The following is a 50,278-nucleotide window of genomic DNA, read 5'->3' as shown; positions in this document are numbered from 1 at the left end:
GACAAAATTCTACAAGGATATGCGGGTGTAGTTTAGTGGTAAAACCTCAGCCTTCCAAGCTGATGATGAGGGTTCGATTCCCTTCACCCGCTCCAACTATACATACTCATAACGCAGGGTTTCGTTACCTGGAGAACGAAGCTTTGCGTTTTTTATTTTCAAACAACAAGCGGGTATGAAAAAATTTCATTTAACGGTTGCATATTTTTCTATTAAGCTATATAATTATTTTATTAGTTGATTCGACAAAATTCTACAAGGATATGCGGGTGTAGTTTAGTGGTAAAACCTCAGCCTTCCAAGCTGATGATGAGGGTTCGATTCCCTTCACCCGCTCCAATCATACATACTCATAACGCAGGGTTTCGTTACTTGGAGAACGAAGCTTTGCGTTTTTTATATTTTCGAACAGAAATCCTACTGATTACAGCAGGATTTCTTTTTATTGTACAAATTTGTAAGTATCTGTTCTTTTACCTATAATTTAGGTAAGTGAAAATGGAGGAATGAGGTTGTACATGGATAAGAAGCTGAATGTGAAATCATTTTTTTCCTTGTTAAGATCGGAAAAACTGCCAATGGGAATGGTGTTATTTGTCGTAGTGTTAAGTTTGGTGGAAACGGTGGCGAGTCTCGTCGTCCCGTTGGTTACGAAGAATCTGGTCGATATGATATCTGGAAGCGGGATCGAGCGAACAACGATATTCCTTTTGCTAGGGGCTTTTATTGTCCAGACCGTTGCGGGAGGTTTTTCCTTCTACTTTCTGAGCTATATCGGTGAAAATGTTGTAGCTGGAATCCGTCGGAAATTATGGGATCATATTTTACAATTGCCCGTATCGTTTTTTGATTCCCACCAGTCCGGTGAAACGCTTAGCCGGATCACTCAGGATACGAATACGATTAAGACGATCATCACGAATCATTTCGTGACATTCATTTCAGGGATCATATCGATTATCGGGTCGATCATCATCTTATTCCTGTTGGACTGGCGGATGACGGTCATCATGCTCAGCATCGTACCACTATCCATGCTGATCCTGATTCCGCTTGGGCGGAAGATGTATAAAGTCTCTAAGCAGACGCAGGATGAAATGGCCACCTTCAGCGGAAATCTAGGGAGGGTCCTAGGCGAGGTCCGTTTAGTGAAGTCGCATAATGGCGAAGAGTTGGAACGTGAAAAAGGCAATCGTGGCGTTGGTGAGCTCTTTCGTTTTGGATTGAAGGAGGCTAGGATCCAAGCCATCATTTCCCCCTTCATGACGACAATCATGATGGTGATTCTCGTGATCCTTATTGGATATGGGGGAGTTCGGGTGGCTTCTGGTGCACTGACAGCGGGGACACTTGTTGCCATCATTATTTATATGATCCAAATCATCGTGCCCTTTAGTCAGATGGCCTCATTTTTTACGGCATTTCAAAAGGCGATGGGAGCGACGGAACGAATCCAGGGCGTCCTTTCGATACCTGGTGAAACCTATGAAGGGAAGCATGACACATTGGTCACAGCTGATTTGACGTTTAAGGATGTATCATTTTCCTATCAAGCGTCTAAGCCCATTTTGAATGATTTATCGTTTACGGTTCCTGCCAATAAGACGGTCGCCCTGGTGGGACCAAGCGGTGGTGGGAAGACGACGATATTTTCGTTGATTGAACGTTTTTATGAACCCACGAATGGGATGGTCTCGTTGGGAACGGTGCCAATTAAGGATATTGAACTTTCCATATGGCGGTCGCAAATTGGGTATGTGTCACAGGAAAGTCCAATCATGACGGGGACGATAAAAGAAAATATAGCGTACGGGCTAGGCCGTCAAGTTGAAATGGATGAAATCATCGACGCAGCAAAGATGGCAAATGCCAACCAGTTTATCGAAAGGCTTCCGGATGGCTTTGATACGGAGGTAGGGGAAAGAGGCGTGAAGTTATCGGGTGGTCAACGGCAGCGGATTGCCATTGCCCGGGCTGTGTTGCGCAATCCGAAAATCCTGCTATTGGACGAAGCGACATCCAATCTCGATAGTGAATCGGAACTTCTTGTTCAGCATGCCATCAAGAACCTGATGGCGGGCAGGACGACCCTGATCATTGCCCATCGGCTGTCGACGGTCATTGATGCGGATCGATTACTGGTTGTGGAAGAAGGGCGGATTACTGGGGCGGGGACACATGAAGAATTGCTTGCAAGTCATGGCTTGTATCGAAAGCTAGCCACGCAGCAATTGCAACTGCAGAATTGAGCACTTCAGGGGAGTAGCCTCCGAATCTGTTAAAAAATACACAAAAAAAACATGAGCCATTATCTCGATATGACTCATGTTTTTGCATTATCCTTCTAGGACGGAAAAAGATCCGTCTCCGCCGTGAATCTCGAGGAACATATCCATCAATGACTTTGTGAGCTGTTCGGCTTCTTTGATGGGTGTCTTTGCTTGTAAATAGATGATCTGGATGGCATGTTTGGTGTCTTCGGTGACCTTCGTCCGTTCCGAATCGACGTAGGGACTCCCGAATGCGCCGTCATCATCAGCTGAAACGATCATGTTTTCCATCGAGTTCACCCGCCCATTCAATCCAGGATATTGGTCCGGACTTCCACCAATTTTAATGGAGAGATCACCTGATAATGCATCTGCATCATAGATGCCAATCGGGACCTCGTATAAAAGCGAGAAGAAGTTATTCAAGTCGATGGCTGAATGGATAGGGGATAAGTAATTCTGCTTTTTGACTCGGCGGTATAGGGCCTCGACGGAAGGGCGATAGCGTGAAGGGTTCGTCCCGGTCATTTTGAAAATCTCCCGCCATTCTTTGATACCCGGAAAATCCGTGAGTTCCTTTTCTTCAAGATCAAAAAATAAAGCTTCTTGAAATAATTGAAGTCTCCCTTTTACCATTTGCGGCGAGGGGCCGACTTCGATGTTTTCGTATGTAATGAAACCAATCTTGAAATCGGGAACTTTGCTTGCGAGATTAGAGGAAATCTTAATTTCCAAGTGATACACCTCCAAAAATGATTGAAATTAGTTTATCATAGATACCAATGGTTTGATATGTTACAAGCATCATTGGGTAGAATGAAGAGAACGAAGGTGATAGAAATGGATATGCATGCACTCAAGCAAGAAGTGATTTTATATAGTAAGGAAATAGGCATCGATAAAATCGGTTTTACGTCAGCCACGACGTTCACGGAGTTGAAAAGCAGGCTGATCCGACAGCAGGAGCTGGATTATCAGTCCGGCTTTGAAGAAAAGGATATCGAAAAAAGGGTCAGGCCCGAATTGATCTTCGATAAACCGCAATCAATCATATCAATTGCGCTTGCCTACCCTTCGAAATTGAAGGATGCCCCTCAAAGCAAGAAAGGAGAGCGCCGCGGGATTTTTTGCCGGGCCTCCTGGGGAACGGATTACCATACCGTGCTCCGTAATAAACTGCAGCTACTTGAAGATTTTATAAAAGGGAAAGTCCCTGGAGCCATGGCGAAATCAATGGTGGATACGGGCGAACTTTCGGACCGGGCCGTTGCAGAGCGGGCAGGAATCGGATGGAGCGCCAAAAACAGCATGATCATCACTCCGGAATTTGGTTCGTATGTGTATTTGGGTGACATGATTACCAACTTGCCGTTCGAGCCGGATCAGCCGATGGAGGATCAGTGCGGCACATGCAATAAGTGTGTGGATGTATGCCCAACAGGTGCCCTTGTGCAAGGTGGACAGTTGAATGCCAAACGCTGTATTGCATTTTTGACGCAGACGAAAGATTTCCTTCCAGATGAATTCAGGACGAAAATAGGCAACCGGTTATATGGATGTGATACGTGTCAGACTGTCTGTCCAAAAAATAAAGGGATGGATTTTCATTTTCATGAAGAGATGGAGCCGGATCCAGAGCTTGCCAAACCGCTGCTGAAGCCATTGCTCACCATCTCCAATCGCGATTTTAAAGAGACATACGGACATGTATCTGGATCATGGCGTGGCAAAAAGCCGATTCAGCGGAATGCCATCTTGGCATTGGCTCACTTTAAGGATGAAACCGCCATGCCGGAACTGATTCAAATCATGCAAGAAGACCCGCGCCCCGTTTTGCGTGGCACGGCTGCCTGGGCGATCGGGAAAATCGGTCGGGAACGGTCGACCTCCATTTTGGAAGAAGCCAGGTTGAAGGAAAAAGACGAAGAAGTGCTCGCGGAAATTGAAAAAGGATTACAGTTCACTTACCATAATGAATAAAAAGGAAGGCCCCGAAAGCAACCATTCGGGGCCTTTCCATTTTTAGCAGTTTGACCGATAAATAGTGTGATTTGACCGATAAAAGTGGCAAAACGACCGATAAAAAGCCGAATTGACTGATAAAACTACCCCATCGACCGATAATTGCTTCTCAGTTGAGCAATGGACCGAATGAAGTTGTGTTTTTAACCAAGCCCTCCTTCATACACATTAGAAGAGGCGCTATGAAGGAGGGCTTGATTTTGAGGGAACAGTTGAAACGGCTTTTACAGGAAAGGGTTGAACTTTACACTTCCAATGAGCATGTACGGGGAGAGGGTAAGATCTATCTGAAAAAGGAAGCACTGAAGAAGCATGATACGGAAATTGTCCGTGTGAATGCTGCTGGAAAGGTTGACTCGGAACGGCAGGAAGGGGATTTGAAAATCCTGACCTATCAAGTGCATCTGCAGTATTTAATGAAGCAGGAGGATGGCTTCTATATAGAAGAGGAGATGGAAGAGAGGGAGGCGCGGTTTCGGGATGAATACTTAATAGAAGAACGGGAGCTTGAACCTGATTTAGAACCTGACGAGGACCCGGAAAATTGGGAAGTGGGTTTGGATCGGCTTACTTATAAGTATGACCGGATGAAGGCGGTTCAGTATGCGGAGCGATGGTGGAATGAGTTCAATCCACAGTATTATAAATTCACCGATGACTGCACCAACTTTATTTCCCAGTGCTTGCATGCCGGGAACATCCCGATGTGGGGCGAGCCGAACAAGAATAAAGGGTGGTGGATCAGAGGAAAGAATTGGAGCTATACCTGGACGACAGCTCATTCTTTGTATCATCTGCTTAAGGGAGGGAAAGGGATCAGGACAAAAGAAGTGGAGACGGCACAGGAATTGAACCTGGGTGACATCCTGTGCATTGACTTTGAAGGTGACGGGCGGTTCGATCATAACTTGATTGTGACGGCAAAGGACCAAAAAGGCATGCCTCTTGTGAATGCCCATACGATGAATAGTCGCCATCGATATTGGACGTATGAGGATTCGACTCGATATACACCGAACATCGTCTATAAATTTTTCGTGATATTAGATGGAGTGTGATTGTTTTTAGTCTGTTTGTTTAATGCTATAATTAGTTGAAGTTTAAACTAGAGGTGAAAATGAAGTGGCAATACATGTAGTTTTATATCAACCACAGATTCCAGCAAATACAGGAAATATCGCAAGAACATGCGCAGGAACGGATTCACACCTGCACCTTATCCGTCCGCTTGGTTTTTCAACGGATGATAAACAGCTTAAACGGGCTGGGCTCGATTATTGGGAACATGTGAAGATTCATTATTATGATTCATTGGAAGAGTTTTTTGAGAAGAATGCCGGCGGTGCATTTTATTACTTAACCAAATTTGGTGAACAGCCGCATACAACCTTCGATTACAGTGATCAAGAAAGTGAAATTTATTTTATTTTCGGACGCGAAACGACAGGACTGCCAAAAGAGTTGATCAAAGAGAATATGGACAGATGTCTCCGTATTCCAATGACGGATAAAATCCGGTCACTGAACCTTTCCAATACGGCCGCCATCTTGATTTATGAGGCGTTAAGACAACAGGATTACCGTGACTTGGAATTAAAAAGAGAATATTAAGGAGTTATTCGTCAGCGGGGTGGGGATGCTTTGCTGACGAATGCTTATACATAATTAGGGGGTAAAGCAATGAATAACATCATCGAGAAAATTCTGGACCACCGTTCCGTCCGTTCTTTTGAGGACAAGCTATTGTCTGCGGAACAAATTTCCACGATTGTTGAGTGTGCACAGGCTGCATCAACTTCAAGCTATATCCAGGCCTATTCGATCATCGGGGTGACCGACCCGGAAAAGAAAGCCAAGCTTGCTGAATTGGCTGGACCTCAATCATATGTAGAGAATAATGGACATTTATTCGTGTTTTGTGCCGATTTACATCGTATGGACATAGTAGCCGAGATGGAAAACGAAGATCTTACTGCACCAATTGAAAGTACGGAAAAATTCATGGTGGCCTGCATCGATGCCGCACTCGCTGCTCAAAATGCGGCGCTTGCTGCTGAATCAATGGACCTCGGCATTTGCTATATTGGTGGTATTCGTAATGACCTTCAACAAGTTTCGGAAATCCTGGACATCCCACATCGTGTCGTTCCTCTATTCGGCCTTGTTGTCGGATATCCAAAAAAACGTTCAGACAAAAAGCCAAGACTTCCTCAAGCCAATGTATATCATGAAAATGGCTATCAAACGGATAAACAGACCTTCATCGGTCAGCTAGAAGCATACAATGAAACGATTTCCGACTATTATGAGCAACGGACCAAAGGAAAACGGAAAGAAACCTGGACGCAACAAATGGCGGACATGGCCGGCAAGAAAAGCCGGATGTATATGAAGGACTTTGTGGAAAAACAAGGATTGAAAAAACAATAATTATAGGTGGATGATTCTCTACTTCATGTTCGAACATCCATTTAAAAGGATTACATCTCATTAATTATATAGAGCTTAAAAATAAGAGCCTGACACTAAGTGTTGGGCTCTTATTTCTTGTATAAATTAAAATAATGCAGATATTCTTTTTCTGATAGGATGTAAAAAAATTTTCCGATGAATTATTTCGAAGGTTCAAGGAGGCATGTCATAAATCAAGTATAAGGAGATTATCCGCTTTTTAACAAAGTAAATATTAACAAAGGCAATAGTGAGAAAACTTCACAGCCTAATTAAGTATATAATAAACATTTGTACTGATAACTTCATAATAAGAAAGGAAGTAACAATTTGCAGGTATTAGGTGGTATTTTATTTTTTTGTAGCTTCATATCTATCTTTGTATTTATCATTTTAGGTATAGTAGCACTACTCAAAAAGAACGGAAAGGCAAAATCGCGTTTTATTGGAGTGGGTGGTTCATTTATTGTCGCCATCATTTCATTTATTATTATAGGAGCAAGCGGGGAATCTGAAGAAACCACAACAGATAAAGAGAAGCCAGCTCAAGAACAGAAAACAGAAAAGGCAGAAACACCTGAAGAGAAAGCAGAGAGAGAGGCCAAAGAGAAGGCCATTGTTGAGGAGAAAGCGAAACAGGCTGCTGAAGAAAAAGCTAAGGATGAAGCAGAGGCTAAGAAGAAGGCTGAAGCTGAGAAGAAAGCTAAAGAAGAAGCTGAAAAGAAAGCTAAAGAAGAAGCGGCTGCTAAAAAAGCAAATGCAAAACCTATTGAATATAATAGGTTGAAGAAAAATCCAGATAAAATGATTGGTGAGTATACGAAATATACTGGTGAGGTTATTCAGATCCAGGAAGAAGAGGACTTTACGGCCATCCGTTTAGCTGTTACAAAAACATCATATGGATATGATCCTAATGACATTATAATGGTCATGTATGCAGGTACGACCGATTATATAGAAGATGATGTTATTACTGTGTACGGAACTATTTCTGGCGAATACAGCTATACTTCCCAAGCCGGTTGGGAAATCTCTATTCCAAGCATGCTAGCTGAAGAGTTTGAAAAGTAAAAGGAAAGTCACTCTTAGTGGAGGCACTTATATGGTGTCTCTTTTTTTATGCTTTTCTTCCAAAAAAAGGGGCTACCCCCACAAGTCATTCCCATGACTTGTGGGATAGCGCCCTTTTTCGTATGCTCTTATTTATTTTTCACACCTGGTTTGTCGGCATATCCACCAGTGAAGATGGCAGCTAAAAACGCAATTGTTACGGCAATGACAATAACTGTTCCCATGATGTAACCTCCCTTTACCCATATTGTCCCACTTAAGTATAGGCTTAGTATACCCCAATTTTTAGTAGATGTGCACGTAAATTTTCTTGCCTCGTGATTTGTCACCAAATATTCAAGACTTTAAAGGAAAACCTTGGATTGGGCAGCCGGACAAGATGAACCTCTTTGGAAAGTCTGACATGTTTGTCAAACTCGGCGCATAGATTTAAGTATTCTCTGAAAGTGATAGGGGGAGGTTCCTAGATGGATATTTTAAAGAAAATCGAAAAATTTAGAGAAGATGAACAGAAGCTGAAGTGGGAAGGCACCTTCGCAGAATACTTAGAGATACTGAAAGAAAAGCCATTAGTTGCACAATCTGCTCATTCGCGTGTATACAACATGATCAGAGATGCTGGGATAGAGGAAGTAGATGGAACGAAGAAGTACAACTTTTTCAGTGGTCAGCTGTTTGGACTTGAGGATTCATTGGAGAGGCTCATCGAGGAGTATTTTCATCCCGCCGCTAAGCGGTTGGATGTCCGAAAGAGGATTTTGCTTTTGATGGGACCGGTATCAGGTGGGAAGTCTACATTGGTTTCACTCCTTAAGAGGGGGCTTGAAAGTTATTCGTTAAATGACTCAGGGGCGATCTATGCGATAAAAGGATGTCCGATGCATGAAGATCCACTGCATCTCATTCCTCAAAACTTGCGGCAGGATTTCTTTGAGGAATATGGCATCCGGATTGAGGGGAATCTGTCACCGCTGAATGTGATGAGATTGGAACAGGAATATGGCAGCCGGATTGAAGACGTGATGGTTGAGCGTATCTTCCTTTCAGAAGACAAACGTGTGGGGATTGGTACATTCAGTCCATCCGACCCTAAATCACAGGATATTGCCGACTTGACCGGAAGCATCGACTTTTCGACGATTGCCGAATTCGGATCTGAATCAGATCCGCGAGCCTATCGCTTTGATGGTGAGCTCAATAAGGCAAATCGCGGAATGATGGAGTTCCAGGAAATGCTGAAATGTGATGAGAAGTTTTTATGGCATTTGCTCTCACTGACTCAGGAGGGGAATTTCAAAGCAGGAAGGTTCGCATTAATCAGTGCAGATGAACTGATCGTTGCCCATACGAATGAAACGGAGTACAAGGCATTCATATCCAACAAAAAAAATGAAGCCCTACATTCCCGGATTATCGTCATGCCGATCCCGTATAACTTAAAGGTGAGCGAAGAAGAGAAGATTTATGAAAAAATGATCCATGAAAGCGATGTTTCCGATGTCCACATTGCTCCGCATACCTTGCGGGTGGCAGCCATTTTCAGTATCATGACCCGTTTAAAGGATCCGAAAAAAGGTGATATCGATTTATTGAAAAAGATGAGACTGTACGATGGGGAAAATGTTGAAGGATTCAACTCCGCGGACATCAATGAGCTGAAGAAGGAATACCAAGATGAAGGCATGAGCGGGATAGATCCACGGTATGTCATTAACCGGATATCCTCCACTATCATTCGGAAGGAAAACCCGTCCATCAACGCACTTGACGTATTGATGTCGTTGAAGGCAGGCCTTGACCAGCATCCGTCGATAACGAACGAGCTAAGGGAACGATATTTGAACTTCATTTCGCTTGCACGTAAGGAATATGATTCGATTGCCAAAAATGAAGTGCAAAAAGCGTTTGTGTATTCCTATGAAGAGTCGGCGAAGATCCTTATGGACAATTACCTAGATAACGTCGAAGCATACTGCAATAAATCAAGACTGCGCGATCCACTGACTGGGGAGGAAATCAATCCAGACGAGAAATTGATGCGCTCGATTGAAGAACAAATCGGCATTTCTGAAAATGCCAAAAAAGCCTTCCGTGAAGAAATCCTGATCCGTATCTCGGCCTATGCAAGGAAAGGAAAACGATTTGATTATAATTCCCATGACCGCCTACGTGAAGCCATTCAGAAAAAGCTGTTTGCTGATTTGAAGGATGTTGTCAAAATCACGACTTCAACCAAGACACCGGATGAAAGACAACTGAAGAAAGTGAATGAAGTCATCAAGAGACTTATTGACGAACATGGGTATAACTCGACTTCCGCCAATGACTTACTTCGCTACGTAGGAAGCTTGTTAAACCGCTAAAAACAAGAAGACCCCTGCCTTAAAAGGTGGGGGTATTTATCGAAAGAAAATATTGTAAATAATACCAATTCGTGATATCTTTTAGCTGAAGCAGTTATTCTCCGATGTTAATAAAACAACCTATTAAAATCCTCTGAAATACTTCGCGCTTCGGATATTTTCACATGATCGTCCAACATGTACATGAAGAAACGTTGTCGTTGTCATGGATCAGTAAGGTTTTTTCTGTTTTGTAAGCGCAATCATAAAAAGGTTGATGGAGGGATTTCAAATGAGTGTAATCGCTGAATTGAATGAATTGGCTGGTAAAATCAACAGTAATCCGGAGCATATCCAAAACGAGGAAAATCGTGTGTATCAATTCAACATTGAAGAGATTGGACCGGTTCAGCTGTTGATTAATAATGGACAAGTTGAAGTGATCGAAGGTACGACAAATGATCCAGAAGTGACATTGAAATTATCAGAGAAGAATTTCTCCAAGTTATTAAAGGACGATTTAAATACAACGGTCGCTTTTATGACAGGTGGCCTAAAGGTAGACGGAAACATCGCTTTGGCATTGAAACTGCAGGAAATTGTAAAACGTTATAAATGAAAATACCGAACTCTGCCGTTCTTGGGAGAGTTCGGTGTTTTTTGTGTTGTGGGTTCTTTTATTCAGTGACATTTAATCCGTATTGTTCGATGAGTGTGACGAGCTGGCTTGGTGATAACTTGTCTTCGCGGTATTCGATTTTGATTTCGCCGTCATCCACATCGATGATGGCACGCTCGACGCCTTCCGTACTCAATAGGATGGACTCTAAATTTAAAATTGGGCCCTCGGTTGTCGCTTCCCTCACATAGAGTGTAGTGGTTTCCATGCTCCATTCACCTCCTGGATTTTTTCCATATAGATTATCTATACCCTTTATCCATTGGACATATGTACGGTTTGAAAATTGGAAATATAGGGTATCAATAAGGTAGAGGTGATATAAAATGAGTAAAGAAGAATTGAAAAGAGAACATGTTCCAGAGAACAGTTCGATGGCGAAAGACTTAGACGAGATGAAAGAACTTGGGAAGCAAATGGAACGGCAGAGAACGAACGAAGAACTGAAGGAATGGGATAAACGACCAGGTACCGTCCAACATGAAGTCGAGGAAAAAAAAGAGTGAAAAGGCGTGCCATTGAAATCGTTCCATCCATGTAAAAAAGGGTATCCAAGGAAGTTACAGGATGCCCTTTTATTTGTGTCAATGCCTATCGAAAAACCGCATTGATCGGGATGGGAGATCGACATCCCCTGCAACTCCTCCTTTTATAGATCCTTCAAATCTTAATAACCCGTAACGTAACTACTTCATTCTCTTTGTTTTCTCTCTAAAACAACGATTCCGCCCGCTTATATCATTTCATTAGCACCGGTCACTCACTGAGGATATTGAGTTTCTTGTTGTTCAGGTTTATCCTTCCCTGTTGACCTGGGACAGCCGCAAAGCATGTCCAATTTCTTTTATCGCGTAGGAACCCGTCTTATTTTTGGGCAAAACAACCATTAATGAATTTTTGTGTAAATTATCCTTCGCCGCTGCATAGGATAGAGTAATACTTTTATTTTTATCCGATTTTTCTCGAATTGTATATTTGAATAGCTAAACCTGTGTTGCTGTGGGCTTTCTCACACTAATTTATTATATGAAGGAATGATGAAAAGCGTGCAAACATTTTTAAGGGGGGAAGAGAATGTCAGAAGAGAATAATAAACAATACGTGATCTCAGAGGAAAACTGGTCCCTCCATCGGAAAGGCTATGATGATCAACAACGCCATCAGGAAAAGGTGCAAGAGGCTATCAAGAATAATCTGCCTGATTTGATTTCTGAAGAAAGCATCGTGATGTCCAATGGTAAGGATGTTATCAAAATCCCGATTCGCTCCTTGGATGAATATAAAATCCGCTATAACTATGATAAAAACAAACATGTCGGTCAGGGGGACGGGGATAGTAAAGTCGGGGATGTCATTGCAAGAGATGGATCGCCATCGAATGCCGGTTCCGGAAAAGGGCAAGGTGCTGGGGACAAGGCGGGCGAGGATTATTATGAAGCCGAAGTGTCGATGATGGAGTTGGAGGAAGCATTGTTTAGCCAATTGGAGCTGCCGAACCTTCAGAAAAAGGAACATGCGGAGCATACGCTTGAGCATATTGAATTCAATGATATCCGGAAAACCGGCTTGATGGGGAATATCGACAAAAAGAAAACGATGATATCGGCCTTCAAACGGAATGCCTTAAGCGGCGATCCAGGCTTTCATCCCATTTATAAGGAAGACTTCAAATTCAAGACATGGAATGAGGTCGAAAAGCCGGATTCCAAAGCGGTCGTGCTGGCGATGATGGATACATCAGGAAGCATGGGTCTGTGGGAAAAATATATGGCCAGGAGCTTCTTCTTTTGGATGAACCGCTTTTTACGGACAAAATATGAAACCGTCGAGATAGAATTCATTGCCCATCACACCGAAGCGAAAGTTGTGCCTGAAGAGGATTTCTTTTCAAAAGGGGAAAGCGGTGGAACGATTTGTTCATCCGTCTACCGTAAAGCATTAGAACTTATCGATCATAAATATGACCCTGTGAAATTCAATATCTACCCGTTCCATTTTTCCGATGGTGACAACCTCACATCCGATAATGCCAGGTGCGTCAAGCTCGTGGAAGAACTCATGAAGGTCTCCAATATGTTCGGTTATGGCGAAGTCAACCAGTATAACCGCCATTCCACCCTCATGACTGCCTATAAGAACATTGACAATGAAAAATTCAGGCATTATATCCTTAAGCAAAAGGCCGATGTATTCCATGCGATGAAGAGCTTTTTCAAGGAAGAAGAAAGTAAGAAATACGCGTAAAACAAAGAAAAAGAAGCCTGTGATGGCTTCTTTTTCTTTGTTGGCTTTAGGCCTCTACGAGAGAGGGTTCCAGCTTAGCTTTTGAAGAATCTTTCTTATGGGTGGTAAGTGTTACAACTAAACAGATGCCTAGGAATACAACAAATAAGCTGGAGATGACCCATAATGCCGTACCAAGGCTGGCTTGCATATTACCACCATAGTAAAGCAACGACCTCATTCCATCGACCATGTACCTCGTTGGAAGGAAGATGCTTGCGATACGGTGGAAATCCGGTAGGTTTGCGATAGGAACCGCCCCACCACTGCCGAAAATACCCATGATGTTGAGCGGGAACATTATAAGCATTCCCCATTTGCCAAAGAATAGGCTGATTACTTTAAACATGAGGAACATCGTCATACTGCTTAACAAGGTAAACCAGAATATTGGCCATATGCCAATGGAATGCACACTCCCGAAAAATCCGAACACAGCGAGTTGAAGCATGGCTGAAACCAGTAGTGTTACGATTAAACCGAAGAGCAATTCTGTAATGAGAATTTTTGTGTTGCTGATCGTGTGTCCCTTTGAGTTAAGAGTTTCACTGATTTTATTAATATAGCCATTTATCATTTGTACACCCAGCAGTCCTGTTATTGATGTAATCAGCACAATCATGAAGGGGGTCATCCCTTTATTTAAATTGGCTGGCAATCCAAGGACATTGGTTGATGTATAGTGGATGGGTTGATCTAATACAGAAGTTGAAAGTGGAGATACTTGCATATTTTTTGAAACCAATGCGGATTTAATTTGGCCGCTTAGGCCATCGGATGCTGATGATGCCATCGTTTGTAGCACATTAGAAGCAACTGCAGTAGCCATCTGACCACCAGCTTCATTGATCAAGATTTCCACCTCGGCCGCTTTTCCATCCGTCTCCCCTGAAATGAAGCCACCCTTCAATTCGTTAATGGAAGCTGAGAAGTTTTCAGGTATAACGATGGCTCCATAAGCATTATCATCCTTAATTTGATCGATTGCTTTTTCTTTGCTTGTCACCACAGACCATTGTAAGGAATGCCCGTCTACTTCTTTGGAAAGGTTACTTAGCAGACTTTTACCGAATGCAGAAGAGGTGAACTGTTCGTCTTCATTCACGATGATTAACGGAAAGTTGGACAATTTTGGATCGGCTCCACTGAATACGGGCAAATAGATGCATATCATGCTTAGCATTAGCAAGGGTACCGCCCAGATGGGAAACCAGGTCATTTTAATTTTTAATAATTTCTTCAAATCAATCATTCTCCTCAAACTAGTGAAACGGGTCAGTCATCAAGTCGGTCATTTGATTCTGCCTTTGAAAATACCTTTTTATTCATGATTTTTACCATTAAGTACAGCACTTCCCTGTCTTCCAGATCCATTTCCTCAAATATCTTAGAAGCATGGGAGTTATCTACAGAGTAAGAAACGACGCTATATCCAGCATCCGTTAATTGGATGAGTTGACTCCTTTTATCCAAAGGGTTTTCCACCCGTATAACCAATTCTTTTTTCTCAAGAGAATCGACTAAATAAGTGATCGATGCTGCTTTTAAGTTTAAATGCTGTGCCAATTGAATCGATAAGCAAGCGTTCTTCCGTTCGATATAGCTTAATATGGAATATTGATTGAGCGTCAACTCTTGTTTTCTCAAATGGCTGGCGAATGCCTTTAACCGATTGTTTGCCATTTTCTTGGCCAAATCATTATAAACACTTATTAACATGTCGACTGTAATCCCTTTATTCTCCTCCAAAAAAACACAACTCCTTAAAAGCGATAAAGTCAATAATACTTTAAATATTCTAAGTTGTAAAGGAGTTAAATCCGCTGATAATAAGGAAAATATTATAAAGTGCTTTGAATCATCAAAGTTTATTGTGTAAGCGTTCACAAACTCTCCTAAGAAATGATGGGTAATGGTCTTTTCCTAGGAGCAGTTATAAATAAAATTATAATGTGAGTGTGCTGGTTGCATTAACTAATTTCTTGAAGTGCCGATATAAGAAAAGAATGAAGGACTTTATACCTAAAAGGGGAGAGTTTTAAGAATAATAATAGTATACGGAGGGAAATAAAGTGAAGATGTATAGGAACTTGAAGATAAAAGTAAAATTGATTGTGGCATTTTTGTTAATGAGCATAATTCTAGGAGCTGTCGGAATATACGGATTAACGAATCTAAGTCATTCTAACGATGATCTTGAATCCATGTATCATGACCAGCTTGTGCCCCAGCAATATCTTAATGAAATCGAGGTTGCGTATCAAGATATTCGAATCGGTGTCCGTAATTTGGCATTTGTCGCAAAAACGCCTGCAGAAAAAGAAGCGGGTGAGCAGGTAATCCTTGAAAAGATGGACGAAATTGATGCATTAACGAAGAAATTTGAAAGCAGTAATATGAATGCTTCTGAAAGAAGCCTTGTTGAAGAATACAAGATAGCCCTGGCGGATTTTTATGTCCTGACGGAAAAAAATATGGCATTAGGGAAGGCGAATGATATAGAAGGATTCCTCCGAACATTAAAAGAAAACAAAGGGAAGGGCGACCAATTGGAAATAAAGATTGAGGAGCTAAATATCATGACGGATGAATTGGCCCGTGATGCTTATAAAAGCGCCAATGATTCCTTCACCCATACTAAGAGTACTACATATATCCTTATCATTTTTTCAGTATTGCTTAGTATTGCTCTAGGCTATTTTATTTCTCAGGTGATATCGAAACCGTTGAATAAGGTCGTGCAATTGGTCGTGGATATCTCAAAAGGAGATTTAACCCAAACATCGGATATTGATACGAAAGATGAAGTGGGGGTTCTTGCCAAATCAATGAATGAAATGGTAAGCAATCTTAGAAATATGATGAAGGGGGCATTCCACACATCCGATCAGGTGGCTGCCTCGTCAGAAGAGCTGACAGCAAGTGCTGAACAAACAAGTAAGGCAACGGCGGATATCTCCAGTGCCATCCAAATGATAGCGGATGGAGCCGGCAGCTCTGCAGCAAGCCTTGAGGAAAGTTCGACGGAGTTAGGGGAAGTATCGCTTTCCATTCATCATATGGCAGAAAGTTCCCATGCCATTGCGAAGTCTGGATTACATGTCGCTGAGCAAGCGAAATTGGGTGGCGAATTCGTTGATAAAACGGCGCTACAGATTCAGACGATTTCCCAATCAGTTGATAAAAGTGGAGAAGCGATTCAATCACTGGATAAAAGGTCTCAGGAAATAGGCGAAATAACAAAAGCGATTACAGAGATAGCGAATCAGACGAACCTGTTAGCATTGAATGCGGCCATCGAAGCAGCTAGGGCAGGAGAACACGGGAAAGGGTTTGCCGTGGTCGCTGATGAGGTCCGTAAGCTGGCTGAACAGTCTCAGCACTCTTCGACTCAAATCGCTGAACTTATTAAAGAAATTCAAGAAGACATGATGAAATCCAATCAATCCATCAACCAAGTCAAATTGGACGTGAAAGAGGGACTTGGTATCGTCTCGAAAACAGAGGAAAGTTTCAAAGTCATCTTGGATTCGATTAGGGATTCGAGTGATCAAATCGAAGAAATGGTCGCAACTTCCGAGCAAATGTCAGATAGCGCTCAAGAGGTTTTAACCAATTTAACGAGCATCACGACCATTGCAAGAAATGCAACAGGTCATAGTCAAAACGTTGCAGCCGCCACGGAAGAACAATTGGCATCCATGGAAGAAATAGCTTCTGCCTCCAATAATCTTTCGAGGATGGCCAGTGACTTACAGGAACTATTAGGTACGTTCAAACTATAAAAACGTCCAGCTCCGCCATCCCTACACTTCATAGGGATGGCATTTCTATTAGCGGTTTGTTTTCAAGTACGAAGCTCGGCAGGGAATAGATAAATAAAAACAATAAACAGCCGATATTATGGAATAAATTGATAATGAATGGACGTTGGGATGAAGAATGTCATTGAGAAAATCACGGAAAGAATCATAGATATAGAGGTGAAATCCACTCTTTTAATATATGTAATGAAAATTCGGCCAGATGAAAGGATCAAAAATGAGTGAAGAAACTAGGTATATGGAAAATGAATTATTAAATCTTTTAGATGCTTTCAAGGAGTTGAATTCAGATTTAGATGTGAAGGTTGTCTTTCAGAATATCATTCTCCAGATGGCCAAGCTTTTGGATGCAGAAGCAGGTACGTTATGGGTGACAGATTCAGATCGTGATGTGATAAAAGCCACTGCCGTATATGGGCCGACTTCCTCTAACATTCTCAAAGTAGAATTGAAAATGGATGAGGGAATCGTCGGAAAAGTGATCTGTTCAGGAAAACTACAGTTGATTTCTGATGTATCAACAGATCCGGCTTGGGCACCGAGAGTGGACAAGGATAGCGGTTTTACCACCAAGTCCATGCTTACGGTTCCGTTAATTGCAAAAGGGAAAGCGATTGGTGCCATGCAGCTTCTTAATAAAAAGAACGGCCAAAATTTCACTAGGAAAGATGCCCAAATGGCCCTCGTTTTAGCCAACCAGTCAGCATTGGCACTGTACAATAGCCAAATGTTCGAGGAAATTCAAAATATTAATCTAAGCATGATCCGCACGCTTGCCAAAACCCTGGATAAGAGAGACCCATATACTGCCGGTCACTCGGAAAGGGTGGCCACTTATTCTAAATGGATGGCTCTAAAAATCGGCTTGGATACCAAAACATGTGAGGAATTGTATAAAGCGGCCTTGCTTCATGACATTGGGAAAATCGGTATCCCCGATGAAATTCTACGAAAGCCTACTAAACTTTCGAATGAAGAATACGAGATCATAAAAAAGCATCCTGAAATCGGCGCGGATATTTTGTCGACCATGGAGCCAAAAAGAACAATCATGAATGCGGTGGAAACGGCAAGATACCATCATGAAAGGCTGAATGGAAGTGGATACCCTGATCAATTGGCAGGAAAGGAAATCCCTCTCTTTGCGAAAATCGTCGGAATTGCCGATACATTCGATGCGATGACGACGGATCGACCATATAACAAGGGACTTAGTTACCATGAAGCGGCAAAAGAGCTGATGACATGCAAGGATACACATTTCGATGAAGCATTGGTTATTGCTTTTCTGACCGCCTTGGAAGAGCGGAAATACATAACGATAGAAGAGGGACATGCATTGGAGGGAAGGTAAATGAATCCATTTGATTTCATGCTGATTGGGCATTTCGTGGGGGGACTTTCTGTTTCAGACCCGGTGGATGGCTAGCAACAAAGCCACAAAGTGGATTCCTCTATTCACGCATGTGACTGTCTTACTTCATCGTTTTTTTATTCGGTCTATTGGCAGGAGGAATCTTACTTTGGGGGCTCACAGTCATCTATTTCGGACATATCGTATTGGATCGGCAAACCTTCGTCTCTTTCTGGGGGAGGAATATCCAAATGGCCGATGAAGATCCAGGGTTGGTTATCGATCATGGTCGATGAAATCTTCCATATCATTCTACTGGCCATAGCGATTTATCTTTCATAAAGGGGGAACAGGGAATGGAACGTTTTATAAGAAAATATAGCATCGAAAAAGATTTTCCTTTATCTAGGTCCTTCGTTTGGAAGGTGTTGGGGGACAATGATCGCTTAAACCGGTTCATTGGTTTATTCCCTGTCGAATTCGGTAAAGTGGAAAACAAGCAAGGTGGGATTTTTTATCGAGATGCAATAGCAAAGGTAGCTGGATTCGTCGATATCTTGTGGAAGGAATATCCCTTTCAGTGGGTGAAAAATGAACAATATACCTTTGAACGCATATACGAAAAAGGTCCTTTTACTAAGTTGGTAACCACTTTTGAATTTTTGGAATCAACGATATACGAAAATGGATGCAAGGTCTCAATCAAGAGTGAATTTACTCCTCGTAATCTATTGGGTTTGGCGGCGATCCCCCTCATAGGAATCAAATCAATGAAAAACACGATCCGGTATGTGGACGAGCAGATGCTAGTGGCCAACGGTACCATTGAAAAAATCCACTATCAGAAAAAATCAGTAGGACAAGTAAATCTTGAGGAATTGAATCGCTTAGAAACGCTGCTTGATGAAGCACCTGTTAACCCGGATTATAGGATAAAGTTGCATGGATTATTGAGGGATGGCGAAAGCAATGATGTAGTCAAGATGAATCCTTATAAAGTTGCAAGCGAATGGGGAGCGGAGCCACTAGAGGTCTTGCGTCTTTTTCTCTACGCAACAAAAGCGGGCCTCTTAAATTTAAGCTGGAACCTGATTTGCCCGAATTGCCGTGTCTCCAAGGTGGAATATACGACTTTATCAAAGCTGAAAGGTCAATTTCATTGTGATTTATGCGGAATTGACTATAACGCGGACTTCGGTAAATATGTGGAACTGAATTTTTCCGTGCATCCATCCATAAGGAAAGCATATGACCTGGTTTTTTGTGTAGGCGGGCCGATGATCACCCCGCATGTACACATGCAAAGGGTAATACAAAAGGGGGATTCCTTTGCCTTCCCTCTTCCCGATGGTTTTGTGAAAATGAGGATACGCGTGTTGCAGGCGAATCATATTGTTACATTCGATGAATGGCCGGAAGATGAAAATATTAAGGGGATGGCCTATACATATGAGGACAACGGTTGGCATAGAAGCGGAGAACAATATAATCTAAAGAACGATGAAATGATGATATCCAATGAAAGTTCGTCGGATATCGTCGTTGTCATGGAAAAAGCCGAATGGAACCAAGAAGTCGTAACAGCTGCTTGGGTCACCTCTTTGCAGGAATTCCGGGACCTGTTTTCGTCTGAAGTATTATCCCCCGGGCAGCAGGTTGGCATCGAGAGCGTGACCATTTTATTTAGCGACCTTCAAGGATCGACATCCTTATACGAAAGCATAGGGGATGCAGACGCCTACGGGCAGGTTCGCAGGCATTTCGAATTTCTGAGCCATTGGATTTCAAAGAATTCCGGGGGTGTCGTCAAGACAATCGGAGATGCCGTGATGGCGGTATTTCATCTGCCGGAGGATGCCCTGAAAGCCGCCATTCAAATACAAGAACATGTGTCAGAGTTCAATGCCACGGTAGGTGATCCCATTGTCTTGAAACTAGGTTTATATAGTGGCCCAGCGATTGCCGTGAATTCGAATGATCGATTGGATTACTTTGGAAGGACTGTGAATATGGCTGCACGCGTACAAGGTCAAAGCGCCGGTCATGATTTAGTGCTTAGTGAGGATGCCCTTCAAAATGAAAAAATGCAAGCAATCATCATGGGGCTCGAAAGGTTTGAGATAATTCCATTCAAGGCTTCTCTAAAAGGAATCAATGATGATGTGGCGTTAATTCAGCTAAAAAAAAGAGTACCAGGCTCCCTTATCGTACAGAATGAAGAAGTGAGTGATATATAACAAATACAAAAAAATCCCAGTAAAATGAAGACTACTGGGATTTTCAGGCTGAGTATTACCGATTATGATGGTTAAACCAAGTAATGAAATTTTCGACGACCATATCCAAAAACTGTACAGTCGGTTCATGGGTCAGGTTGCCTTCTTGATCGACTTTTTCATGCACGGCCCCTACATACACTTCATTTCCAGGAAGAAGCGGAGACGAGACGCCTGCGGCAAATAAGATATCCCGTAAATGCAATTGGGCCTTAACCGTCCCCAAATTCCCCATGGAAGCCCCGACGATCCACGATGGTTTACCAATCAAGACTTTATCCACACGAGACATCCAATCAATCGCATTGACTAACACGCCTGGCACTGTCCCGTTGTATTCAGGGGTCACCCACAAGACCGCATCCGCATGGGCCACTTTGTTTTTAAACTCTTTCACAACGACTGGCGGGTCGTTTTCGATATCCTGGTCGAAAAATGGTAGATCCCGAATGTTCAAGATTTCAAGTTCGAATTTATCTTGATACCGCTTTTGAATGTATTTAGCGAGTTTCAGGTTATAAGATTCCTTTCGAATGCTTCCAACGATGGCAACAACTTTCATCATAAAACCTCCTATTATTTATTTGCACGAGCTGATTCTTCATTAATAGTATAATTGTTATTTTATTGAAAGGGAAAAGAGACGCTCATATGCTTTGCTCGAATGTCTCCATTCAAGAGATAAAAAATCTATGCCTCGTTTACCCTTCGATGGTAATACTTATCAAGGAAATAGCCGAAAACGGATGCAAGCATTTGTTGAAAGAGCATCCCGAGAATCACGGGCACGGCAACGGCTGCAGGGAAATAGGTGGTGGCAAGGACTGCACCGGCACTGATATTGCGCATCCCCCCGGTAAAGGTCAAGGTAATGACGTCTTCTTTTTCCCAGTGTAGTAGTTTACCAATCCACCAGGAAAATGCATAGCCTGAAGCGGCGATGAAGAGTACCAAGAGTGCCATGACCAGTAGTTTCTCGTTGAAATGGGTCAGGTAGGGTGCGATTTTTGAACTGTTCAAGATTACGACAATCCCTACGCTTAGTTTGGAAAAAGGAGCCAGACGGGGGGCAAGCCCCTCTTTTATTTTCCCTTTTGTGGCCTGGTTCAAGAACATCGCAAGCATCGAAGGTATAACGATCATCCCGATCAGGCCTTTCACCATGGGCCATATCTCCATTTCAATCGTGCCTCCCCCAAAAAGTGAAACGCTATAAGGCACAATGAAGGGGGAAAGAAGGGTGTCGATAAGGATAATCGTCAAAGCAAGCGCGGCATTCCCTTTATAAATGGTGATCCAGATGATGCTGGTGACTCCGGTTGGAATGACGACACCAAGGACCAATCCGGTAATCGTGAAAGCGTCCCCTTGAAACACCAGGTGCCCGAGGGCCCAGGCCCAAATCGGCATGAGGATATGCAGGATCATTAATACTATGAAAATGGGTAAAGGATGATAGATTGCTCGTTTCAAGGATTTGAAATTGGAGCCTAGGCTACCTGTAAAGGTAATGAAAGCAAAAATCCATGGAACCAAAAATGTATAATCGGTTAGCCGTTCGGCCAACAAGACACCGATGACAACGCTTATCGGTGTGATGAATGGCATGGCTCTATTTAAATATGTATTGATTGACTGCAGCGACATCCATCCACTTCCTACCGTTTAATTTCTTCGTTTTTAAGTGTACCATATTCCAAACAATGAATATCGGAACAAAAATCCTTAGCTTATCACACTTGTGTATATACAAAAATAAACCAGTTTAGTAAAATATTTTTAATGACTAATATTTTGGAGCGAAAGGGGATTTCATGAAAAAAGAACTTTTTTCTTGGGTGAAATCGGTACTTATTGCATTAATCGTCGTTTTCATTTGTCGTCAGTTTTTATTTGTTCCAGTGACTGTAAAAGGTGAGTCCATGGAGCCCACTTACGAAAATAATGACCGGATTGTCGTTACGAAATTCGGAAACATCGAGCATTTTGATATGGTTGTATTTCACGCTCCGGATGCAGAAAAAGATTATATTAAAAGAGTCATCGGACTTGCGGGCGATAGTGTGGAAATGAAGGATGACGTGCTTTACATAAATGGGAAACAATATAAGGAACCATACGTGGAATCAAAAAAAGAGGAAATCCAATCTGATGAAAACTTGACTGAGAATTTCGACGTGAAAGTTCCAAAAGGGACTTTATTCGTAATGGGAGATAATCGCAGGCATAGTTGGGATAGCAGAAGGTTCGGTGTCATCCGCGAAGATTCACTTGTAGGGAAAGTGGAGTTTCGTTTCTTCCCTTTGAATGAACTGGGTGCCCCTCAATGACATGATATTTTGTTGGTTAAAAAGAATCCTATTGATAGTATAGACTAATTCGAACTTTTAGAAGATGATAGGTAAAGGGCTTTTCCATTGGGTAAGGTCTTTTATTTGATATGTGGAGGTTTTTTGAATGATGAAGAATGGGCTAGCCGCTCTATCCATCTCAAAGTTGGATGAAGAGATGGGAAGGCAAGTGAAAGGGTACGTGGATTCGCTGACTGTTCCGCAGGGAAGTTTGGGAAGGCTTGAGGAATTGGTTATCGAACTGGCGAAGATGACAGGCGAGGCCTTTCCGGAGGTGTCTAAACCAGGCGTGATCGTATTTGCGGCAGATCATGGGATTACGGATGAAGGGGTATCCGCTTATCCAAAAGAAGTGACCGAACAAATGGCGCTCAATTTCCTTAATAACGGAGCGGCAATCAATGTATTCAGCCGTGCGATATCCGCTTACTTTGACATTGTTGATATCGGGATTGATGCGGATATTGAAGCACCCGAATTGACGTCAAGGAAAGTTCGTCGCGGAACTCGAAACTTTTATAAAGAGGACGCGATGACGCTAGAAGAAGTAAACCAAGCGCTTGAAGTCGGGTATGAACGGGCAGAGGCCATGATCGAGCAAGGTGCGAAATGTTTGATCCTTGGCGAAATGGGAATTGGCAATACGACAGCGAGTTCTGCCATCATCTCGGTCGTTAGTGGAAAAAGCGTGGAATCACTAGTAGGTCAGGGGACCGGCCTGAAAAGTGAAGGAATCATACATAAACAAAGAATCATTGAAGAGGCCATTGCATTAAGAAATCCTAATCCGAAAGATCCAATCGATATTTTAATGAAAATCGGTGGACTCGAGATTGCCGGTATGGCAGGGGCGATGCTTGCAGCAGCCAACAAACGAATACCGATTTTGCTGGATGGGTTCATTACGACAACGGCTGGTGTGATTGCAAACTTGATTTCGAATCGTTGTGCTGATTATATGTTCGTTGGCCATCAATCGGCAGAACCTGGCCACAGAACGGCCATAGAATGGCTTGGTAAAGAGCCGATTCTCCAATTGGACATGAGGATTGGGGAAGGAACCGGTGCTGCGGTTGCATTTCCCATTCTTCAGGCAGCGACGTTGGTCGTAAAAGAAATGGCAACATTTGAATCAGCAGGGGTATCCAATAAATAATGAAAACAAAGAGGCCTTCTTGATGGAGGCCTCTAATTTTTTGAGAAAAACAAAATGGATAGAAAGAAACCCGGATCATGAACATGTGAATGTCCATGAGTCCGGGCTAGGTTGTCCGATCATTTATAGATTATAAGCGTCGACATTGAATCCTTTTGCTTTGTAATAATCAAGTGTACCTTGATAGATCGCTTTGGCAGCCTGTTATTTATAATAGGTTTGTTTCAGTTTGGCTGCATCGCTAGCATTATCGATGAAACCGGCCTCCACAAGCGTTGCTGGCATGGAATTTGTATTTGAGAACATAGAAGCTAGCTTCTTTTGTCCCTCTATTTTAAAAGTCCATATAATCTATTAATCTAGCCTGGATTTTTTGGGCTAGAAGTTTGCTATCGGCATTGTATGGATTGACCGCAGCTCTGCTATACGAACTATAATAGTACGTTTCGCCGCCATGCCGCCACCGGCATTAATATGGACGCTGACAAAGACATCATCGTCAGACTTCTTGTTTGCTGAAGCAAAGTCCATGAACCACGTACAATATCAAGACTTCCATACAGCAAAATTAGCGGTGTTCCAATTTATTGAGGGATGGTATAACAGAAAAAGGATTCAGAGTAGTTTGGGGTACCAAACCCCACAAGCGATTGAAGATCAAATTAGGAATCCAGCTTAAGATTTAACTTTTGCGTGTCCAAAATATTGACTCAAATCCATTTTTGTATTTTAGTAAACACATGAGTGTAATAATTTAACAATTTGGATATAAAGAACTTAAAACAATTTTTAAGACAAAAATAAAGAGAGTGCCCATTATAGTACTCTCTTTTAAAATTTATAAGAGTTTTAAAAAATCATCTTCATTCAGAATTTTTATATCGACTTCTTGTTCAATTAAAACATAGGCTTTTTTCTCTTTGGTACTAAGTCCACCTTCTCCAATCAACGAATTATCTTGTTGTCCTACGACAAGATAATTAACTTTTTTGCTAACACCTGATTTTAAAACACCGCCTAAATCGACTACTTTTTGCATTGCGGTTTTCCGTTCAATACTTTGAAGTTCTCCAGTAAATACAAAAGATTTTCCAAAGAAAATATGTGTTTCATTAAAAGTTTCTACACTCGCCTCAACTTCATTTACATTTATTTTATTGAATTTTTTTCTTTTCTGAAACGATTTATTTGGATTTAATTCTAAAAAACGTTTAATTAAAATACTTCGATATGTCCCACAATAAGCTTCAAGTGAATTTCTTTTTTTAAATTTGACACAATGAATTACTAATTCAGCAGTAGCAACCGCATCCGCTAACGCATCATGATGATTCTCTAACGATATTCCAAAATGATCTAATCTATCTTTTAATGAATTTCCTACACCTTTCCCTTTACAAGATCTTGTACTAATAGGAATACTGTCGATGTAAGTGAAATCTGGTAAGTCTAAATTATATTCCTTCAAACAAACATGTAATACACTCATATCAAACTGAGCATTATGCGCTACAAATACATTAGAATAATTAAAAAAATCCTTTATTTCCTCCCAGATTCCATCGAATTTCTTTGCATCTTTTACATGTTCAGCCGTAATTCCATGAACATCAACCATAGCCGGATGAAAATCTAGCGTTGGCGGTTGAATGTAAAAATGTTTTTTATCAACGATTTCATTGTTAGAAACGAAAACCAATCCCATTGAACAGGCACTGTTATAATCATAGTTAGCAATCTCAAAATCTATTGTTATAAAATCCAATATTCTCCCTCCCATCAATAAGAACGACTGTAATTAAATTTTTCTAGCAGATATTTATCCAATTCAGCCTTATTTTCAAACAGTAAAGATAACTTCTCTGTTAAAAAGTGATAATGAACACTGTATATACTTTTTCTAATTGTGAATGTAAGAGAAATAAGCTTTTCTTCAGCATCTTTAAATTGAACCATATCTTTAAATAACGATTTATATTGATGTCTACCAATTTCTTTTGTATCTTTTCTAACAATAATCAAAGCATCATTTTTTATATTATGAAATTCCAAGTCTTGATAATCATACATACCTTTAGAGCTAAAGCATTGACTGCCTAATTCTAAATACCGTTGCAACATTTCCTCACGAGTGAAACCAGTTATATAAACCTTTTCACCTTCAATATTTAAAATAGCGCTATTCAATTCATTCAATCTATTTTGTAACATAAACAATCACCCCTTTTTTATTTTATTATACTTTTGGTTAAATATGGTAACTCGAATATATATTTTTAATTCTTCATTACATCTTATCAAATAATGTTATGGATTACTTCTGTTAATATACTAGTGAAAATCCTAAATATACCAACGCTGTCGTCTACCATAGAATTATAAAAGGGTATTCACACGACTGTAAAGAATATGTGATATAACGATTCATATGAGTGTGAAAGGAATGTGAAGCATGAAGATAAAAGAGGTATTAGAAGAATTGTCTGTAACAGGAAACACCATTGCCAAGGTTGCAAAAGAGAAAGTTGGCATTGGTAAAAAAGGTTAAATCTGTATTACACAGTGCCGGATATGAGTATCGAAACTCCGGTCCAAAGGGGTGGTACTACATAGGTGATGCGGAAGAGCCTCTTTATAAATCAGTCTTTGAATTCGTTGAATCAAAGAACAATTCACCCAAGGTGAAAGAGACTTCACCCTCTATTTCGCAACCTTTTGTATTCGACGTGAATAGAGGAAGAAATGAAGGTGAAATAGATTTCACACCAGAAGAAACTGCGATATTAAAGGAACTCATAAGGGCATATGTACTTGATGCAAAACCAGATAACCATAGGAGCAGAGAGGATCTTTATCAGAGGATTGTCACTTTAGAAAAGGGTAAGAAAGTACGGAAGACGATTGTCATAAATGAGAAAGTGGGGGCTTTGCTGGACAGATCCGCAGACCAACAGAAATTTAATAAATCCGATATCATCGAAATTGCTATCCTCGACTTGGTTAACAAATACAAGTAAGGTGCTGCCATTACGTAGCACCTCAGCTTTTTTTATTTCTTTCTAAGTTCATTCGAATTTATTTTAGTAAGCCTTTCGAGGACTTCCTTAAAATCTTTTGCATCAATCCTAGATTCATATGATATCCCCAAACAAAAGTACTTTAACGGGTACACCAAACAAGAGCTAAGGACGGAGAATCCTGGCTCTTTTTCTATTATATCAAAGTTACAAGGTTCCACCCATAAACAAATTAAGAAAAAGACAAAAAGCTTTAGTGTTAAGCTAGGGCTTTTCATTTACCGGACAAATAAGAGTAATTATCTAATTCATCAAGTAATTTTTTTGATTTCTTTTTTTTATGGAATTCTTCAACATATTTAGCTGTTTTTCCTTCAATCTTTTCATTTGTTTTTTTGACTAAAAAAGCATGGAATTTAGTAGCCTCATGTATATTTTGATTTATATTTTCTTTTAATTTTTCTTCATCATTTTCAAACTTATTCTTATAAAAATCTAATACTCGATCAGTTGTTAACCATTCTTCTTCTGAGGTATTTTTAAAAATAACCTCATCTAGTTCATTCCATGAGATAGCAACATAATCATTGTTTCTAAAGCTCTTGTAATATGTTCCTCCTTGTGTTCTAACTAACCAATAATCCCTTTCCGGTGATACATCTTTTCCAGTTAATTAAAGATTAAATGGAAATAAGGTTTAACCTCTTTACCGGAATAACGAAATTAAAAGTAACCCTGAATTGGCCGAAATTGGTCAAAATTCAGGGTTACTTTTAGGACTATAATATTCACTCTTTATTGAGATTCATAACTTACTGATCAAGTTCCATCTCTTTTTTCAACCGGTCCACAAAATGCTCATTGATATAATCCCGTACAAATTTATCCTTTTTCTCCAAATCGATGTCTTTCCTGAAAAAGCCTATCCTCTTAAGACGCTGATCCTCTGGTAACTTGGACCAAGACTCATTGGCCTCCTCTTCCAGTGAGCTTTCTATCTTTCTTTGAATCACCATGGTGGAAATTTTACTTCCCGCCGTGACACTGCTTGTCTTTGAGGTTCTGGTCATGATCGTATGAATGGGTGTTTTATCAAATAATTTTTGGGCTCTCTCACTTATATCTAGAGTGAGTTCGGCTTCTTTCAGACCATTACCCACTGCCCGGGGTCCGTTCCGCCATGACCTGGATCGATAATGATGCTAAGTCCGCTTAATGGTGAGACGGTGGATAGAGAATTATCCCAAACCCAGCCTTGAAGATTACCAGCCTGGATGTATCTCCAACCATTTTTCTCCTGAAAATAGCTCACGGAAGACCCTTTTGGGATAAGACCAATCGTTCCTAATGACTTTGTGGCAGATAAATATACATTTACATTATATATAGATTGAGAAACACCCTCAGATTTTGAGGGAATCTTCATCGTTTCCTTCATGTACTTAGCTTCAATCCAACCCGTTGTATTGCTGCTTCTCACAGAGCGCCATCCGTTTTTCAGCTCTTTAATGGCAACTGTTTTATTTTTCGCAAGGGTTTTACCTGTGGTTCCGCCGCTCTTATTAGGAGATTTGTAGATTTTAGCCGAACTCGTACCAGTGATTTTTGCGGTAGCAGTCGTGTCTACAAGAGAGTCTGACCAAGCCCACCCTTCATTTGATGAGGTTTGGATATATGTCCAATTTCCCATCGTTGCTAACGAAACAAGGGCTGTGCCATTGGTAACTTTTGTTTTAGCACCAGAACTTTTGGCTGGTCCTTTATATAGGTTGGCATAACTTTTCGCAATGACATTTTGGTGTGAAAGGGTATCATAATCGGTGTTAGTCAAGTGAGCGTTCCAAATCCAGTGGTTTTTTCCGTTTACAAACACATGACGCCAATTATTTTTCACTTCTGCATATGCGACAACACTACCGTTGCTCAATTTCCCAGACGTACCGTATTTCTTGCCGGCTCCATTATACAAATTGACATAACTAGCTTTGACCTTTCCTACACCGTATGTAGGCTGAATGTATTTCTCAGCTACCCATGCTTCCTGACCATTTACATAAATATGTCGCCAAGAGCCGGTCTTTTCAAATAGGATGGTTGTAGTACCTGCTTTTGAAGATCCTTCTTTCCCAAATGATGTTCCAGGTCCAGAATAAAGAAGATGTGAAGCTTTTCCGTTTGTCAGTACAGCTTCACCAAGAGAAGACTGTACAAACCTTGACGCAATCCAGCCATAATCATCGCTACTTTGGAAATACGTCCAGTTGCCGGAGGTTTTGATGATTGTCACCAATTCCCCTTTTCGCACTTTTCCGCCCGTTGTCCCATAAGCCTTACCAGGCCCTTTATAGACATTGGCACTGTTTATATTATGAATGATTCCCGTGTCATTGGATTCTGCAGCATTGACCTTAAGCGAAGGGCTGAGTGAAGTGGTCGTTATGAAGAATACGGCCATTGTAAGTAGTAGGATTTTTTTAAACATAATGGGTGACCTCCTTAGTTATAAGGACGCACAAAGAAAATGACTAATAATAACAGTCAGTTATGAATTGATCGTTATTATAAAAATGGCAACAAAGATTATGATTGTTCGAAAGGCACCTCCATTTATTTCAGCCGATATTTTTTCCATTTAAAGCACGTCTCGACATAATATAACATATTTAAGAGGTTTTGTTCAAAAAAATGTTAAATTGTGAGTTCTAAAGTTTCATGGATTTTAAGTATTGCTAGTCTAAAAGACTGGTTGTCTTACAAACATTTCCTTGAGACGGTGAAGACCAGTGAATTGAACACATCACGAATCAAAAAGGGAGGTGAATGGGTGGATTGGGAGTAAGCGGTAAAGTGGGTGAGGGAAGATGAAGGGAATAGCCAATGTACTTTTAGCAGGTAGACACTGGCTTTGCTTGAGAATGTTTCTTTCAATAAAGAATGACTCTGGCCATTTAAGTGGTAAGAGAGGCAAAAAAAGCGTGGGGAAGCCAGCAGGCGAAAAGAAATGTGTGCCGTACCGTTTTTTGTGCTAATCGGGACATTTCAAGGTTTTCAAAGCTTAGCTTTCACCCGCAATTTCTCTGCATTCGCTTTTGACATGCTAGCGTGAAATAAAAGGACTGCCGGTCACCCAAAAGCGCCAAGGATAGTCTTTCGCTTCCCCCGAGTTCCCGATGCCGATACGGGGTCCGCTTGAAATGTGATCGGGTCGTTTGCCGGAAGCAAGATAAAGTGGGGGTTCTGTAAACATATGTCCATAATCAGACATCGTGATGCCAAGTGCCTTGGATAACTTCCCGGGTCCATTCGTCAGTTTGCGGACATCAGAAAGACCACGCCTTTCATGCATTAATTCCACTCCCACATAGGGCTCCACTGCCCGAATCAAGATGGCTTCCGGAATTTCGGGACCGCCACTCACGACATTCACAAGGGTATGGGTATGCATGGAATATGTATAAATCATGCCGGACTCACCGAACATGACTTCCGTCCGCTTCGTCCTTCTATTGCCAAAGCTATGAGCAGCCCTGTCTATGGCCCCCATATAGGCTTCGGTTTCGACGATAAAACCAGCAGCCGTTCCTTCCGGGGTCCCTTTCACAAGCAGGCAACCCAAAAGGGATTGGGCCAGCTCAATCGTGGGCTGGTTGTAAAATTCCGGTGGCAAAATGGATGGGATGGTAGGTTCTTTTTGCATCGTATCACTCCAATAAGTAGGTTACAGTTAAAATTCCCTTATCGAAGAAAAAGAAACCTCAGGATACAAAATGAAAAAATCGACTACGCATGCAGCCGATCCATTAGCTTATAGGCTCCTATCGCTTTGCATTTCCTGATCCCGCTTGATTTTACCCGGCCCCACGGAAAGAGCGACCAATATTCCGGCAAAAATAAAAAAGACACCGGTAATGAAGACACTGGAAAAGGCATCGATCCAAGCATGTTCAATCGTCTTGATCAGGACTTGGCAGGCTTCTTCCGGCAGTTTCAGGTTTTCAGGATAAAGCATGATATTGAATAGCTTATCTGTCTGATTGGCTAGCCCTTTCAAGGCTTCATGCAGTACAGGGTTCTTTTCGCTCAGCACGGCATCATCCATATTTTGTTGAAGATGATGGTTCATGACGGCATTCAAGATCGTAATCCCCATCGTTCCGCCAATGGAACGAAAGAAGGTAGAGGCTGCGGTGACCGAACCAAGCTGCGACTTTGGGAATTCATTCTGAACGGCAATCATCAACGTCGGCATGACTAGCCCCATTCCCACTCCAAGGACTGCCATGAAAATAAAGGCGGTCAGGATATTGGTTTCACCATCCATCGTACTCATGAGGATGAATCCAAGCGTTGCAAAAAACATTCCGGAGGTAAGCACCGTACGAAAGCGGAAGGTTAACAGCAGCCGGCCCCCGACGATACTGGCGAGAATCATGCCGATCATCATCGGGGTCATGGTCGAACCCGCTTTAGTCGGTGACACGCCAAGCACGCCCTGCATGAAAAGCGGAACGAACATGATGGCCCCGAACATGCCAAGGCCCAGTAGAAACCCTAAAATGTTCGTGGTGGCAAATACCCTATTTTTAAATAGGGATAAATCCAGGATCGGTTCAATGGCCCTTCTTTCAAACACCACAAAAAGGGCAAGGAAAACGAGGGTGCTTCCAAAGATGGATATAGAGTCGATCGACATCCACTCGAACTTATCACCTCCGAAGGTCAAGCCCAACAAAAGCAACACGATGCCAGGGATTAAGGTGAAAATCCCTAGATAATCGATGTGAACGTTCTCTTTTTTCATGATGGTTTCATGCTTTAATCCGACGTAAATCATTCCTGCTGATAATAAACCGGTTGGTACATTGATGAGGAAAATCCAATGCCAGCTAATATGGTCTACAATCAGTCCACCCAAAAATGGACCGATAACGGCGCTTAATCCAAAAATGGCCCCGAAAACACCTTGCCATTTAGCTCTCTGTTCAGCTGTGAAAATGTCTCCGATAATGGTCTGGGATAAGGGCATGATCATCCCGCCCCCGATTCCTTGAAGGCCACGGTAAATGATGAGCTGCTCCATTGAAGTGGCGGTGGCGCATAAAAAGGAGCCAATCGTAAAGATGATCGTTCCCAGCAGGTAAAGGGAACGCCTGCCATATAAATCCGATAATTTCCCGACGATAGGAACGACGGTGGTGGAGGCAATTAAATAGGCGGTCGTCACCCAAGCGAAGATGGTGAAGCCATTCAATTCCCCGATGATCGTCGGCATTGCTGTACCGACAATCGTTTGCTCCAATGAGCTGAAAAACATCCCGATGATCAATCCGGTCAAGACAAGCTTGGTATTGATTGACTTTTTCTCCATGTCCATTTCGCGTCTCCATTCTTGTAAAGTTCAATCTACATTGTAAGATATTGACTAAGTGGCCAAAATTATAAACTTTTTCTGACTATATAGTCAATCCATATTTTTCGCTAAAAAAATCACTTGATTGGGATGGAATCTTAAAGGAATGGATCCCGTGATATTTTTCTTTTACACACACTAGGAAGTCTTGGGCATGTTTCTCATTTCTGAATCCGTTATAATAAGATACTAAATGAAGTTATGATTGGAAGTGGGAAATATGAATAAAAAAATTGGATTCATTGGATGCGGTAAAATGGGAGAGGCGATGCTGGGAGGCATGCTTCGTTCTGGCGTCGTATCTTCAGAAATGATCATGGTCAGTACGGCAAGTGTAGGGACCTTGACTAAAGTCACTTCAAAATATGGAGTGCAAGGGTGTTTGGACAATAAGGAAGTGGCAGGATTTGCCGATATGCTTTTCCTTGCTATTCCACCGTCCATGCACGAGCGGGTGCTATCTGAAGTGAAGGATTATATAAAAGAAGATGTTGTGATCGTTACGATGGCCGCTGGAATCACCTCGTCACAAATCGAAGAGGGCATCGGAAAACGGGTGAAGGTCGCAAGGACGATGCCGAACACTCCATCACTAGTAGGGGAAGGCATGACAGTAATCAGTATGAATGATGAAATCGATACTGCCGACATAAGGGAAGTCACAACACTATTGAACAGCTTTGGAAAAACGGAGCTCATCCAAGAACATCTGATGGATGCGGTGCCGGCAATCAGTGGATCTTCACCCGCCTATGTATACATGTTCATCGAAGCCATCGCGGATGGCGGTGTACGTGATGGTATCCCGAGGAAGCAAGCTTATCGGATGGCTGCCCAAGCTGTTTTAGGCGCGGCTAAAATGGTACTTGAAACGGAGAAGCATCCTGGAGCGTTGAAGGATGATGTGTGTACCCCGGGTGGTTCAACGATTGCGGCCGTTGCCACTTTGGAAGAGAATCGGTTCAGGGCAAGCGTTTTGGAGGCGATGAAGGCCTGCACGGATAAAACAAAGGGAATCAATCACTGAGAGAAGGGAATTTGCCTGACAAATGGGTAACTTCCCGGGAACTTTAATCAGAATATTTCGTTAAAAAACAGGGGGAAAAGACATGAAGGAACATATTGAACAATTAAGAAGCATTTTACCGGCAGGACAAATATCCGTGAATGAAACGATACTGGAACAACATAGTCATGATGAATCGTATCATGCGCCAAGGTTACCGGATGTGGTCGTTTATCCGAGAAATGCCTTAGAAACGAGTGCTGTCGTACGGTACGCCAATGAGCAAGGAATCCCAATCATTCCTTTTGGTTTGGGGTCGAGTTTGGAAGGGCATGTAGTCCCTGTAAACGGAGGGATCTCACTTGATTTATCCTTGATGAATAAGGTGCTTGAAATCAGCGCAGGCGATTTTTTAGTGAAGGTCCAACCGGGAGTAACACGGACACAATTGAATAAAGAACTGAAAAAATACGGGCTCTTTTTCTCGGTTGACCCAGGTGCCGACGCAACATTAGGTGGGATGGCGGCAACGAATGCAAGTGGGACGACTTCTGTTAAATACGGGATCATGCGGGATCAGGTTAGGGATATGGAAGTGGTGCTTGTGAACGGGGAAATTATACATACCGGAAGTTCAGCGGCAAAATCTTCATCCGGGATTCACTTGAATGGTTTATTTGTCGGTTCGGAAGGCACGCTAGGGGTATTTACCGAATTAACGTTAAAGGTCTACGGGATCCCGGAAGTGACGATGGCGGGGAGGGCCTCATTTCCAACCGTCGAAGCTGCGGTGGCAGCCGTGAATGGCATCATGGTTGCCGGCATTCCCATCGCACGAATCGAGCTAGTGGACTCGGAATCTATGAAAAAGGTAAATCAGTTCTTGGATAAGTCCTATGATGTAAAACCTACATTATTCTTGGAGTTTCACGGGAATGCAGCCGGGCTTGAGCAGGATGTGACATTCGCAAAGGAAATTGTCCGGGATTTAGGGTGTGAAGATATCCAGTTTGAAACGGATTCGAAAGCGCGTAACGAATTGTGGGAAGCCCGCCATAATCTTGCTTATGCATTCATCCATAGTGCACCAGGCAAAAAATTGATGGTAACTGATGTAAGCGTGCCTTTGAACGAATTGTCTCATGCCATTTTGGATTCGAGGGAAAAGATCGAACAATCGAAAGTGGAAGGTGCGATCGTCGGTCACGTGGGTGATGGGAATTATCATGTCTTGTTCATGGTGGACCTTAGTAACCCAGAGGAAGTGGTGGAAGCAAAGCGGATAAATGAGGAGATTGTCGAATACGCACTAACCAAAGGCGGTACGTGTACGGGGGAACATGGAGTAGGACTTGGGAAAAGAAAATATCAGCGGAGAGAGCACGGCACTGCATACGAAGTGATGAAAACGATCAAGCAGGCTTTGGACCCGAAAGGCATCATGAATCCTGGCAAAGTATTTGAAGACTGATCACACATAACGGTGGGTCGAAAATGATCATGTTCTGGTGCGTGTAGAAAAATACAAATACAAAAAAGGCTCCAGGACGTCATGAACGTCACTGGAGCTTATCATTTTAGGCATTAATATTATTTTGATCCAAGGCACTTACTACATTGACGTAGTTATATCCAAGGTCCGTCGCGACAGCCTCAAACGTGATTTCACCGTTGGCCACGTTTACCCCTTTTGCAAGGGCTTCATTTTCAAGAATGGCTTTTACAGCGCCTTTATTGGCAATTTGCAATGCGTAAGGAACGGTTACGTTCGTCAACGCAGTGGTCGATGTTTGAGGGACCGCACCAGGCATGTTCGCCACTGCATAGTGGACAACTCCGTGTTTTACGTAAGTAGGGTTGTCATGTGTTGTGATATGGTCAACCGTTTCAAAGATACCGCCTTGGTCGATGGCTACATCGACAATGACTGATCCCGGCGACATGGATTTGACCATTTCTTCCGTGACAAGTTTTGGAGCTTTTGCTCCTGGAATCAGGACAGCCCCGATGACTAGGTCCGCATCTTTAACGGCTTCCGCTACATTGAATGGATTGGAAATGAGAGTGGTTAACTGATTTCCAAAAATATCATCCAGTTGGCGAAGACGGTCGGGACTTAAGTCAAGGATGGTTACATCCGCTCCCAGACCGATGGCGATTTTGGCTGCATTCGTTCCAACCATACCACCCCCGATGACCGCTACTTTACCGCGTTTGACACCAGGTACACCGCTTAGGAGGATACCCTTACCCCCGTTGTTTTTCTCTAGGAATTGAGCACCGATTTGTGAGGCCATGCGTCCAGCGACTTCGCTCATTGGCGTTAATAATGGAAGTGTGCGATTTACGGAAACGGTTTCATAGGCAATGGCCAATACACCATTTTCCTTTAATGCTTTTGCCAATTCCGGTTCGGCGGCAAGGTGAAGATATGTGAAAAGAATCAAGTCTTTACGGAAATATTTATATTCAGATGGGATAGGTTCTTTTACCTTCATGATCATGTCCGTGCTTTCCCAGACGCTTGCAGCATCTTCGACCATGATGGCGCCGGCTTCCTGGTAGGATTCATTGGTGAAACTGCTTCCTAAGCCTGCGTTTACTTCTATAAAAACTTCATGTCCGGCATTGGCTAATGCCATAACACCAGCGGGAGTGATAGCTACACGGTTTTCGTTGTTCTTGATTTCTTTCGGAATGCCTATTCTCATCTAAAATACCTCCAATGGTTTCTTTTAAGTATTACCTAAAGTATAAACGCGATTGGAAAAGGTTAGTATGTGGAAATCAGAAAAGTGGAAAAGAGGCCTTTGTGGAATTCCACAAAGGCAGAGTCAAAAGGTATGGGTAACTATTGGATACGAGCCTGGATAACCAAGGTGTACGTAAGAAAATCTGACATGGAACTAATCAGTGGAACCGATTTCCTTCATTCGTTCTATAATTCTTCTTTTCTTATAAAGCATCATGCCTGTATCGGCCATATCGGAGATCATGGAACGATTGGTGAATGCACCAAAGATGATGCCTGCGACGGGAACCATCTGCAAAAGTTTCTTCCAACCGAATTGATCGCGATATGTATAGACCACTTCCCGCCAGCCTTGAAGCTCGGAAGCAATTTCTCTTTTAGATTCGGACCCAGGAAGGACCATGTTCTCCATTTCCTTTAAAAGCGTCTTTTTCCCGACGACATCAGATGTAGTGAACTGTAGGCATTTGACGATGAAAACCCGTTCCTGCTTGTCCCGTGGATTGTAACCATAGGCTACGGCCATGTCTTGCAGGGTTTTAATGGACATGCCAAGGAGGAGGGGGATATCGATGGCTAAAGTGAAAACTCCGCCTATTCCTGTACTGGCCCCCTGGACCGTCGCTAAATGACTACCCGATTTTTTAATATCTTGACCAACTTTGTCCATCACTTGGAGTGGCACATCCCTGGAGATATCTTCAATGGTAGTGATGTTCAAATTTGGGCTATGAACCTCCACCTTCCTGATGATGGCCGATTCCTTCGTTAGGTATTTGCCGCCTGTTTGTATGTAGCTACCTATTTCATCGAGCAGGGCACCCAACCTTTTTTGAATGAAGGACGGGGTCACTTTGTCGAGTATCTTAAAGGGGAGGCGACCGATCCGGTCCCAAAACCATAGACCTTTCTGTTCCTTTTCCCACTTATTTATGATTTGCAATTCTTTCTCAAGTTCTTCTCTTGGTTCCAGATTCATGGTGGTCATTCTCCTTTCCGTCTTCCTATCTTTACCCGTAATGTAAGATTCATCGTGCTTTTTTTAGAAATTCTTTATATTGTTCAATCTTGATATCTAGAAAGAGGGACATCTTTTGAATCGGGTCCTTTAGGCGGATATTCCCGATTTCACTTATCCGTTTTAATCGGTAGTTCAACGTATTCACATGGATATGGAGACTCCTTGAAGCTTCATTGGGATTGCCGTCTTTTTCGAGATAGATGGTCAGTGTGTGCAATAATTCGGTCTGATTTTTCATATCGTATGCTTTGAGCTTTAAAACAGAAGGATGGACCGTTCGCTGTTTGTTGTTTGCAAAGACATCAAGCATTTGAAACATGCCGAGCTCTTCATAATGCAGGATGTGATTCATATCGTTTGGAAAAATCGACTTCATTTTCAGGGTATATAGCGCTTCCTCATAACTTGATTTCACGTCGGTCAGGTTTTTATACATGTTCCCGGATGTTCCAAGGATATGTTCCACACCAAACCGTCGTTGCATTTCCAATATGAAGTAAGGGATGAATTCATAAGTGGAGAAGGCAGATTCATTCTCCTGATTGAATCCAGTAAAAAGGATGAGCCTATTCTGGTCTATGGCAAAAAGGAAACTATGAATCTTTTGGGTGGTCGTTAGCATATAGGAAATGAAACGTTCGACTTCACGGTTGATTTCGTTTGGGAATTCAAATACCAATATGGAAAAGACGACTGGGACATGGATGGAAAACTTAGTGAAATGCTCGAGTATTTCCGATTCTTCCTGATAGTGTCCCGTCAACATGCGCCAAAGAAACTCCTGGTGTCCCGCTTCTTTCCTTTTCTTTTTCAATTGCAGTTGTTGTAGTTGATTTTTGGCTTCCTTGGCAGAGAAGTGGAGAAATTCCATATCCTCTTCGGAGAAAGGTTCGTTTACTTCCAATGCCCAGATGAAGCCCAGGACTTCATTGTTTTTCCGGATGGAAACCGCTGCCCGATTGCCAAGCCCGACGTCATGCCTGGCATCTATTTTTATCGGCATCCCATCTTTCAACAAGGAAGGGATGATGCCGTCTTTCCATAAGCTATTGATGACTTTTTCGGGTACCCGTCTGCCAATAATGGTCATGATCCGGGCTTGGTCTGTTGTATCATCATGGGTACTATAGGCAAGGAGACGATGGTTTCCGTCTTCTATTGTAATCGGACAACCTAAAACGGAACTGATTCTATCAGCAAACTCCATCATATCCCCATAAAGGTCTTTAAAAATATCTCTATTTTTCGTAAATTCCTTCATACTGCTAAGGCACCTCGCTTAAAAAATTCCTTCTTATACAAATTTTAAACGATTATCCTTATTTAACATAGTGATAGGATAGAAGAATTCCAGAAAATGAAAAAACCTGCTGAATCAGCAGGTTTTTGGAAACGTTAGAAAAAGAAATTAATAACCATGTAAATCAACCCTGCTAATGTAGCAGAAATAGGCAAGGTAATGAACCAAGTGATTAGCATTCTTTTTGCCGTTCCCCATTTAACACCCTTAACCCGGTGGGATGCACCGACTCCTAGGATGGAAGATGAAATAACATGAGTCGTACTTACTGGCATATGAATCAAAGTGGCACCGAAGATGATGAAGGCACCCGTTAAATCAGCGGCAACCCCATTGATAGGGCGAATCTTCATGATCTTTCCACCGACGGTCTTGATGATTTTCCATCCACCGATCGATGTTCCAAGACCCATTGCCAAGGCACAACTGAATTGAACCCATAAAGCGATATCCGTGCTTGATGCATATCCATTGGCGATCAGGGCCAGTGTAATGATCCCCATCGCCTTTTGAGCATCATTCGTTCCATGTGTATACGATTGAAGGGCTGCGGTAGCAATCTGGATCGTACGGAACCTTTGATTCGTTTTCGTCAGGTTGTTGTTTTTGAAAACAACTTTAAAGATGCTGTAAACGATATACCCTATCACGAAAGCGATGATAGGAGAGAAAATCAACGCTTCGAGAATTTTCAAGAACCCTTCCCACTTAATGGAGGAGAATCCGGCTGCTGCAATTGCGGCACCTGCAATCGAACCTATCAATGCATGGGAGGAACTACTTGGTATTCCGTAATACCAAGTAAGAAGATTCCATATGATGGCCGAAAGTAGAGCAGCCATGATTACATAAGAACCATTCGGGAGGGTGAACGGATCCACAATATCCTTCGTGATCGTCTTCGCCACGCCTGTGAAAGTCATGGCTCCAACAAAATTCATGATAGCTGCTAAGATGATAGCATGCCTTGGTTTTAACGCTTTTGTTGAAACAGATGTAGCAATGGCATTCGCTGTATCATGGAAACCATTGATGAAGTCGAATGCAAGTGCTAGGAAAACAATGATAATCGTTAAAATCAATAAAGTATCCATTTTTTGGGGTACTCCTTAGGCGTTTTTCATTATGATTGTTTCAAGTGTATTGGCAACGGCTTGACAGTTGTCGGCAATTTCTTCAAGGCTCTCGTAAATCTCTTTATATTGGATGATTCTGATTGGATCTTTCTCAACCGTAAACAGGTTTTTGATGGATTGGCGTTGGATGCCATCACAAACAGATTCAAGTTCTTTAATCTTAATCGCGTTTTCACGGATCATTGGTAATTTTTTAGTAGATAGCGTATCGACAGCTGTTTCGATTTCATAGGTGCATTCTTTAATGGCATCGACGAATTTAAGCATGTACTCATCGGCATTAACGATAGAATACATTTCGAATAGAGCGGAACAATGCTCCAAACCGTCTATGACATCATCCATTCTCATGGTTAATTCAAGAATATCTTCACGCTCTATAGGAGTAATGAAGGCGTTGTTTAATTCTTTAATGATGGTGTGAACCATTTCATCGCCCTTGTGCTCATAATCTTTCATCGTATCTGAAAAAACTTTTAAGTCGCTGATATTTTTAAGCTTATAATCTGCGAAATAGTCCGCACTTTCTTTGATGTTTTGAGCAATATTTAATAACATCACTGCAAATTTGTCTTTTTTAGATTTAAAAGCCATGGTTAATGCCTCCCAATTAGTCAAGCGTAATTTTACGTATAAATGTGTACGCTTTAGTATTAACAACTTGATTGTAACGAATTCATCTAGCAATAGGGAAGGTTTTTCGACGAAAATTTACAAACTCTTAATAAAACTTTACAAAAAGATAAAGGAAAAGTGAAATTTGGGAATATCTACAATGATGAAGAGAGAAAAGAGAAGAAAAAAACCTTTCCGGATTGGAAAGGTTCAAGTGTTGGATTATAAAAATAATGAAATAATATAGTATATGGTTGCAGCCAATCCTGCGGAAATTGGTAACGTGATGAACCATGTCACCAGCATGCTTTTGGCGGTTGTCCATTTTACCCCTTTGATTCGGTGAGCTGAGCCTACACCAAGTATTGAAGAGGAGATGACATGGGTTGTACTTACAGGCATATGAATGAAGGTAGCCCCTAAGATGATGGCGGCACCCGACATATCAGCGGCCACTCCGTTTATCGGGCGGATCTTCATGATTTTCCCACCGACCGTCTTGATGATTTTCCATCCGCCGATTGAAGTACCTAAGGCCATGGCAATCGCACAGGAAAGTTGTACCCAGAATGGGATGTCGGAGCTATGAGCAAATCCATTAGCCATTAAAGCCAATGTGATGATCCCCATCGACTTTTGCGCATCATTTGTTCCGTGTGTATAGGATTGAATCGCAGCCGTAAGAATTTGAATCCTCCGGAAACGTTTATTGGTCTTGCCTAAGTTATTATTTTTAAAGATGATCTTGAAGATGCTATACACGATAAAACCGACTGCAAATGCAATGATAGGAGATAAGATCAAGGCTTGGACGATCTTAGAAAACCCACTCCACTTGATGGAATCGAAACCACCTGATATTATGGCAGCTCCAGCAATGGATCCGATGATGGCATGGGAAGAACTGCTTGGAATGCCAACGTACCAGGTGACCAAATTCCAGATAATTGCAGATAGTAGGGCAGCAAGAATGACATAAGAACCATTATTTAAGGTAAATGGATCGACAATGTCCTTCGTTATGGTTTGGGCTACCCCTGTAAAGGTCAATGCTCCCAATAAGTTCATGATCGCAGCCATGATGATGGCGTGCCGAGGTTGTAGTGCCTTAGTTGAAACAGCAGTAGCGATTGCATTGGCCGTATCATGGAACCCATTGATAAAGTCAAAAACTAAAGCAAAGAAGATAATTGCAGCTGTTAAAATGAATAGACTACTCATGCATGTAAGACTCCCTTAATGTTCAAGTATGTAAATATAAAACCTAGTTTGCGGATACAAAGTGGACGAGAGATTAGTCTTGAAACTCCTACTATTTAGAATGGGAGTTATATCGATTGATTATTCTTTTGAAAAGGTGGCACCTACTTTTAACATTTTTTTGCCCAACTATTCAATTGTAACGAATTTCTTATCTATAAGGATAGATGTTTCGTCATTTTTTTACAAAATATTTTATTCATTCGATGAAAAATTACCTATTCATTCTTTTTTTAAATAATAATGGATAGTTTACCAAAGGATTTGGTGGATTGAAAGCTGAAAATTCCGAGGTGAATGGTTAGAAATGCAAGGTATCTGATGCTATAATTGGAAAATAAAACTAAGGGGGAATGTCACGTGATTTCAAGTGTTGGTGAGAAGATAACTTTACATAATGGAGTGCAAATGCCGCAGCTGGGCTTCGGTGTCTTTAAGGTGAAAAACGGTGAGGAAACGGTTGAATCAGTCAAGAAGGCGATTGAGGTAGGTTACCGTGCAATCGATACGGCCGCCATCTACGAAAATGAAGAAGGTGTGGGGCAGGCGATTCGGGAAAGTGGCATCCCACGTGAAGAACTGTTCATTACGTCGAAAGTATGGAATACGGAACAAGGATATGAAACGACCCTTCAAGCTTTCGAGGATAGCATGGAACGTCTAGGTTTGGAGTATTTGGACTTATATTTGATCCATTGGCCAGGTCAGGATAAATACCTGGAAACATGGAAGGCACTTGAGAAACTTTATCATGATGGAAAAGTGAAAGCGATCGGCGTAAGTAATTTCCATGTTCACCATCTGGAAAACTTATTGGCAAACAGTGAGGTTAAGCCTGTCGTCAATCAAATTGAATTACATCCATTGTTAACTCAAACCGAAATTCGTGATTACTGCAAAAAACATGATATCAAGGTAGAGGCGTGGAGTCCGCTTGGACGCGGGCATTTAATCGATGAACCTACAATCAACCATATTGCGAAAAAGCATGGGAAAAGCGCTGCACAGGTATTGATCAGATGGCACCTACAACATGATATCGTAGTTATTCCAAAGTCGATTACACCTTCGCGTATCGTAGAAAATGCTCAAGTGTTCGACTTTTCATTGAGCCTTAATGAGATGAACCAAATCGACGCCTTGAATAAAAATGAACGATTCGGTAGCAACCCGGATGAACTGATTTTTTAACCAGTTTCACGAACCCTAAAAAGAGTGCCCAGAGAAATTCTGGACACTCTTTTTTTTAACATATTATAGATGGAAACTGTCTATACTAACAGTGGAAGACGAAATGAAAAATAGTATATACCCCTTTCTCTACATCGATAATCTCTTTTTCGGTTCCAAAAAAATTAAAATAAAATAAGGTTTTAGATTTAGAATAAGGGGAAAATACTTAGTACAACAGCAAACAAGAAGAAAACACACACAGACATTAAGCGGTGTCCAATCAACTTCATTTTAAAATGACAATTACCTTTTTAAATAACCAAAAACATTCGCATTATTAAGATATGCGTACCAGGCATTATACCTTTTGAGTGTAAAGGTTATGGTGTTGATCGGACACGAATAATGAAAGTGATGAGTATTTCTTCAAGTCTGTTGAATAAAATTCATTTACTCAAGGAGGAAATATATTATGGGATTCTTATGGTCATTAATTATCGGTGGTATTATCGGTTGGTTAGCAGGTATGATTATCGGACGTGACGTACCATTCGGTATCGTTGGTAACATCATTGCAGGTTTTGTTGGTGCATGGTTAGGTTCATTAATTCTTGGAACTTGGGGACCTTCAGTAGCAGATTTCGCTATCATTCCAGCATTAATCGGTGCTATCGTATTTGTCTTCATCTTAAGCTTAATCTTAAGAGGAACAAGAAAAGCTTCATAAATAAAGAAAATGTAGCTGGCCTAAACGGCCAGCTTATTTTTTTTTGGGGAATTTCAAGGTAATCGCTTTTAGCGGTTGCCTTCTTTCCGTTAATTAATATAGAAGAAAGCATTATTTGCTATTTAAATATATAAAAATTATTGTCATTTACTTAATAAAAAGGATAAACAATCAATATATAGGATGAATGTAAAATTATGATGTTTTTAAAATAATAATAATTGTATACTGAAAAATAGGGGGGAGAATGATGATATCAAAAAAAATGATGGGGATGCTGCTTGCAGTCACGGGCTTATTATTAGTGGCAGGCTGCGGGAGTGAAGAGAAAGTTCAAGAACAGACGATTAAAGTGGGCGTTTCCGCGGGACCTTTTGAAGAAGTGGCCAAAAAGGTGAAAGAGGTGGCCAAGGAAGAGGGAATCAAAATGGAGATTGTCCCATTCAATGATTTCGTCACGCCTAACCGCGCCCTTGAAAATGGGGACTTGGATGTTAATGTATTCCAAACCAAACCATATTTAGAACAATATAACGAGAATCACAAAGCCAATATCGCAACGGTGGGGAAGGTTTTCACCACGAATATGGCTTTTTATTCGAAAAAATACAAAACGGTCGAGGAAATTCCTGAAGGGGCCACTCTAGGAATCATGAATGATCCTCTTAATCTGTGGCGTGGTCTTTTGTTATATGAAGAAGCGGGTTTAATTAAATTGAAGCCGGGTCTTGAAAACTACGCAACCATCCAGGACATCGCAGAAAATCCAAAAAAATTGAAATTCAAGGAGTTAGAAGGCGGTATGCTTGCTCCAGCGATGAATAGCCTGGACGTTGCGATTATCCCTAGTAATTTTGCAATCCAGAATGGATACGACCCGAAGGAAGATCCATTATATATCGAACAAGGGGACAAGTTCCCGATTTACTTGGCAACCGCAGAAGAAAATAAAGATAATGAAGACTATAAAAAATTAACTGAATTATATAGTTCCAAAGAAGTGAAAGCATTCATTAAAGAAAAGTACGATGGTGTGTTCAAAACGGTCGATCATCCTTTTGAATGAAAGGAGAGAAAGGCACAGTAAAGAAGGCTCTTTGCTGGTCCAAACCTGGAAATGAAGGATAAGTAGGGGGGCTAGAATGATCCAGCTGACTGATATACACAAAACATATGTAGAGGGAAAAAAAAGCATTCATGCCTTAAAGGGTGTATCCCTTTCCGTGAACAGGGGAGAGATTTTCGGTGTGATTGGTTTTAGCGGAGCCGGAAAGAGCACGTTGCTTCGGACGGTCAATCTGCTGGAAAAGCCGACTAGCGGAAAAGTCATTGTGAATGGAGTCGATTTACTGCAATTGAGTGAACGGGAATTGCGGTCATCCCGAAAGAAAATCGGGATGATCTTTCAGCATTTTAATTTGCTGGATTCCTATAATGTGTTTGATAATGTCGCAGAAATCTTAAGAATGAATAAGATGTCCAAACGAGAAATCAAGCAAAAGGTGGACGGTTTGCTTTTGTTAGTGGGCTTGCAGGATAAAGCGGGGGAATATCCTGCCCAGCTGTCAGGAGGACAAAAACAAAGGGTGGGGATCGCTCGCGCCTTGGCGATGGACCCCGAACTTCTTTTATGTGATGAGGCCACCTCCGCGTTAGATCCACAAACGACGGAATCCATTCTTGAACTTTTGCTTGATATTAATGAAAAAATGGGATTGACGATCATGCTGATCACCCATGAGATGGATGTCATTAAAAAAATCTGTGATCGGGTGGCTGTCATGGAGCAGGGGGAAATCATCGAACAGGGGTCAGTTCATGATATTTTCAGTACACCTCAAGCCCCGACGACGAAAAACTTCATCCGAACCGTTTTCGATGATACGGTTCCAAAAGACTTGTTGAATAAAATGCAGCATGGAAGTTCGTCCTATAAAGTGGTCAGGATCTCATTCAGGGGAGACGATGCACTTAATCCTGTGCTACATTCTCTTGCCGTACGGTTTTCCGTGGTCACCAATGTGCTAAGCGGTTCGATGATTTCAGTGAAAGGAATGCCACTTGGGATGATGGTGCTACATATTTCAGGTAAGGAAGAATCGATTTTACAGGCCATCGATTTTCTCGAACAGGCGGTTCATCATGTGGAAATAAAACGGGATTCAGAGGTGATGATGTCATGATGGAGAGATTGGTAGGGATGTCGCCGTTATTTACACAGTCGCTGTACGAAACAGTAATGATGGTTGGAATCACTCTTTTCGTGGCCACCATCATAGGCATTCCACTTGGGGTGTTATTGGTGATAACAAGAAAAGATCATCTAGCACCGAATAAACTGGTCTTTCTTATATTGAATATACTTGTTAACATCATCCGGTCCGTGCCGTTTATCATATTGATTGTGGCCATCATCCCTTTCACTGAATGGGTGGCAGGCACGGCGATAGGCGTTAAGGGCGCGATTGTCCCACTGATCGTATTTACCGCCCCGTATATCGCACGATTGATAGAAACGGCCTTGCTCGAAGTGGACCGCGGCATCATTGAAGCCTACTTGGCCATGGGAGCGACACGGACACAAATCATCTTTCGAATCATGTTACGTGAAGCTAGACCAGGGATCGTCCTTTGTTTGACGATTGCAACGATAGGGTTGATCGGAGCAACGGCAATGGCCGGGGCTGTGGGAGCGGGAGGACTTGGTGATCTGGCACTACGGTATGGGTACCAACAATGGGATCTTCCGGTCATGTTCCTGACGGTCCTCCTATTGATCTGCCTCGTTCAGCTAATCCAATCTTTTGGCAATTGGACCGCTGCTAAATTAAAAAAAGGATCATAATCAAAAAAAGCTGGCTCAAAGACGATGAGCCAGCTTTTTGGTATGGTTTATAACGCTTCAAAGATACTGGGCTTATCCAGGAAAGGTGCTTCGATGGCGATTTTTTCTTCGGAGATAGGATGGATGAATTCCATTTTCCTGGCATGAAGGGCCTGACGTGGAAAGGACCTCTTTCCGCCATACAGAGTATCCCCGGCCAATGGATGATTCAAGTGGCTGAAGTGCACCCGGATTTGGTGGGTCCTGCCACTTTCTAATGTGCAGCTGACAAGTGTCCGATTTTCTTTAGGGTACCGTTCAAGGACTTGATAATGAGTGATGGCTGTCTGTCCGGATGGAGATACTCTTCGTCTCGTCGCATGATGCCGGTCCCGCCCAATCTTTTCTTCGATTTTTCCTGCGTTTTTTTGAAGGATCCCTTCCACTAAAGCATAATAGGTTCTCTTGATGTTCCGTTCTTCAAGCATTCTATCGAGCATGGAGCCGGTCAGTCGCTCTTTAGCAAAAAGGACGGCGCCGGTGGTATCTTTATCGAGTCTATGAATATGTTTTATCATGCAGGTTTGGCCGGTTACCTGAAGGTGGTGGGCCACCCCGTTGATCAGCGAATTCCTATCACCGGAATGAGAGGGGTGGGTATCCATTCCTGCCGGTTTGTTTGCAATCAATAACAAATCATCTTCATATAAGATGGTGATTCCCAAATCTGTAGCGGGTACTCGATCATCATCAACGTGAAGCAACGGAATCTGGATCGTATCCCCTTCAGAAATTTTACTTGTCCAAGGAGTGATGACATCATTCACTTTTACTTCCTTACTCATTCTCCATTCATGAACAAGTTTCTTTGGAGCCTTCCAATGGTCTCTAAAAAGACCTTCTAATGTAAAACCATCCAATTGTTTATGTACAGTGATGAATAATTCATCGTTTTTTACTGTGAAATGTTTCAAATTTATTCCTACTTTCGTTGGATTAGATTGTATTTTTAAGAAAAAAATATATAATAATTACAATGAACTGTGAAAAAAGAATCATTAGACCTATTGAAAATGAGTCGGTGGGTTAAATTACCACATTATTTTTACAGTTTTTATGTTATTCTATTAAAAAAAGGATGAACCTCTAAGATTAAACAAACAAAGATAGGACCAAAGTATTTGAAAAAGGTGGTTTTGTTGTGAAGGTTGTCTCTCCATCAACGGAAGAACAAGAGCAAGAAATTGCTGATCTTGTTGAACGTTTCTACGAATCTGTATTTCCGAGTTACTTCACAAAAGATGAAATCCTTCATTTTAAAGAAATAGGCGTTTTACAGCCTAATAAGGGCCGTTTCACCTACAATGGTACACTGAGGGAAGCGTATCAGGTGATGACATGCCTTCAAGTCCTCCTAACCATTTTGGACAAGGAGGAGAAGGTGAATACAAAGGCAATTGAACGTAAATCAGATGAATTGTTCAAGCGTAACATTACACTTTTGAATGAATGCGGGATATTCTTCCCCTTTGATTCTAATCATTTTAACCGAATGAGCGAACATGTGGGAATGGAAGGTTTGCCCATGTACAATGTTCAAGTGGCGAATTCATACTTAGTATAAGGCAAATAAAAAGAACCGGCTATAACGGACTGTTCCCGTTATAGCCGGTTCTTTTTATTAATTGATGTCGTTTTCCTCGAACCATTCTTTAAAGTCTGACTTTTCATGGTAGCCAACTAACCGGGCTTTTTCTTTTCCGTCAACATAATGGATAATGGTCGGCGTGCTCTTTATCCCATAATCGCTCCATCCTTGCTCGAATTCCAATAAATTGTATTGAACAAGGTCAATGCCCATCTCTTCGGCCAGGGGTGCGACGACTGGGGTGGTTTTTTGGCAATGCACGCATGTAGGGCTATAATAGTAAACCGTCACTGCTTCTTTTTCCTGCAGGTCATTCTCTAACTCAGCGGGGAGAATCAGATTTTGATAATTGGGATCATCCAATTGATCGACGGTGGCGGATTTAAGACTATCTTTTCCGTAAGGATTGCCCTTTGCCTTTTCTTCTTTTTTCATATTTGTCACAACGCCCAATACGATAAATAGGGCGACGATTATTACTAAGAATATCGCAATCTTTTTCATTAAGCTGAAGCCTCCTTGGATCTTGTCCATACGATGTAGCTGCATAGGAATATAATGATGAATGCAACGAGAGCTAAGGCAGGGATCGTAATAAATCCAAACCAGTTAATATATTGACCTGTACATGGGACCCTTCCGCACGCAAGGGAATGGTCGGAAAAGAATGAAACCTTTTGAATCAAATAGTGATAGGTTGAAATGAGTGCACCGATACCGGACAATATCATGGTATAAAAGCTGATCCAATGGTCCTTACGAATGATGGCTATACCTAAAATGACTGTAAAAGGATACATGACGATCCGTTGATACCAGCAAAGTGTACAAGGTTCGTATTGCTTAATTTCAGAAAAATATAAGCTTCCAAACATGGCAATGATGGAAGCAGCCCATGCAATAAATAGCCAGTTTTCTTTACTGTCTTTTGTCTTGTTCATCGCTTCCCTACTCCACCTTCTTTTTCTTTAATAAAAGTATAGTCTGTATCGATGGCGTCTGTAAAATATATGTTCTTAAAATATGCTTCAGACGGGGTTTTTTCCAGGTACATAACAAGGGAATTAGGAGTTTCAAGTGTTATATTTTTAAAATTAGGGGTATAATCTTCGATGAAGAGAATAAAGGAGCCTGAGAAAAATGCCTAATTTAGACCTGCATAAATTTGAGAAAATCATGGAAATACGAAATATGAAGCTAGGGGACATAGACGAAATCATTGCTATGCAAGCGTCTTGTTTTCCAGGGATGGATCCATGGAAACGAGATCAGCTCGAGAGCCATTTGGAAATCTTTCCGGAGGGCCAATTCGTAGCTGAGTACGATGGCAGAGTGATTGGTTCTTGTTCAAGCCTCATTATCAATTTTGACGAATATGATGATCGCCATACTTGGGATGATGTAACGGATAATGGCTACATCACGAATCACAATCCAGACGGTTATAATCTATATGGAATTGAAGTCATGGTTCATCCAAAATTCCGCAGGATGAAAATAGGACAACGACTATATGATTCAAGAAAAGAACTAGCTGCACAAATGAACCTGAAAAGTATCATTATCGGCGGCAGAATTCCAAACTACCATAAGTATGCGGATGAATTGCTACCGAGAGAATATGTCAAGGAAGTGCAACTGCATAAAATATATGATCCAGTCTTATCGTTCCAGCTTTTAAATGGGTTCACCCTTATGAGGATCAATCCCAACTATTTGCCTGATGATCTGGCTTCCAATAAATACGCGACACTCATGGAATGGAATAATTGGGATTACCAACCGAAATCGAAGCGTTATTACAAGACGTCCGAACCTGTTCGGATATGCGTCGTGCAATACATGCTCCGTCGTATCGAATCATTTGAAGATTTCGCGAACCAAGTGGAGTATTTCACGGATGTAGCGTCCGACGCCAATGCTGATTTCGCTGTATTCCCAGAGCTGTTCACAACCCAGTTGATGTCGTTCTTAAATGAACGGTCTCCAAGTCTGGCAGTCAGGAAGCTTTCGGAATTCACGGAGCAGTACATTGAATTGTTCACGAAGCTTGCAGTAAGATATAACGTCAATATCATCGGTGGTTCTCATTTCGTTAAAGAGGAAGATGACAATATTTATAATATTGCCTACTTGTTCCGTCGCGACGGAACCATTGAGAAACAATATAAAATCCATATTACACCAAATGAAAGAAAGTGGTGGGGGATTAATGCGGGAGACCGCGTACGTGTCTTTGATACGGATTGCGGAAAGATCGCGATTCAAATTTGTTATGACATCGAATTCCCGGAACTTGCTCGTATA

The 50,278-nt window shown here is 41.7% G+C and carries 46 protein-coding genes, 2 tRNA genes and 1 pseudogene (1 of these 49 only partly in view); 28 read left to right on the top strand and 21 right to left on the bottom strand.

The genetic code is table 11. The features are described from left to right. Nucleotides 1-21 precede the first annotated feature (21 nt). From ACQKL0_RS13625 to ACQKL0_RS13615, 3 genes are all read left to right on the top strand, one after another. Nucleotides 22-95: transfer RNA gene (locus ACQKL0_RS13625), tRNA-Gly, on the top strand. A 170-nt stretch (nucleotides 96-265) separates the two neighbouring features. Further along, nucleotides 266-339: transfer RNA gene (locus ACQKL0_RS13620), tRNA-Gly, on the top strand. A 179-nt stretch (nucleotides 340-518) separates the two neighbouring features. Next, nucleotides 519-2,249 carry an ABC transporter ATP-binding protein gene (locus ACQKL0_RS13615; protein ID WP_402955230.1) on the top strand — a complete coding sequence of 577 codons (1,731 nt, stop codon included), beginning with the start codon at nucleotides 519-521 and terminating at the stop codon, nucleotides 2,247-2,249. A gap of 87 nt (nucleotides 2,250-2,336) precedes the next feature. Here the strand turns inward: ACQKL0_RS13615 and ACQKL0_RS13610 are convergent, their stop codons facing one another. Further along, nucleotides 2,337-3,005: a B3/B4 domain-containing protein gene (locus ACQKL0_RS13610; RefSeq protein WP_402955233.1), complete on the bottom strand. Its 669-nt coding sequence runs from the start codon at nucleotides 3,003-3,005 to the stop codon at nucleotides 2,337-2,339. Nucleotides 3,006-3,110: 105 nt separating this feature from the next. Here ACQKL0_RS13610 and queG point away from each other — a divergent pair, with 105 nt between their 5' ends. The 7 genes from queG to ACQKL0_RS13575 all read left to right on the top strand — a co-directional run bounded on the left by queG (nucleotide 3,111) and on the right by ACQKL0_RS13575 (nucleotide 10,778). Further along, nucleotides 3,111-4,250 (top strand): tRNA epoxyqueuosine(34) reductase QueG, encoded by a 1,140-nt coding sequence (queG, locus tag ACQKL0_RS13605; protein WP_402955236.1) that lies wholly within the window; start codon nucleotides 3,111-3,113, stop codon nucleotides 4,248-4,250. A 242-nt stretch (nucleotides 4,251-4,492) separates the two neighbouring features. Continuing rightward, on the top strand, nucleotides 4,493-5,350 hold the full coding sequence (locus ACQKL0_RS13600) for an amidase domain-containing protein (RefSeq protein ID WP_402955239.1): 858 nt from the start codon (nucleotides 4,493-4,495) through the stop codon (nucleotides 5,348-5,350). A gap of 64 nt (nucleotides 5,351-5,414) precedes the next feature. After that, a complete protein-coding gene (gene trmL, locus ACQKL0_RS13595; protein ID WP_402867501.1) occupies nucleotides 5,415-5,903 on the top strand; it encodes a tRNA (uridine(34)/cytosine(34)/5-carboxymethylaminomethyluridine(34)-2'-O)-methyltransferase TrmL in 489 nt (162 codons plus the stop codon). Between the two features lie 69 nt (nucleotides 5,904-5,972). Further along, nucleotides 5,973-6,722 carry an oxygen-insensitive NADPH nitroreductase gene (gene nfsA, locus ACQKL0_RS13590; RefSeq protein ID WP_402955242.1) on the top strand — a complete coding sequence of 250 codons (750 nt, stop codon included), beginning with the start codon at nucleotides 5,973-5,975 and terminating at the stop codon, nucleotides 6,720-6,722. Nucleotides 6,723-7,073: 351 nt separating this feature from the next. Continuing rightward, nucleotides 7,074-7,817 (top strand): hypothetical protein, encoded by a 744-nt coding sequence (locus ACQKL0_RS13585; RefSeq protein ID WP_402867503.1) that lies wholly within the window; start codon nucleotides 7,074-7,076, stop codon nucleotides 7,815-7,817. A 467-nt stretch (nucleotides 7,818-8,284) separates the two neighbouring features. Further along, nucleotides 8,285-10,180, top strand: coding sequence for a PrkA family serine protein kinase (locus tag ACQKL0_RS13580; RefSeq protein ID WP_402867504.1), 1,896 nt, complete (start codon nucleotides 8,285-8,287; stop codon nucleotides 10,178-10,180). A gap of 271 nt (nucleotides 10,181-10,451) precedes the next feature. After that, nucleotides 10,452-10,778: an SCP2 sterol-binding domain-containing protein gene (locus ACQKL0_RS13575; protein ID WP_402867505.1), complete on the top strand. Its 327-nt coding sequence runs from the start codon at nucleotides 10,452-10,454 to the stop codon at nucleotides 10,776-10,778. 58 nt (nucleotides 10,779-10,836) lie between these two features. Here the strand turns inward: ACQKL0_RS13575 and ACQKL0_RS13570 are convergent, their stop codons facing one another. Then, nucleotides 10,837-11,046: a heavy-metal-associated domain-containing protein gene (locus ACQKL0_RS13570; protein ID WP_402955245.1), complete on the bottom strand. Its 210-nt coding sequence runs from the start codon at nucleotides 11,044-11,046 to the stop codon at nucleotides 10,837-10,839. A gap of 118 nt (nucleotides 11,047-11,164) precedes the next feature. Here ACQKL0_RS13570 and ACQKL0_RS13565 point away from each other — a divergent pair, with 118 nt between their 5' ends. Both ACQKL0_RS13565 and yhbH read left to right on the top strand, forming a co-directional pair. After that, nucleotides 11,165-11,344, top strand: a complete 180-nt coding sequence (locus tag ACQKL0_RS13565) for a hypothetical protein (protein ID WP_402955248.1) — start codon at nucleotides 11,165-11,167, stop codon at nucleotides 11,342-11,344. Between the two features lie 568 nt (nucleotides 11,345-11,912). Beyond that, nucleotides 11,913-13,082 carry a sporulation protein YhbH gene (yhbH, locus tag ACQKL0_RS13560; RefSeq protein ID WP_402867508.1) on the top strand — a complete coding sequence of 390 codons (1,170 nt, stop codon included), beginning with the start codon at nucleotides 11,913-11,915 and terminating at the stop codon, nucleotides 13,080-13,082. Between the two features lie 46 nt (nucleotides 13,083-13,128). On the opposite strand, the gene ACQKL0_RS13555 is transcribed toward yhbH, so the two are convergent. Together ACQKL0_RS13555 and ACQKL0_RS13550 are read right to left on the bottom strand one after the other, a co-directional pair. After that, the gene (locus ACQKL0_RS13555; RefSeq protein ID WP_402955252.1) at nucleotides 13,129-14,364 is read right to left on the bottom strand and encodes an ABC transporter permease; all 1,236 of its coding nucleotides are present in this window, start codon (nucleotides 14,362-14,364) and stop codon (nucleotides 13,129-13,131) included. Between the two features lie 32 nt (nucleotides 14,365-14,396). After that, complete coding sequence (locus ACQKL0_RS13550; protein ID WP_402955257.1) at nucleotides 14,397-14,870, bottom strand: MarR family winged helix-turn-helix transcriptional regulator; 474 nt, start codon at nucleotides 14,868-14,870, stop codon at nucleotides 14,397-14,399. A 329-nt stretch (nucleotides 14,871-15,199) separates the two neighbouring features. Here ACQKL0_RS13550 and ACQKL0_RS13545 point away from each other — a divergent pair, with 329 nt between their 5' ends. From ACQKL0_RS13545 to ACQKL0_RS13535, 3 genes are all read left to right on the top strand, one after another. Continuing rightward, nucleotides 15,200-16,906 (top strand): methyl-accepting chemotaxis protein, encoded by a 1,707-nt coding sequence (locus ACQKL0_RS13545; RefSeq protein WP_402956018.1) that lies wholly within the window; start codon nucleotides 15,200-15,202, stop codon nucleotides 16,904-16,906. 256 nt (nucleotides 16,907-17,162) lie between these two features. Continuing rightward, the gene (locus ACQKL0_RS13540) at nucleotides 17,163-18,299 is read left to right on the top strand and encodes an HD domain-containing phosphohydrolase (RefSeq protein WP_427688077.1); all 1,137 of its coding nucleotides are present in this window, start codon (nucleotides 17,163-17,165) and stop codon (nucleotides 18,297-18,299) included. Between the two features lie 356 nt (nucleotides 18,300-18,655). Then, on the top strand, nucleotides 18,656-20,536 hold the full coding sequence (locus ACQKL0_RS13535; RefSeq protein WP_402867513.1) for an adenylate/guanylate cyclase domain-containing protein: 1,881 nt from the start codon (nucleotides 18,656-18,658) through the stop codon (nucleotides 20,534-20,536). 55 nt (nucleotides 20,537-20,591) lie between these two features. On the opposite strand, the gene ACQKL0_RS13530 is transcribed toward ACQKL0_RS13535, so the two are convergent. Beyond that, nucleotides 20,592-21,137 carry an NADPH-dependent FMN reductase gene (locus ACQKL0_RS13530; protein WP_402867514.1) on the bottom strand — a complete coding sequence of 182 codons (546 nt, stop codon included), beginning with the start codon at nucleotides 21,135-21,137 and terminating at the stop codon, nucleotides 20,592-20,594. A gap of 128 nt (nucleotides 21,138-21,265) precedes the next feature. Then, nucleotides 21,266-22,222, bottom strand: a complete 957-nt coding sequence (locus ACQKL0_RS13525) for a bile acid:sodium symporter family protein (RefSeq protein WP_402867515.1) — start codon at nucleotides 22,220-22,222, stop codon at nucleotides 21,266-21,268. A 167-nt stretch (nucleotides 22,223-22,389) separates the two neighbouring features. Here ACQKL0_RS13525 and lepB point away from each other — a divergent pair, with 167 nt between their 5' ends. The 3 genes and pseudogenes from lepB to ACQKL0_RS13510 all read left to right on the top strand — a co-directional run. Then, nucleotides 22,390-22,905 (top strand): signal peptidase I, encoded by a 516-nt coding sequence (gene lepB / locus ACQKL0_RS13520; RefSeq protein WP_427688074.1) that lies wholly within the window; start codon nucleotides 22,390-22,392, stop codon nucleotides 22,903-22,905. A gap of 130 nt (nucleotides 22,906-23,035) precedes the next feature. After that, the gene (cobT, locus tag ACQKL0_RS13515; RefSeq protein ID WP_427688120.1) at nucleotides 23,036-24,082 is read left to right on the top strand and encodes a nicotinate-nucleotide--dimethylbenzimidazole phosphoribosyltransferase; all 1,047 of its coding nucleotides are present in this window, start codon (nucleotides 23,036-23,038) and stop codon (nucleotides 24,080-24,082) included. A gap of 541 nt (nucleotides 24,083-24,623) precedes the next feature. Beyond that, nucleotides 24,624-24,761, top strand: a pseudogene (locus ACQKL0_RS13510) (IS3 family transposase); the annotation flags it as partial. Nucleotides 24,762-24,920: 159 nt separating this feature from the next. On the opposite strand, the gene ACQKL0_RS13505 reads toward ACQKL0_RS13510, so the two are convergent. Then, entirely contained in the window at nucleotides 24,921-25,847 is a 927-nt protein-coding gene (locus ACQKL0_RS13505) for an exonuclease domain-containing protein (protein WP_427688072.1), read from the bottom strand. A 14-nt stretch (nucleotides 25,848-25,861) separates the two neighbouring features. Continuing rightward, the gene (locus ACQKL0_RS13500; protein WP_427688070.1) at nucleotides 25,862-26,293 is read right to left on the bottom strand and encodes a hypothetical protein; all 432 of its coding nucleotides are present in this window, start codon (nucleotides 26,291-26,293) and stop codon (nucleotides 25,862-25,864) included. Nucleotides 26,294-26,613: 320 nt separating this feature from the next. On the opposite strand from ACQKL0_RS13500, the gene ACQKL0_RS13495 reads away from it, so the two are divergent. Continuing rightward, entirely contained in the window at nucleotides 26,614-27,099 is a 486-nt protein-coding gene (locus ACQKL0_RS13495) for a hypothetical protein (protein ID WP_427688068.1), read from the top strand. An 812-nt stretch (nucleotides 27,100-27,911) separates the two neighbouring features. On the opposite strand, the gene ACQKL0_RS13490 is transcribed toward ACQKL0_RS13495, so the two are convergent. The 4 genes from ACQKL0_RS13490 to ACQKL0_RS13475 form a co-directional block, all read right to left on the bottom strand. After that, nucleotides 27,912-28,259 (bottom strand): hypothetical protein, encoded by a 348-nt coding sequence (locus ACQKL0_RS13490; protein ID WP_427688067.1) that lies wholly within the window; start codon nucleotides 28,257-28,259, stop codon nucleotides 27,912-27,914. Then, nucleotides 28,244-29,581, bottom strand: a complete 1,338-nt coding sequence (locus ACQKL0_RS13485; RefSeq protein ID WP_427688065.1) for an SH3 domain-containing protein — start codon at nucleotides 29,579-29,581, stop codon at nucleotides 28,244-28,246. The genes ACQKL0_RS13490 and ACQKL0_RS13485 overlap by 16 nt, the downstream gene beginning before the upstream one ends. Nucleotides 29,582-30,196: 615 nt before the next feature. Further along, the gene (locus ACQKL0_RS13480) at nucleotides 30,197-30,796 is read right to left on the bottom strand and encodes a DNA-3-methyladenine glycosylase (RefSeq protein WP_402955279.1); all 600 of its coding nucleotides are present in this window, start codon (nucleotides 30,794-30,796) and stop codon (nucleotides 30,197-30,199) included. 108 nt (nucleotides 30,797-30,904) lie between these two features. Next, nucleotides 30,905-32,473 (bottom strand): MDR family MFS transporter, encoded by a 1,569-nt coding sequence (locus tag ACQKL0_RS13475; protein ID WP_427688063.1) that lies wholly within the window; start codon nucleotides 32,471-32,473, stop codon nucleotides 30,905-30,907. A gap of 256 nt (nucleotides 32,474-32,729) precedes the next feature. On the opposite strand from ACQKL0_RS13475, the gene proC reads away from it, so the two are divergent. Together proC and ACQKL0_RS13465 are read left to right on the top strand one after the other, a co-directional pair. After that, nucleotides 32,730-33,536, top strand: a complete 807-nt coding sequence (gene proC / locus ACQKL0_RS13470; protein ID WP_402955285.1) for a pyrroline-5-carboxylate reductase — start codon at nucleotides 32,730-32,732, stop codon at nucleotides 33,534-33,536. A gap of 82 nt (nucleotides 33,537-33,618) precedes the next feature. Further along, nucleotides 33,619-34,986 carry an FAD-binding oxidoreductase gene (locus tag ACQKL0_RS13465; protein ID WP_402955288.1) on the top strand — a complete coding sequence of 456 codons (1,368 nt, stop codon included), beginning with the start codon at nucleotides 33,619-33,621 and terminating at the stop codon, nucleotides 34,984-34,986. A 106-nt stretch (nucleotides 34,987-35,092) separates the two neighbouring features. On the opposite strand, the gene ald is transcribed toward ACQKL0_RS13465, so the two are convergent. The 6 genes from ald to ACQKL0_RS13435 all read right to left on the bottom strand — a co-directional run bounded on the left by ald (nucleotide 35,093) and on the right by ACQKL0_RS13435 (nucleotide 41,560). Then, complete coding sequence (ald, locus tag ACQKL0_RS13460; RefSeq protein ID WP_402867523.1) at nucleotides 35,093-36,226, bottom strand: alanine dehydrogenase; 1,134 nt, start codon at nucleotides 36,224-36,226, stop codon at nucleotides 35,093-35,095. Nucleotides 36,227-36,421: 195 nt separating this feature from the next. After that, nucleotides 36,422-37,246, bottom strand: coding sequence for an EcsC family protein (locus ACQKL0_RS13455; protein ID WP_402867524.1), 825 nt, complete (start codon nucleotides 37,244-37,246; stop codon nucleotides 36,422-36,424). Between the two features lie 49 nt (nucleotides 37,247-37,295). Then, nucleotides 37,296-38,549, bottom strand: a complete 1,254-nt coding sequence (locus ACQKL0_RS13450; protein ID WP_402955291.1) for a PucR family transcriptional regulator — start codon at nucleotides 38,547-38,549, stop codon at nucleotides 37,296-37,298. Nucleotides 38,550-38,683: 134 nt separating this feature from the next. Further along, nucleotides 38,684-39,682 (bottom strand): inorganic phosphate transporter, encoded by a 999-nt coding sequence (locus ACQKL0_RS13445; RefSeq protein WP_402867526.1) that lies wholly within the window; start codon nucleotides 39,680-39,682, stop codon nucleotides 38,684-38,686. Nucleotides 39,683-39,697: 15 nt separating this feature from the next. Next, on the bottom strand, nucleotides 39,698-40,318 hold the full coding sequence (locus ACQKL0_RS13440) for a DUF47 domain-containing protein (protein ID WP_402868506.1): 621 nt from the start codon (nucleotides 40,316-40,318) through the stop codon (nucleotides 39,698-39,700). 243 nt (nucleotides 40,319-40,561) lie between these two features. Then, on the bottom strand, nucleotides 40,562-41,560 hold the full coding sequence (locus tag ACQKL0_RS13435) for an inorganic phosphate transporter (RefSeq protein WP_402867527.1): 999 nt from the start codon (nucleotides 41,558-41,560) through the stop codon (nucleotides 40,562-40,564). 447 nt (nucleotides 41,561-42,007) lie between these two features. On the opposite strand from ACQKL0_RS13435, the gene ACQKL0_RS13430 reads away from it, so the two are divergent. From ACQKL0_RS13430 to ACQKL0_RS13410, 5 genes are all read left to right on the top strand, one after another. Beyond that, on the top strand, nucleotides 42,008-42,790 hold the full coding sequence (locus tag ACQKL0_RS13430) for an aldo/keto reductase (RefSeq protein WP_402956022.1): 783 nt from the start codon (nucleotides 42,008-42,010) through the stop codon (nucleotides 42,788-42,790). Between the two features lie 454 nt (nucleotides 42,791-43,244). Next, complete coding sequence (locus ACQKL0_RS13425; protein ID WP_402867528.1) at nucleotides 43,245-43,499, top strand: GlsB/YeaQ/YmgE family stress response membrane protein; 255 nt, start codon at nucleotides 43,245-43,247, stop codon at nucleotides 43,497-43,499. Nucleotides 43,500-43,749: 250 nt separating this feature from the next. Next, the gene (locus ACQKL0_RS13420) at nucleotides 43,750-44,565 is read left to right on the top strand and encodes a MetQ/NlpA family ABC transporter substrate-binding protein (RefSeq protein WP_427688060.1); all 816 of its coding nucleotides are present in this window, start codon (nucleotides 43,750-43,752) and stop codon (nucleotides 44,563-44,565) included. A 76-nt stretch (nucleotides 44,566-44,641) separates the two neighbouring features. After that, nucleotides 44,642-45,682 carry a methionine ABC transporter ATP-binding protein gene (locus ACQKL0_RS13415; protein ID WP_402955297.1) on the top strand — a complete coding sequence of 347 codons (1,041 nt, stop codon included), beginning with the start codon at nucleotides 44,642-44,644 and terminating at the stop codon, nucleotides 45,680-45,682. After that, a complete protein-coding gene (locus ACQKL0_RS13410) occupies nucleotides 45,682-46,344 on the top strand; it encodes a methionine ABC transporter permease (RefSeq protein WP_427688118.1) in 663 nt (220 codons plus the stop codon). Before ACQKL0_RS13415 ends, ACQKL0_RS13410 begins: the two co-directional genes overlap by 1 nt. Before the next feature lie 47 nt (nucleotides 46,345-46,391). Here ACQKL0_RS13410 and ACQKL0_RS13405 read toward each other — a convergent pair whose 3' ends face one another. Continuing rightward, complete coding sequence (locus ACQKL0_RS13405; RefSeq protein WP_427688058.1) at nucleotides 46,392-47,297, bottom strand: RluA family pseudouridine synthase; 906 nt, start codon at nucleotides 47,295-47,297, stop codon at nucleotides 46,392-46,394. A gap of 227 nt (nucleotides 47,298-47,524) precedes the next feature. Here ACQKL0_RS13405 and ACQKL0_RS13400 point away from each other — a divergent pair, with 227 nt between their 5' ends. Further along, nucleotides 47,525-47,947, top strand: a complete 423-nt coding sequence (locus ACQKL0_RS13400) for a DUF5365 family protein (protein ID WP_402955303.1) — start codon at nucleotides 47,525-47,527, stop codon at nucleotides 47,945-47,947. Nucleotides 47,948-48,004: 57 nt separating this feature from the next. Here ACQKL0_RS13400 and ACQKL0_RS13395 read toward each other — a convergent pair whose 3' ends face one another. Both ACQKL0_RS13395 and ACQKL0_RS13390 read right to left on the bottom strand, forming a co-directional pair. Then, the gene (locus ACQKL0_RS13395; protein WP_407408519.1) at nucleotides 48,005-48,475 is read right to left on the bottom strand and encodes a thioredoxin family protein; all 471 of its coding nucleotides are present in this window, start codon (nucleotides 48,473-48,475) and stop codon (nucleotides 48,005-48,007) included. After that, nucleotides 48,475-48,912, bottom strand: coding sequence for a disulfide oxidoreductase (locus ACQKL0_RS13390; protein WP_427688055.1), 438 nt, complete (start codon nucleotides 48,910-48,912; stop codon nucleotides 48,475-48,477). Before ACQKL0_RS13390 ends, ACQKL0_RS13395 begins: the two co-directional genes overlap by 1 nt. 199 nt (nucleotides 48,913-49,111) lie before the next feature. Between ACQKL0_RS13390 and ACQKL0_RS13385 the strand changes: the two genes are divergently transcribed. Beyond that, on the top strand, nucleotides 49,112-50,278 hold the 5' portion of the coding sequence (locus ACQKL0_RS13385; RefSeq protein ID WP_402867535.1) for a GNAT family N-acetyltransferase. Its footprint extends 381 nt past the window's final position; only the first 1,167 of its 1,548 coding nucleotides appear in the window; its start codon is at nucleotides 49,112-49,114; the stop codon falls past the right edge of the window.

The sequence above is a fragment of the Peribacillus sp. NPDC097264 genome, from assembly GCF_050277925.1.
Lineage (GTDB): Bacteria > Bacillota > Bacilli > Bacillales > DSM-1321 > Peribacillus.
This window is presented reverse-complemented; position numbering and strand designations above follow the sequence as displayed.

Excerpts from the sequence above, each read along its gene's own strand:
- ACQKL0_RS13615 (WP_402955230.1), top strand. The coding sequence starts at position 519 with ATGGATAAGAAGCTGAATGTGAAATCATTTTTTTCCTTGTTAAGATCG.
- queG (WP_402955236.1), top strand. The coding sequence starts at position 3,111 with ATGGATATGCATGCACTCAAGCAAGAAGTGATTTTATATAGTAAGGAA.
- nfsA (WP_402955242.1), top strand. The coding sequence starts at position 5,973 with ATGAATAACATCATCGAGAAAATTCTGGACCACCGTTCCGTCCGTTCT.
- ACQKL0_RS13580 (WP_402867504.1), top strand. The coding sequence starts at position 8,285 with ATGGATATTTTAAAGAAAATCGAAAAATTTAGAGAAGATGAACAGAAG.
- ACQKL0_RS13575 (WP_402867505.1), top strand. The coding sequence starts at position 10,452 with ATGAGTGTAATCGCTGAATTGAATGAATTGGCTGGTAAAATCAACAGT.
- ACQKL0_RS13570 (WP_402955245.1), bottom strand. The coding sequence starts at position 11,046 with ATGGAAACCACTACACTCTATGTGAGGGAAGCGACAACCGAGGGCCCA.
- ACQKL0_RS13565 (WP_402955248.1), top strand. The coding sequence starts at position 11,165 with ATGAGTAAAGAAGAATTGAAAAGAGAACATGTTCCAGAGAACAGTTCG.
- yhbH (WP_402867508.1), top strand. The coding sequence starts at position 11,913 with ATGTCAGAAGAGAATAATAAACAATACGTGATCTCAGAGGAAAACTGG.
- ACQKL0_RS13545 (WP_402956018.1), top strand. The coding sequence starts at position 15,200 with ATGTATAGGAACTTGAAGATAAAAGTAAAATTGATTGTGGCATTTTTG.
- ACQKL0_RS13540 (WP_427688077.1), top strand. The coding sequence starts at position 17,163 with ATGAGTGAAGAAACTAGGTATATGGAAAATGAATTATTAAATCTTTTA.
- ACQKL0_RS13535 (WP_402867513.1), top strand. The coding sequence starts at position 18,656 with ATGGAACGTTTTATAAGAAAATATAGCATCGAAAAAGATTTTCCTTTA.
- ACQKL0_RS13530 (WP_402867514.1), bottom strand. The coding sequence starts at position 21,137 with ATGAAAGTTGTTGCCATCGTTGGAAGCATTCGAAAGGAATCTTATAAC.
- ACQKL0_RS13525 (WP_402867515.1), bottom strand. The coding sequence starts at position 22,222 with ATGTCGCTGCAGTCAATCAATACATATTTAAATAGAGCCATGCCATTC.
- lepB (WP_427688074.1), top strand. The coding sequence starts at position 22,390 with ATGAAAAAAGAACTTTTTTCTTGGGTGAAATCGGTACTTATTGCATTA.
- cobT (WP_427688120.1), top strand. The coding sequence starts at position 23,036 with ATGAAGAATGGGCTAGCCGCTCTATCCATCTCAAAGTTGGATGAAGAG.
- ACQKL0_RS13500 (WP_427688070.1), bottom strand. The coding sequence starts at position 26,293 with ATGTTACAAAATAGATTGAATGAATTGAATAGCGCTATTTTAAATATT.
- ACQKL0_RS13485 (WP_427688065.1), bottom strand. The coding sequence starts at position 29,581 with ATGTTTAAAAAAATCCTACTACTTACAATGGCCGTATTCTTCATAACG.
- ACQKL0_RS13480 (WP_402955279.1), bottom strand. The coding sequence starts at position 30,796 with ATGCAAAAAGAACCTACCATCCCATCCATTTTGCCACCGGAATTTTAC.
- ACQKL0_RS13475 (WP_427688063.1), bottom strand. The coding sequence starts at position 32,473 with ATGGACATGGAGAAAAAGTCAATCAATACCAAGCTTGTCTTGACCGGA.
- proC (WP_402955285.1), top strand. The coding sequence starts at position 32,730 with ATGAATAAAAAAATTGGATTCATTGGATGCGGTAAAATGGGAGAGGCG.
- ACQKL0_RS13465 (WP_402955288.1), top strand. The coding sequence starts at position 33,619 with ATGAAGGAACATATTGAACAATTAAGAAGCATTTTACCGGCAGGACAA.
- ald (WP_402867523.1), bottom strand. The coding sequence starts at position 36,226 with ATGAGAATAGGCATTCCGAAAGAAATCAAGAACAACGAAAACCGTGTA.
- ACQKL0_RS13455 (WP_402867524.1), bottom strand. The coding sequence starts at position 37,246 with ATGAATCTGGAACCAAGAGAAGAACTTGAGAAAGAATTGCAAATCATA.
- ACQKL0_RS13450 (WP_402955291.1), bottom strand. The coding sequence starts at position 38,549 with ATGAAGGAATTTACGAAAAATAGAGATATTTTTAAAGACCTTTATGGG.
- ACQKL0_RS13445 (WP_402867526.1), bottom strand. The coding sequence starts at position 39,682 with ATGGATACTTTATTGATTTTAACGATTATCATTGTTTTCCTAGCACTT.
- ACQKL0_RS13440 (WP_402868506.1), bottom strand. The coding sequence starts at position 40,318 with ATGGCTTTTAAATCTAAAAAAGACAAATTTGCAGTGATGTTATTAAAT.
- ACQKL0_RS13435 (WP_402867527.1), bottom strand. The coding sequence starts at position 41,560 with ATGAGTAGTCTATTCATTTTAACAGCTGCAATTATCTTCTTTGCTTTA.
- ACQKL0_RS13430 (WP_402956022.1), top strand. The coding sequence starts at position 42,008 with ATGCCGCAGCTGGGCTTCGGTGTCTTTAAGGTGAAAAACGGTGAGGAA.
- ACQKL0_RS13425 (WP_402867528.1), top strand. The coding sequence starts at position 43,245 with ATGGGATTCTTATGGTCATTAATTATCGGTGGTATTATCGGTTGGTTA.
- ACQKL0_RS13420 (WP_427688060.1), top strand. The coding sequence starts at position 43,750 with ATGATATCAAAAAAAATGATGGGGATGCTGCTTGCAGTCACGGGCTTA.
- ACQKL0_RS13415 (WP_402955297.1), top strand. The coding sequence starts at position 44,642 with ATGATCCAGCTGACTGATATACACAAAACATATGTAGAGGGAAAAAAA.
- ACQKL0_RS13410 (WP_427688118.1), top strand. The coding sequence starts at position 45,682 with ATGGAGAGATTGGTAGGGATGTCGCCGTTATTTACACAGTCGCTGTAC.
- ACQKL0_RS13395 (WP_407408519.1), bottom strand. The coding sequence starts at position 48,475 with ATGAAAAAGATTGCGATATTCTTAGTAATAATCGTCGCCCTATTTATC.
- ACQKL0_RS13390 (WP_427688055.1), bottom strand. The coding sequence starts at position 48,912 with ATGAACAAGACAAAAGACAGTAAAGAAAACTGGCTATTTATTGCATGG.